At 67.6% G+C, this 57458-nt stretch carries 51 protein-coding genes, 1 tRNA gene and 1 pseudogene (2 of these 53 only partly in view); 24 read left to right on the top strand and 29 right to left on the bottom strand.

Annotation, left to right across the window (positions count from 1 at the left end; all coding sequences use genetic code 11):
- Nucleotides 1-888: the 5' portion of a DMT family transporter gene (locus tag AAFP35_RS19230; protein ID WP_419223236.1), read on the bottom strand. The gene continues 72 nt to the left of window position 1, outside the view; the window shows 888 of its 960 coding nt (coding positions 1-888); it begins with the start codon at nucleotides 886-888; its stop codon lies beyond the left edge, outside the window.
- Nucleotides 889-971: 83 nt separating this feature from the next.
- On the opposite strand from AAFP35_RS19230, the gene AAFP35_RS19225 reads away from it, so the two are divergent.
- Entirely contained in the window at nucleotides 972-1877 is a 906-nt protein-coding gene (locus AAFP35_RS19225) for a LysR family transcriptional regulator (RefSeq protein ID WP_419223235.1), read from the top strand.
- 144 nt (nucleotides 1878-2021) lie between these two features.
- Here AAFP35_RS19225 and fgd read toward each other — a convergent pair whose 3' ends face one another.
- Nucleotides 2022-3035 carry a glucose-6-phosphate dehydrogenase (coenzyme-F420) gene (gene fgd, locus AAFP35_RS19220; RefSeq protein WP_419223234.1) on the bottom strand — a complete coding sequence of 338 codons (1014 nt, stop codon included), beginning with the start codon at nucleotides 3033-3035 and terminating at the stop codon, nucleotides 2022-2024.
- Nucleotides 3036-3164: 129 nt separating this feature from the next.
- Entirely contained in the window at nucleotides 3165-3626 is a 462-nt protein-coding gene (locus AAFP35_RS19215; RefSeq protein WP_419223233.1) for a MarR family winged helix-turn-helix transcriptional regulator, read from the bottom strand.
- 93 nt (nucleotides 3627-3719) lie between these two features.
- On the opposite strand from AAFP35_RS19215, the gene AAFP35_RS19210 reads away from it, so the two are divergent.
- Nucleotides 3720-4346 (top strand): NAD(P)H-dependent oxidoreductase, encoded by a 627-nt coding sequence (locus AAFP35_RS19210; RefSeq protein WP_419223232.1) that lies wholly within the window; start codon nucleotides 3720-3722, stop codon nucleotides 4344-4346.
- Nucleotides 4347-4395: 49 nt separating this feature from the next.
- Here the strand turns inward: AAFP35_RS19210 and AAFP35_RS19205 are convergent, their stop codons facing one another.
- The gene (locus AAFP35_RS19205) at nucleotides 4396-4896 is read right to left on the bottom strand and encodes a DUF2247 family protein (RefSeq protein WP_419223231.1); all 501 of its coding nucleotides are present in this window, start codon (nucleotides 4894-4896) and stop codon (nucleotides 4396-4398) included.
- On the bottom strand, nucleotides 4893-6110 hold the full coding sequence (locus AAFP35_RS19200; protein WP_419223230.1) for a hypothetical protein: 1218 nt from the start codon (nucleotides 6108-6110) through the stop codon (nucleotides 4893-4895). Before AAFP35_RS19200 ends, AAFP35_RS19205 begins: the two co-directional genes overlap by 4 nt.
- 188 nt (nucleotides 6111-6298) lie before the next feature.
- On the opposite strand from AAFP35_RS19200, the gene AAFP35_RS19195 reads away from it, so the two are divergent.
- The gene (locus AAFP35_RS19195) at nucleotides 6299-8206 is read left to right on the top strand and encodes an ABC transporter ATP-binding protein (protein WP_419223229.1); all 1908 of its coding nucleotides are present in this window, start codon (nucleotides 6299-6301) and stop codon (nucleotides 8204-8206) included.
- Here AAFP35_RS19195 and AAFP35_RS19190 read toward each other — a convergent pair.
- Entirely contained in the window at nucleotides 8196-9077 is an 882-nt protein-coding gene (locus AAFP35_RS19190) for an LLM class flavin-dependent oxidoreductase (protein WP_419223228.1), read from the bottom strand. The two genes, AAFP35_RS19195 and AAFP35_RS19190, sit on opposite strands and share 11 nt — an antisense overlap.
- A gap of 129 nt (nucleotides 9078-9206) precedes the next feature.
- Here AAFP35_RS19190 and AAFP35_RS19185 point away from each other — a divergent pair, with 129 nt between their 5' ends.
- A complete protein-coding gene (locus AAFP35_RS19185; RefSeq protein WP_419223227.1) occupies nucleotides 9207-9782 on the top strand; it encodes a TetR/AcrR family transcriptional regulator in 576 nt (191 codons plus the stop codon).
- The gene (locus tag AAFP35_RS19180) at nucleotides 9779-10213 is read left to right on the top strand and encodes a TIGR03668 family PPOX class F420-dependent oxidoreductase (protein ID WP_419223226.1); all 435 of its coding nucleotides are present in this window, start codon (nucleotides 9779-9781) and stop codon (nucleotides 10211-10213) included. The genes AAFP35_RS19185 and AAFP35_RS19180 overlap by 4 nt, the downstream gene beginning before the upstream one ends.
- Before the next feature lie 70 nt (nucleotides 10214-10283).
- On the opposite strand, the gene AAFP35_RS19175 is transcribed toward AAFP35_RS19180, so the two are convergent.
- The 3 genes from AAFP35_RS19175 to AAFP35_RS19165 are packed head-to-tail and all read right to left on the bottom strand — an operon-like array spanning nucleotide 10284 to nucleotide 11899.
- Entirely contained in the window at nucleotides 10284-10550 is a 267-nt protein-coding gene (locus AAFP35_RS19175) for a hypothetical protein (protein ID WP_419223225.1), read from the bottom strand.
- A 1-nt stretch (nucleotide 10551) separates the two neighbouring features.
- Nucleotides 10552-10884: a YidH family protein gene (locus AAFP35_RS19170; protein ID WP_419223224.1), complete on the bottom strand. Its 333-nt coding sequence runs from the start codon at nucleotides 10882-10884 to the stop codon at nucleotides 10552-10554.
- 40 nt (nucleotides 10885-10924) lie between these two features.
- The gene (locus AAFP35_RS19165) at nucleotides 10925-11899 is read right to left on the bottom strand and encodes an alpha/beta hydrolase (RefSeq protein ID WP_419223223.1); all 975 of its coding nucleotides are present in this window, start codon (nucleotides 11897-11899) and stop codon (nucleotides 10925-10927) included.
- Between the two features lie 279 nt (nucleotides 11900-12178).
- Between AAFP35_RS19165 and AAFP35_RS19160 the strand changes: the two genes are divergently transcribed.
- Nucleotides 12179-16057: a Pls/PosA family non-ribosomal peptide synthetase gene (locus AAFP35_RS19160; protein ID WP_419223222.1), complete on the top strand. Its 3879-nt coding sequence runs from the start codon at nucleotides 12179-12181 to the stop codon at nucleotides 16055-16057.
- A gap of 127 nt (nucleotides 16058-16184) precedes the next feature.
- On the opposite strand, the gene AAFP35_RS19155 is transcribed toward AAFP35_RS19160, so the two are convergent.
- A complete protein-coding gene (locus AAFP35_RS19155; RefSeq protein WP_419223221.1) occupies nucleotides 16185-16604 on the bottom strand; it encodes a DoxX family protein in 420 nt (139 codons plus the stop codon).
- A 170-nt stretch (nucleotides 16605-16774) separates the two neighbouring features.
- Between AAFP35_RS19155 and AAFP35_RS19150 the strand changes: the two genes are divergently transcribed.
- A complete protein-coding gene (locus tag AAFP35_RS19150; RefSeq protein ID WP_419223220.1) occupies nucleotides 16775-18130 on the top strand; it encodes a M1 family metallopeptidase in 1356 nt (451 codons plus the stop codon).
- An 8-nt stretch (nucleotides 18131-18138) separates the two neighbouring features.
- Complete coding sequence (locus tag AAFP35_RS19145) at nucleotides 18139-19461, top strand: lipopolysaccharide biosynthesis protein (RefSeq protein ID WP_419223219.1); 1323 nt, start codon at nucleotides 18139-18141, stop codon at nucleotides 19459-19461.
- On the opposite strand, the gene AAFP35_RS19140 is transcribed toward AAFP35_RS19145, so the two are convergent.
- Entirely contained in the window at nucleotides 19404-20261 is an 858-nt protein-coding gene (locus tag AAFP35_RS19140; protein WP_419223218.1) for a glycosyltransferase family 2 protein, read from the bottom strand. The genes AAFP35_RS19145 and AAFP35_RS19140 overlap by 58 nt on opposite strands.
- Nucleotides 20262-20310: 49 nt before the next feature.
- Here AAFP35_RS19140 and AAFP35_RS19135 point away from each other — a divergent pair, with 49 nt between their 5' ends.
- Together AAFP35_RS19135 and AAFP35_RS19130 are read left to right on the top strand one after the other, a co-directional pair.
- Nucleotides 20311-21075: a glycosyltransferase family 2 protein gene (locus tag AAFP35_RS19135; protein WP_419223217.1), complete on the top strand. Its 765-nt coding sequence runs from the start codon at nucleotides 20311-20313 to the stop codon at nucleotides 21073-21075.
- Between the two features lie 5 nt (nucleotides 21076-21080).
- Nucleotides 21081-21422 carry a DUF2304 domain-containing protein gene (locus AAFP35_RS19130; RefSeq protein ID WP_419223216.1) on the top strand — a complete coding sequence of 114 codons (342 nt, stop codon included), beginning with the start codon at nucleotides 21081-21083 and terminating at the stop codon, nucleotides 21420-21422.
- 208 nt (nucleotides 21423-21630) lie between these two features.
- Here AAFP35_RS19130 and AAFP35_RS19125 read toward each other — a convergent pair whose 3' ends face one another.
- Entirely contained in the window at nucleotides 21631-22245 is a 615-nt protein-coding gene (locus AAFP35_RS19125) for a dTDP-4-dehydrorhamnose 3,5-epimerase family protein (protein ID WP_419223215.1), read from the bottom strand.
- A gap of 16 nt (nucleotides 22246-22261) precedes the next feature.
- Nucleotides 22262-23137 carry a glucose-1-phosphate thymidylyltransferase RfbA gene (gene rfbA, locus AAFP35_RS19120; protein ID WP_419223214.1) on the bottom strand — a complete coding sequence of 292 codons (876 nt, stop codon included), beginning with the start codon at nucleotides 23135-23137 and terminating at the stop codon, nucleotides 22262-22264.
- Between the two features lie 94 nt (nucleotides 23138-23231).
- On the opposite strand from rfbA, the gene rfbB reads away from it, so the two are divergent.
- Nucleotides 23232-24236 carry a dTDP-glucose 4,6-dehydratase gene (gene rfbB, locus AAFP35_RS19115; RefSeq protein ID WP_419223246.1) on the top strand — a complete coding sequence of 335 codons (1005 nt, stop codon included), beginning with the start codon at nucleotides 23232-23234 and terminating at the stop codon, nucleotides 24234-24236.
- A gap of 59 nt (nucleotides 24237-24295) precedes the next feature.
- Here the strand turns inward: rfbB and AAFP35_RS19110 are convergent, their stop codons facing one another.
- Nucleotides 24296-25189, bottom strand: coding sequence for an alpha/beta hydrolase (locus tag AAFP35_RS19110; protein ID WP_419223213.1), 894 nt, complete (start codon nucleotides 25187-25189; stop codon nucleotides 24296-24298).
- A gap of 162 nt (nucleotides 25190-25351) precedes the next feature.
- On the opposite strand from AAFP35_RS19110, the gene galE reads away from it, so the two are divergent.
- Entirely contained in the window at nucleotides 25352-26371 is a 1020-nt protein-coding gene (gene galE, locus AAFP35_RS19105) for a UDP-glucose 4-epimerase GalE (RefSeq protein ID WP_419223212.1), read from the top strand.
- A gap of 43 nt (nucleotides 26372-26414) precedes the next feature.
- Here the strand turns inward: galE and AAFP35_RS19100 are convergent, their stop codons facing one another.
- The 4 genes from AAFP35_RS19100 to AAFP35_RS19085 form a co-directional block, all read right to left on the bottom strand.
- Nucleotides 26415-27242 (bottom strand): hydrolase, encoded by an 828-nt coding sequence (locus tag AAFP35_RS19100; protein ID WP_419223245.1) that lies wholly within the window; start codon nucleotides 27240-27242, stop codon nucleotides 26415-26417.
- An 89-nt stretch (nucleotides 27243-27331) separates the two neighbouring features.
- Nucleotides 27332-29521, bottom strand: coding sequence for a DUF6541 family protein (locus AAFP35_RS19095; protein WP_419223211.1), 2190 nt, complete (start codon nucleotides 29519-29521; stop codon nucleotides 27332-27334).
- Between the two features lie 76 nt (nucleotides 29522-29597).
- Nucleotides 29598-30836, bottom strand: coding sequence for an MFS transporter (locus AAFP35_RS19090; protein WP_419223210.1), 1239 nt, complete (start codon nucleotides 30834-30836; stop codon nucleotides 29598-29600).
- Nucleotides 30833-31483 (bottom strand): GntR family transcriptional regulator, encoded by a 651-nt coding sequence (locus AAFP35_RS19085; protein WP_419223209.1) that lies wholly within the window; start codon nucleotides 31481-31483, stop codon nucleotides 30833-30835. Before AAFP35_RS19085 ends, AAFP35_RS19090 begins: the two co-directional genes overlap by 4 nt.
- Nucleotides 31484-31736: 253 nt before the next feature.
- On the opposite strand from AAFP35_RS19085, the gene AAFP35_RS19080 reads away from it, so the two are divergent.
- Entirely contained in the window at nucleotides 31737-32966 is a 1230-nt protein-coding gene (locus tag AAFP35_RS19080) for an NAD(P)-dependent malic enzyme (RefSeq protein ID WP_419223208.1), read from the top strand.
- Between the two features lie 73 nt (nucleotides 32967-33039).
- Here the strand turns inward: AAFP35_RS19080 and AAFP35_RS19075 are convergent, their stop codons facing one another.
- Nucleotides 33040-33708, bottom strand: coding sequence for a VOC family protein (locus AAFP35_RS19075; RefSeq protein WP_419223207.1), 669 nt, complete (start codon nucleotides 33706-33708; stop codon nucleotides 33040-33042).
- 45 nt (nucleotides 33709-33753) lie between these two features.
- On the opposite strand from AAFP35_RS19075, the gene AAFP35_RS19070 reads away from it, so the two are divergent.
- The 5 genes from AAFP35_RS19070 (at nucleotide 33754) to AAFP35_RS19050 (ending at nucleotide 36055) form a co-directional block, all read left to right on the top strand.
- Nucleotides 33754-34329: a hypothetical protein gene (locus AAFP35_RS19070; protein WP_419223206.1), complete on the top strand. Its 576-nt coding sequence runs from the start codon at nucleotides 33754-33756 to the stop codon at nucleotides 34327-34329.
- A gap of 7 nt (nucleotides 34330-34336) precedes the next feature.
- Entirely contained in the window at nucleotides 34337-34792 is a 456-nt protein-coding gene (locus AAFP35_RS19065) for a helix-turn-helix domain-containing protein (protein ID WP_419223205.1), read from the top strand.
- Nucleotides 34793-34875: 83 nt separating this feature from the next.
- Nucleotides 34876-35307, top strand: a complete 432-nt coding sequence (locus AAFP35_RS19060; RefSeq protein ID WP_419223204.1) for a VOC family protein — start codon at nucleotides 34876-34878, stop codon at nucleotides 35305-35307.
- 91 nt (nucleotides 35308-35398) lie between these two features.
- Nucleotides 35399-35474: transfer RNA gene (locus AAFP35_RS19055), tRNA-Thr, on the top strand.
- Nucleotides 35475-35602: 128 nt separating this feature from the next.
- Entirely contained in the window at nucleotides 35603-36055 is a 453-nt protein-coding gene (locus AAFP35_RS19050; RefSeq protein ID WP_419223203.1) for a PaaI family thioesterase, read from the top strand.
- A gap of 184 nt (nucleotides 36056-36239) precedes the next feature.
- Here the strand turns inward: AAFP35_RS19050 and AAFP35_RS19045 are convergent, their stop codons facing one another.
- Entirely contained in the window at nucleotides 36240-36677 is a 438-nt protein-coding gene (locus AAFP35_RS19045; RefSeq protein ID WP_419223202.1) for a hypothetical protein, read from the bottom strand.
- A gap of 186 nt (nucleotides 36678-36863) precedes the next feature.
- Here AAFP35_RS19045 and AAFP35_RS19040 point away from each other — a divergent pair, with 186 nt between their 5' ends.
- Complete coding sequence (locus tag AAFP35_RS19040) at nucleotides 36864-37064, top strand: hypothetical protein (RefSeq protein ID WP_419223201.1); 201 nt, start codon at nucleotides 36864-36866, stop codon at nucleotides 37062-37064.
- Nucleotides 37065-37300: 236 nt separating this feature from the next.
- Complete coding sequence (locus AAFP35_RS19035; RefSeq protein WP_419223200.1) at nucleotides 37301-38938, top strand: acyl-CoA synthetase; 1638 nt, start codon at nucleotides 37301-37303, stop codon at nucleotides 38936-38938.
- Nucleotides 38939-38992: 54 nt separating this feature from the next.
- Here the strand turns inward: AAFP35_RS19035 and AAFP35_RS19030 are convergent, their stop codons facing one another.
- Nucleotides 38993-40249: a DNA polymerase III subunit delta' gene (locus AAFP35_RS19030; RefSeq protein WP_419223199.1), complete on the bottom strand. Its 1257-nt coding sequence runs from the start codon at nucleotides 40247-40249 to the stop codon at nucleotides 38993-38995.
- A 171-nt stretch (nucleotides 40250-40420) separates the two neighbouring features.
- Between AAFP35_RS19030 and AAFP35_RS19025 the strand changes: the two genes are divergently transcribed.
- Nucleotides 40421-41881: an adenylate/guanylate cyclase domain-containing protein gene (locus AAFP35_RS19025; protein WP_419223244.1), complete on the top strand. Its 1461-nt coding sequence runs from the start codon at nucleotides 40421-40423 to the stop codon at nucleotides 41879-41881.
- Nucleotides 41882-41986: 105 nt separating this feature from the next.
- On the opposite strand, the gene topA is transcribed toward AAFP35_RS19025, so the two are convergent.
- From topA to AAFP35_RS19010, 3 genes are all read right to left on the bottom strand, one after another.
- Complete coding sequence (gene topA / locus AAFP35_RS19020) at nucleotides 41987-45097, bottom strand: type I DNA topoisomerase (RefSeq protein WP_419223198.1); 3111 nt, start codon at nucleotides 45095-45097, stop codon at nucleotides 41987-41989.
- 213 nt (nucleotides 45098-45310) lie between these two features.
- Nucleotides 45311-45895, bottom strand: a complete 585-nt coding sequence (locus AAFP35_RS19015; protein WP_419223197.1) for a hypothetical protein — start codon at nucleotides 45893-45895, stop codon at nucleotides 45311-45313.
- A gap of 158 nt (nucleotides 45896-46053) precedes the next feature.
- Nucleotides 46054-46257 carry a cold-shock protein gene (locus AAFP35_RS19010; protein ID WP_004022110.1) on the bottom strand — a complete coding sequence of 68 codons (204 nt, stop codon included), beginning with the start codon at nucleotides 46255-46257 and terminating at the stop codon, nucleotides 46054-46056.
- A gap of 327 nt (nucleotides 46258-46584) precedes the next feature.
- Here AAFP35_RS19010 and AAFP35_RS19005 point away from each other — a divergent pair, with 327 nt between their 5' ends.
- Together AAFP35_RS19005 and AAFP35_RS19000 are read left to right on the top strand one after the other, a co-directional pair.
- Entirely contained in the window at nucleotides 46585-48927 is a 2343-nt protein-coding gene (locus AAFP35_RS19005) for a DEAD/DEAH box helicase (protein ID WP_419223196.1), read from the top strand.
- A gap of 39 nt (nucleotides 48928-48966) precedes the next feature.
- Nucleotides 48967-51261: pseudogene (locus AAFP35_RS19000) on the top strand (AAA family ATPase); the annotation flags it as partial.
- A 23-nt stretch (nucleotides 51262-51284) separates the two neighbouring features.
- On the opposite strand, the gene AAFP35_RS18995 reads toward AAFP35_RS19000, so the two are convergent.
- Together AAFP35_RS18995 and AAFP35_RS18990 are read right to left on the bottom strand one after the other, a co-directional pair.
- Complete coding sequence (locus AAFP35_RS18995; protein WP_419223195.1) at nucleotides 51285-54152, bottom strand: AAA family ATPase; 2868 nt, start codon at nucleotides 54150-54152, stop codon at nucleotides 51285-51287.
- An 82-nt stretch (nucleotides 54153-54234) separates the two neighbouring features.
- Nucleotides 54235-55716 (bottom strand): hypothetical protein, encoded by a 1482-nt coding sequence (locus AAFP35_RS18990; RefSeq protein ID WP_419223194.1) that lies wholly within the window; start codon nucleotides 55714-55716, stop codon nucleotides 54235-54237.
- A gap of 237 nt (nucleotides 55717-55953) precedes the next feature.
- Between AAFP35_RS18990 and AAFP35_RS18985 the strand changes: the two genes are divergently transcribed.
- Nucleotides 55954-56502, top strand: coding sequence for a hypothetical protein (locus tag AAFP35_RS18985; protein WP_419223193.1), 549 nt, complete (start codon nucleotides 55954-55956; stop codon nucleotides 56500-56502).
- On the opposite strand, the gene AAFP35_RS18980 is transcribed toward AAFP35_RS18985, so the two are convergent.
- The 3 genes in view from AAFP35_RS18980 to AAFP35_RS18970 are tightly spaced (each overlapping or abutting the next) and all read right to left on the bottom strand, a layout consistent with a single transcriptional unit that may run on beyond the window.
- Nucleotides 56503-56856 carry an Rv3654c family TadE-like protein gene (locus AAFP35_RS18980; RefSeq protein ID WP_419223192.1) on the bottom strand — a complete coding sequence of 118 codons (354 nt, stop codon included), beginning with the start codon at nucleotides 56854-56856 and terminating at the stop codon, nucleotides 56503-56505.
- Nucleotides 56853-57269 carry a TadE family type IV pilus minor pilin gene (locus AAFP35_RS18975; RefSeq protein WP_419223191.1) on the bottom strand — a complete coding sequence of 139 codons (417 nt, stop codon included), beginning with the start codon at nucleotides 57267-57269 and terminating at the stop codon, nucleotides 56853-56855. Before AAFP35_RS18975 ends, AAFP35_RS18980 begins: the two co-directional genes overlap by 4 nt.
- Nucleotides 57270-57458 carry the 3' portion of a DUF4244 domain-containing protein gene (locus AAFP35_RS18970; RefSeq protein WP_419223190.1) on the bottom strand. 30 nt of this gene lie beyond the right edge of the window, so 189 of the gene's 219 nt are visible here — the last part of the coding sequence; its start codon lies beyond the right edge, outside the window; it ends in the stop codon at nucleotides 57270-57272.

Here is a 57458-nt window from a genome sequence, read left to right as displayed (position 1 = left end):
CCCCACGGCCACGCCGGCGAGGCACAGCACACCACCGACGATCCGGAGCACCGTCGGAACCTCGTCGAGAAGCAGCCACGACATCACGATCACGATGGCCGGCACGACGAGCGTGGTGGCGGCCATCGCGCCCGCATCGGTCCGGGCGAGTGCGTACGCCCACGTGGAGAACGCGATCGCGGTGGGCCCGACACCGAGGTAGATCACCGCCGCGACCTGACCGGCATCGACCGCCGACAGCTCGTCGAATGCCCTGGGCGCGAAGGGAATCGTCGCGACGAGCCCGGCGAAGGCGCCGAGCCAGGTGGCGCTGAGCGCGTCGACGTCGCGGAGCGCGACCTTCTGCAACAACACACCGCCGGCGTAGAGCACCGCGGAGATCCCACCGAGGGCGATACCGAGCCAGTCCGCATGTGCACCGCCGCCACCGAGGGTGATGACGACGACGCCCGTGAACGAGATCGCGATGCCCACCGCCAGAACCCGCGAGAAGCCCTCTCCGAGAAAGAGTCCGGCGAAAACGGCGACCAGGATGGGGGCAATGTTGACGAGCAGCGACGAGGTACCCGCATCCAGGTGTTGCTCGGCCCAGTTGAGCACCACGCTGTAGGCACCGAACCATGCGATCCCGTAGGCGATCACCAACGCGAGCGCGCGTCCACGTGGCACTCGGACGAAGGCCGTCGCCGACCCGGAGGTGCGTCGCGAGACCACGACGATGACGGTCAACGCGGCGACACCGAACAACAGCCGTAGAAATGCCATCGCACCCGGCGAGAACACCGGACCGAGCGCACGGATCGCGACGAACGCCGACGCCCAGAGAACGACCGTGACACCGGCGGCGATCGAGGGCAGGGCGGCGGGGTGTCCGGAGCGCATCAGCATGCGCCCAGGATCACCGCCCGGCAGCAGTTAGCACAAGCGACTATTTGTTGACCATAGTTAAGTGTCACTGTAATTTTGTTGCCATGATCGATCCCCACCGCCTGCGGGTGTTCCGCGCGGTCGTCGCGGAGGGATCGATCGGTGGTGCGGCCCGCTCCCTGGGTTACACCTCGTCGGCGGTCAGTCAGCACATCGCAGCGCTCCAACGTGAGACCGGCCTGACGCTCGTCGAGCGGGACGGTCGCGGCGTGACGCCCACCGCCGCCGGGCGAATCGTCGCCGAGGAATCGGCAGCAGTCTTCGATCAGCTGGCCCGGATCGACGGCATCGTGCACGATCTCCGACACGGCCGCGCAGGCCGATTGTCGGTGAGCTACTTCGCCTCGGCGAGCACCACCTGGATCCCCCCGATCGTCGCCACCATCACCGGCGAGTTCCCCTCGGTCCGACTGGATCTGCGCCTGGTCGAATTGGCCGACGACGCGCACCCGGAACCCGACATCGAGGTCTACGTGGACGGCGCGGCCACCTCCGATCTGGCGGACTACGATTGCGAACACTTGATCACCGAGCCGTATATCGCTGTGGTGCATGCCGATTCCCCGCTGGCCCGCCGCGAGGAGGTGCCGCTCGAGGAATTGTCGAGCCGAAGCTGGGTGGACAACGACCTGGCCCGCGGCCCGTGCAGACAACGACTCCTCGATGCCTGTGCGGCCGTCGGGTTCAGCCCGGATTTCACCGTGCAGACCCAGGACTACCCCACCGCGATCCGGTTTGTTGCGGCAGGAGTCGGACTCACCGTGGTGCCCGAACTCGCACTCGTCGGGCTACCCGACGGTGTCGTCGGCGTGCGCATCGTCGATCCGACTCCGACACGTGCGATCTGGGTACGACGGCACGGTCGGGTGCGGGAAAGTCATGCCGCCGACCGGGTTCTCGAACTCCTGCGAACGGCCGTCTCGGCAGGGCTCTCGAACTCGGCAGGGTGATCTCGATACGGCGACTCGTCGCTCTGGGGACCTCCTCGATCAGCGGGTCTGACCCACCGCCGGCGCGGTAGGCGACGCCGTCGAACAGCGACGCCCCGAAACCCTCACAAGAGAGGGCTCGGGGCGTCGGTCAAGCGACTGCGGTCAGACCGAGAGTTTGCGCAGCCGCGGTTCGAGATCGCGCTGGAAGTTCTCCAGGAAGCGGCGCTGGTCGTGTCCGGGTGCGTGGAACACCAGGTGGTTCAGGCCGCAGTCGGTGTAGAACTTCACCTTCTCGACGGCCTCGTCCGGGTCGGAGGCGACGATCCACCGCTTGGCGACCTGCTCGATCGGCAGTTCGTCGGCCAGCCGCTCCATCTCGGTCGAGCTGTTGACGCTGTGCTTCTGCTCCGCGGTCAGCGACAGCGGCGCCCAGAACCGCGTGTTCTCCAGCGCCAGTTCGGGATCCGGATCGTAGGAGATCTTGATCTCGATCATCCGATCGATCGAGGAGAAGTCACGCTCGGCCTTCTGCGCACCCTCCTTGACCGCCGGGATCAACTTTTCCTGGTACAGGTCGGCGCCCTTGCCCGAGGTGCAGATGAATCCGTCGCCGGCACGTCCTGCGTACCGGGCAACGACCGGGCCGCCGGCGGCCACGTACACCGGGATCGGCTGCTCGGGCACGTCGTACATGTAGGCGCCCTGAGTCTTGTAGTACTCGCCGTCGAAGTTGACCTCGGCGCCCGTCCACAGTTCACGCATCAACGCGATCGACTCACGCAACCGCGCGAAGCGCTCCTTGAATTCCGGCCACTCGCCCTGGAATCCGGTGGCGTACTCGTTGAGCGCCTCACCGGTGCCGACACCGAGCATGATGCGCCCGGGGTACATGCACCCCATCGAGGCGAATGCCTGCGCGATCACGGCCGGGTTGTAGCGGAACGTCGGCGTCATCACCGACGTGCCGATCTGCACCCGCTTGGTGCGCTCACCCACGGCCGCCATCCAGGCCAGCGAGAACGGGGCATGTCCGCCGTTGTGTCGCCAAGGCTGGAAATGGTCGCTCACCGCGACCGAGTCCATGCCGTGTTCCTCGGCCGCCACCGCGATCTCCACCAGTTCACGCGGATCGAACTGCTCCGCCGACGCCTTGAATCCGAGTCTGAGTTCTGCCACGTGCCTACCTCGCTCCTGTCGGCCGCCGCTGTCGCGCGCGCGGGGGTCACCGATCGATCACTCTGTGACCAACGTACTCAAGTGCGGTGTGGGCGCGGTCACCGAGTGCTCGTCGGCGTCGCCTCGTGATCAGCGAGACTCGCCGAAGGCCTCGTCGAACGTGGCCAGCGTGCGCAGCGTGACCGCCATGTCACGCTCGGAGATCGTCGGAAAATCCGCACGAGCCTGCGCGAACATCTCGTCTCCGCGTCGCACCATCTCGGTCCCGGCCTCAGTGAGGGCTATCTCGTTGTCCCGCCGGGAGTGCGCCGCCGCGGAGACCGTGATCAGACCGGCCGACACTCCGTTGTCGACCTGGCGGCTGACCGTGGACTTCGTCAATCCGAGACGGTCGGCGATCATTTGTTGATTCAGCCGGTTCGGGAAAGCGTCGATTGTCGAGAGCACCAGGAACTGCGCGAGCGAGATGCCGAGCCCCTGTCGGAACAGCGCCTCACCGCTGCGGTCCATGAGGGTACCGACGCGGCGTAGCAGGAACCAGAAGCGGGCGAAATCGTCGGGCAGGTCCGGGAGGTCATCTGCGCGTGCCACGTGATCACGCTAGCAAGGGTTTGACCCTCAACCGTTCAACAGGTATCAGTTGAAGTACCAACTGTTGCAGAACGAACTATCAAGGAGGGATCGATGCGCGTTCTTGTGGTGCTGGATCACCCGTACACCCTGGCGTCGGCGGACAACGTCGAGCACCGACGCAGTTTCTCCGCCGCGGTCGCGTCCGCCGCGATCCGTGGCGCTCGGTCGGCCGGGCACGAGGTCGACGTCATCGACCTGGCAGCCGACGGTTTCAATCCGGCGATGACCGCGGCAGACTTGCGGGCCTGGCGGCTGCAAGAGGTCGTGGACCCGCTCGTGGCCGACTACCAGCGGCGCGTCCTCGCCGCTGAGCACCTGGCATTCGTGTTTCCGGTCTGGTGGGAGGCGATGCCTGCGGCAACGAAGGGCTTCCTGGACCGGGTGCTCACCAAAGGGATTGCCTACGAAGAGATCCCGAAGGCTCGGGGCAACCCGTTCCGTAATCTGATGACACAGCTGCGGGGCGTTTCGGTACAGACCGTGATGACGACACCGCACCAGGCGTACCGATGGTGGTTCGGCGATCCGGTCACCAAGATCATGTTCCGCGGGACATTCGGCAAGATCGGCGTCACAAATCTTCGGTGGCACAACTACGCCAACGTGACCGCAGCTTCGGACGCGAAACGGGCTGCGTTGGTGCGAGAGACCGAACAGCGTTTTGCGAGCCTCCGCTGACCGACCGCCATCGCTGTGTGACGTCTCGTCCGCACCGTGCGCCGGGCGGTCAGTCCGTCGCACGCCGGGCAGCGCCGAAGCGGTCGGCCGATGCGGCGAGGAAGTCGTCGAGACGCTCGCGCAGGCCCACCATCCCCGGCTCGGTACCGTCCGGGGCCGGCATGTAGGTGACGAAGCCCTCCATCTCGCCCGGATACCCGAAGTCGGCGTACAGCTTGTCGAGCACCTGCAACGGCTCGTCATCGAAGTCGGCCGGGTGTTCGGTCACCCACGCGACCGTGAGATACACCCAGATCGCCGCATCATCGGGGTTCAGCTGCGTGACCAGTTCGGGGACCCGGTCGAGCTCGTCGGACAGCAGCAGCGACAACTGCTCGACCGCGAGCATCGGTTCCGAGTCCGCCGCCACGCCGGACAGTGCCAGCGCCACGACACCTTCTGCGCTGATCCATTGATGGAGGTGGCCGTAGCCGAGCTCGGCCGGGGTCAGCACCACCCTCTCCGCGATGAAGCCCGCGGGGATCTCGAAGGTGACGAGTTTGTCGGTCATGGCTTGTTGGGAATCCCGTTGATGGATCCGCCACGGACGAAGAACTGATGCGAGACCCGCCCGTTGGGTTCGATGATCCACTCGAATCGTCCGGGAACGCCGTTCAACTCGCCGGGTGTCTGCACGAGGGTCCGTTCCACCCCGTCGTTTCCGGTGATGTCGAAGACCTTTCCCTTGGTGCCGATCTCGTCGACGACCAGGTCGGGGGCTCGATGATTGGTGTCCTTCTTGAGTCCCGAGCCCGACCGCTGAGCGTCCCGGATGATGTCCTCCGCCTCTTGCGGGGTCCGCTTGCTCGGCCGCGGGGCCTTCGCGGCCTCGGGCGCTTTCGGTGCAGGCTGGGGTGCCGTCGGTCCGGCCTCCGGCGCCTTGGGGGCGGGCTCGGGTGCCTTGGGAGCCGGCTCGGGTGCCTTGGGTGCCGGCTCGGGTGCCTTGGGCGCAGGCGCCTTCGGGGCGGGCATCGGCGGCCGCATGGGGAACGGGAACCCACCACCCCGCAGTGACGGCCCCAGATGCCATGGACACGCGACGTCGCAACTATGGCCCTCGTTGTCGACGATGCCGTCCTGGTCTTCGTCCCCACCATTGATCTCCGGACCGTTGTTCAGGGGAACGGCCGGCGCAGTGTCGCGCGGGGGACGGACGGGACCCTGCGGTTGCATGCGGTCGTTGTCACCGGGGCGACTGTGCCCTCGTCCGCGTGAATCGTTGTTACGGGTCTGCGGCGCCTTCGTGTTCGGGGAGAATTTGTTGGGCCCGCGGTTCTGGGCCGGGCCGGTCGGACGGGACGGCGCCGTGTTGCGGGTCTTGTCGTCGCGATCGTCTCCCGACGACCCGCGTTTGGTCCCGTTCGGGGCCTTGGTGTTCGGCGAGAACTTGTGCGGGCCGCGATCGGGTTTCGGTGCCGACGACCGCGGGCGTGACGGAGCTGGTCTCGTGCCGCCGGGCGACGTGTTGCCCGGCGTACTCGACGGACCGCTGTTGCGACCGGGGGCCGGCTGCGCCGGACGGGGCTTCATCTTGTTGATCTGCCCGCCACCACGATTTCCCGGTGTCGCCTTGTTCGGACCGGTGGTCCCGGACGAATGCCCGCCGCCCATGCCCTTCGTCGATGCGGCCAACGAGTCGGCGAGTGGCAGTGCCCCGACCAGAAGCACTGCCAGCACGGTGATGACAGCGCGGACCAGCCACGTGGTGACTCTGGAAAACGCCATGGGATTGCCCGCCTTTGTTCGCCGAATGCGTGATCGTGACTCTATGGCGTCGCACCCGCGGATCACGATGCCGCACTCGGCAATTCCCTCGGACGAACGACACCGGGAACATCTCCGGGTCTCAGCGCATCGTCGGGAAACGACACGTCGCTGGACTTCAAGTGAACTTGAGGTTCTAACCTGTCGCCATGAGCATGGAATCGGTGGCCTGGGACACCATGTACAAGACGATGACCGCACCGGACGGCCGCGCGCTGCGTGGGGAACGGCGCGCGACACTACGACGCATCGCGGGATTCGCGAAGCCGCATCGACGCCGGATCGCGCTGTTCCTCACCCTGTCGGTGGTGACGGCGCTGTTGACGGTCGTGACACCACTGCTCGCCGGGCGGGTGGTCAATCTGATCACCGGTGCCGATCCCGACGCGGGTGCAGCGATCGTCGGGTTGGCCCTGCTCATCGCAGCGATCGCCGTCATAGAGGCGGCCGCAGCCGTCCTGACGCGCTGGTTCTCCGCGAACATCGGCGAGGGACTGATCCTCGACCTGCGCCGGGCCGTCTTCGACCACGTGCAGAAGATGCCGGTCGCCTTCTTCACCCGCACCCGCACCGGTGCACTGGTGAGTCGCCTCAACAACGACGTCATCGGGGCGCAGCGAGCATTCAGCGACACCTTGTCCGGTGTGGTGTCCAACGCCGTGACGCTCGTGTTGACCCTCGGCGTGATGATCGCAATCAGCTGGCAGATCACCCTGCTGGCGCTCGTCTTGCTGCCGGTGTTCGTGGTCCCGGCCCGGCGTATGGGCCGCCGGATGGCCGCCCTGTCGCGGGAGGCGGCCGAGCACAACGCCCGGATGTCGACGCAGATGACCGAACGGTTCTCGGCGCCGGGCGCCACCCTCGTCAAGCTGTTCGGCCGCCCCGACATCGAGTCGGCCGAGTTCGCCGACCGCGCAGATCGTGTGCGCGACATCGGTGTTCGCCGGGCGATGGTGCAGACGTGGTTCATGACCGCACTCACGCTCGTGTCGGCGCTCGCGCTCGCGCTTGTCTACGGACTCGGCGGTTGGCTGGCCGTCGCGGGCCACCTGTCCGCGGGCGCGGTGGTGTCACTCGCCCTGCTGCTGACCCGGATGTACGCGCCGCTCACCGCACTCGCCAACGCGCGCGTCGAGATCATGAGCGCCCTGGTCAGTTTCGAGCGGGTCTTCGAAGTACTCGACCTCGAGCCGCTCATCGCCGACAAGGCCGATGCGCGTTCGGTACCCGCGGGCCCGGTGTCGATCCGTTTCGACGACGTCTCCTTCGCCTATCCGGCGGCGGACAAGGTGTCGTTGGCGTCGCTGGAAGAGGTTGCGCAACTGGACAGCCGCGGCGGGACCATGGTCTTGCACAACGTCGATCTCGACGTGCCCGCGGGGACGATGACCGCACTGGTCGGCAGCTCCGGCGCGGGCAAGTCGACGATCGCCAACCTCGCCACCCGTCTCTACGACGTGGACGCCGGGTCGATCACGGTGAACGGCACCGATCTTCGCGACCTCCAGAGCAGCTCGATCCACCGCACTGTCGGGCTGGTCACCCAGGACGGACACCTGTTCCATGACACGGTGCGAGCAAACCTGGTCCTGGCCGACCCGACGGTGACCGAGTCACAGATCTGGGATGCGTTGCGGCGCGCACGCCTCGACGAGTTGGTGGCCACGTTGCCGGACGGTCTCGACACCGTCGTCGGCGAGCGCGGCTATCGACTGTCCGGTGGTGAACGCCAACGACTGACCATCGCCCGACTCCTCCTGGCCCAACCGTCGGTCGTGATCCTCGACGAGGCCACCGCCCATCTGGATTCGACCTCGGAAGCCGCTGTACAGGAGGCCCTTTCGGAGGCACTGGAGGGTCGTACGTCGATCGTCATCGCCCACCGGCTCTCGACCATCCGCGCCGCAGACGAGATAGCGGTGCTCGAACAGGGCCGGGTCGTGGAACGTGGCGATCACGCAACCCTGTTGGCGCGCAACGGTCGCTACGCCGAGCTCTACCGCACCCAGTTCGCCGACGGAGGTGTCGACAGCGCCGACTGCGAGCTCACCGCGTGACCATCGTCGCCGCGATCACCTCGTCGGCCACCCAGCGCGCGACACCTTCTCGAAGACTCGACAGCATCAGCACGATGTGTGAGAAACCTGCGTCGAGAGCCGCCGCGACGTCAGCTCTGGTCTGCGCAGGGTCGTCGACGGCAGCCGGAATGGCCATCGAGCGGACGATGGTGCCCGGGTCACGGCCGATCGCCGCGCAGAGGTCGTCGAGTTCCGCGCTTCGACGGATCGCGACGTCGAGGTCGTCGCCGGGGGTGTTCCACACGTCGGCGTGCTCGGCGACCACGCGTAGCGTCGGGGTCGACCGCCCGCCGATGATGATCGGCGGATGCGGGCGCTGCACCGGTTTCGGCGTGCCGACGGCCCCGACGAGTTGATGGTGGACGCCGTCGAAATCGAAGGGTTCATTCTCGGTCCACAGTCGCCTGATGATGCTGCAGGCCTCGGCGAGGCTTCCGACCGCATCGGTCATGTCCCGATACGGCAGGCCGTGCGCCTCGTACTCGCGACGCGCGAAGGGCACGCTGGGACGCGATCCTGCCCCGATGCCGAAATCGAGCCGGCCACCGGAGACGATGTCGACCGTGGTGGCGATCTTGGCGAGCATCGCCGGCGGCCGAAACCTGTTGCTGGTCACCATGAGTCCGAGGCGAAGACGACTGGTCTGCGCGGCCAGGGCGGCGAGCAGTGTCCAGCCTTCCAGGATCGGCCCGTCCATCGGTCCGGCAATCGGCAGAAGGTGATCGAACAACCAGGCGTGCTCGATCTCCTCGATCGCGTCGGCCTCCTTCCAGACCCGCAGGACGTCGTCGTAGTCCGTCTGCATGGGTGCGGTCATGATCCCGAAACTGGGTTGGTCGGGGTGTGTCATGGGCGTGAATCCTTCGGTCAAGGCCATGTGTCGACGCACTGTCTGGCATCATAATCAAGCGGAACGTTGCTCCACTTACGATACGGAGCGCTGTTCCGGTTAGCAAGGGGCGAGCGAGGGAGAACAACGATGCCACCGGCGAAACGCGCCGACGCCCGACGCAACGAGCAGCTATTGCTCGAGGCGGCCGCCCGGGTGTTCGTCAGATCCGGGGTCGACGCCCCGGTCCGCGACGTCGCGGCCGAGGCGGGCGTCGGCATGGGGACCATCTACCGCCACTTCCCCACCCGCGCCGACCTGATCATCGCGGTCTACCGCCATCAGGTCGAGGCCTGCGCCGAGGCGGGCCCCGCCTTGTCGGCGAGCAGCGCGTCTCCCTATCGGGCTCTTGCCGATTGGGTGGATCAGTTCGTCGACTTCCTGGTCACCAAACACGGCCTGGCCGCCGCGATGCGGTCGGACCACACACGCTTCGAGACACTGCATGACTACTTCCTGGATCGCCTGGTGCCGGTCTGCGCCGACCTGCTCGACGCCGCCGTCGCCGCAGGTGAGGTGAACCGCGACGTACACCCGGTCGAGTTGATGAGGGCGATCGGGAACCTGTGTGTGGGGGCCGGCGAGGACCCGCGGTACGACGAACGTCGCATGGTCGGCGTGTTGATCGCCGGCTTGCAGTATCCGACGACGGGCCAGAATCCGTGAGCGAGAAACGATCTGCGCAGTCCGACGCACTCCTACGCCGGCGCTTCGCCGCGGCCCGCGTCGCCCGCTTGGCGACCGCCGGGGCGGACGGCACACCGCATCTCGTCCCGGTGGTGTTCGCCGTCGCCGACGACGTCGTCTATTCGTGCGTCGACCACAAGCCCAAGCGCACCAACAGGTTACGCAGACTCGCCAACATCGCGGACAATCCGAGAGTGTCGCTCCTGGCCGACCACTACGCCGACGATTGGGATGAGTTGTGGTGGGTTCGGGTCGACGGGCACGCGCAGGTCATCACCGCCGATACACCCGAGGGAAGCCGGGGCATCGACGTACTCGCCGAGAAGTACCCCCAATATCGCGAGCGCCGGCCCACGGGATCGGTGATCGCGGTACGAGAGTTGTCGTGGCACGGATGGTCGGCGAGCTAGCACCGCCCTGGCAACCCCGCTCCAGCGGCGGCGCTCGCGGCGCGGTCGACGAGACGTGACCCGTTGACGGTCAGGGCCGGTCGTCGTCGGGTGCGTCCGACCGCGGCGGCGGGGTGAGCTTGCGCTTGCGGAACTGCAAGAAGATCAACGCGATGTTGACCGCGACGATCGCGATGCCGATGACCACCCACACCCAACGGCCCTCGCGCCACCAGTTCACCGTCAGCAGGGCCACACACACCATCAAGACCACGGACCCGACGATCGTCATGCCGCGGGAGAAGCTCTGCGCCCCGCGCTGGAAATCGTTGTTGAACATCGTCAAGGGTCTCGTCACCTCAGGTCTGGATCGTGATCACGACGGCTATCGCCACCGCCACGACCACTATCGCAATGATCAGGAACACCACGTGCGACGGCCCCGGCATCTGCCCGCCCTGCTGCAGTGCCCGCATCGTCTTACGCCACCGCCAGGCACCGATCAGCGCGATCGCACAGCCCAGCGCGACCATCATGAGACCCAGCGCCGTCTCGACGATCGGATGGGCGATGTCGCCTGCCACGTAGACCACCGCGACACCGGCCGCCAGGAATCCCAACGAGGTGCGCACCCAGGCGAGCACGGTCCGTTCGGCAGCCAACGTGAAGCGGGCATCGATGGCGCCCGGCACCACCGGCGGGGTGTCCGTGTCGTCGGAGCCCGACCCCAGCTCAGCCGGCTCGTTTGTCCTTTCGCTTGTCAGCGTTCTTCGCCTCTCGAATGGCCTCGGCAGTGAAGTCGGCGATCAACTCGATCGCTCGCACGGTCTCCGGATGACGCGTGGTCAGCACCGGGAACGCGTGCACCTGCCAAGCGTAACTGTGCACCGCAGCGTTCACCTCGAAGCCGTCGAGGATCTCGACGAGTTCGATGGCATCGGCCTCGAGCATCTCACCCTCTGCGGTGACGATCACCGTGGGCGGGAAGTCCTCGTCGGCCACCTCGACGATTCGCCGCACCCCGGTGAACGGGACCGGACCACGGTCGAACTTCGTCTCCAACTCGGCCATCTTCTTCTGCGGGATGTAGGCGTCCGAGCGGCTCGATCGGTCGGGGTTGAGCCCGACGTCGAGGTCGAGCAGCGGCGAGATGCCGACGAATGCCGTGGGCCGCGGCAGTCCCGCGAGCGCCGCGGCTTCGATGACCTTGCCCGCCAGGAACCCGCCGGCCGAGTCGCCCGCGACCACCACGCGGCGATAGCCCCGCTCGGTCAGCAGTTCGCGGTAGGCCGCGACCGCATCGGCGACCGAGGTCCCCACGCCCGCGGACGGCAACTGCCGGTACTCCAACGAGAACACCGGGAGCTCGCAGGACCGGGCCAATCGACTGGCGATCGAGCGGTGCGACCCGAGACCACACACCACGAACGCCCCACCATGCAGGTAGAGGATCGCGGTCTCCGGGTCGCGGCGCGACGGGCCGGACGGCATGATCAATTCCACCCGCCGATCGGCCAACATCATCGGTTCGCGAACAACGCCCTTCGGCTTGGGGCCCACCGCAATGGCGCGGTCGATGAGGAACAGTCCGGCCATCCCGGGCCGGTTCAACGGCCACAGCGACAGGGTCGGACGCAGCACGGTTCGGGTGCCGAGCCACATCGGATACGACAGGAGACTCGGTTTGCGGTGCTGCACGATCGGCATAGTCGGTGTCCTCGTCATCTGATGACCTTCATCGCATGACACGGGGCACTCGACGGGTCGGTCACCTGGCGGAGGAGGGGGCACTCCCGTCGAGGTCCTTCAGTCCGCAAACTACACCGACCGAAACGATCGTCTGCGACCATCCGCGGGGTTTCGCGCGCAAACTCACCGGGTCTGGGCTGCGAGACCCACGCCACGCACTGTTCACCCATGTCACAGGCTTGTGACTCCGACATCCGATATATTCTCCGATTCGTGCCGAAACGATGGTGGTGACACGTGGATATCCCGTCTCAATTCCTGCTGTCATCGCAGGCCAGCGCCGCACGCACGCTGTGCGACGTCCTCGACGACGCAGCGACGCGATTCCCGGACGCGCCTGCGATCGACGATGGTGACCTCGCTCTCACCTATGCGCAGCTGCTCGCCCTGGTCCGACGGGGCGCCGAACGTCTCGGTGCCGCAGGTGTGACCCGCGGCGGGCGTGTCGGCATCCGCATGCCGTCGGGCAGCCGTGACCTGTACGTCGCGATCCTGGCCACCCTCTATGCCGGTGCCGCCTACGTCCCCGTGGACGCCGACGATCCGGACGAACGCGCCGAACTCGTCTTCGGCGAGGCCAAGGTGGATGTCGTCATCGGCGCCGCGGGAATCGCGGGGCTGCCCGCCCGCGACACCGACGGGCTGCTCGCCGAACCGGGTGACAGCCGCCCAGCCCTCGACGACGACGCCTGGATCATCTTCACGTCCGGCTCGACCGGGACGCCCAAGGGCGTGGCGGTCACCCATCGCAACGCGGCCGCCTTCGTCGACGCGGAAGCGCGGATGTTCCTGCTCGACGATCCGCTCGGCCCCGGCGATCGCGTGCTGGCCGGATTGTCGGTGGCCTTCGACGCCTCGTGCGAAGAGATGTGGTTGGCGTGGCGCCACGGCGCCTGTCTGGTGCCCGCACCGCGATCGCTGGTGCGCTCGGGGATGGATCTCGGCCCGTGGCTCGTGCAGCGCGACATCACCGTCGTCTCGACGGTGCCGACGCTGGCGTCGCTGTGGCCTGCCGAGGCACTCGAGGCCGTGCGCCTGCTGATCTTCGGCGGCGAGGCCTGTCCGCCGGAGCTGGCCGAACGGCTCGCCGTCGAGGGTCGCGAGGTGTGGAACACCTACGGCCCCACCGAGGCCACCGTCGTCGCCTGCGCGGCACCGCTCGACGGCCAGGGCCCGGTGCGCATCGGATTACCGCTGCCCGGCTGGGATCTCGCCGTCGTCGATGCCGAGGGACAACCGGTGGCCGAGGGCGCGGTCGGCGAACTGGTGATCGGCGGAGTGGGTCTGGCGCGCTATCTCGACCCGGCCAAGGACGCCGAGAAGTACGCTCCGATGCCGACGCTGGGCTGGGATCGGGCCTACCGTTCGGGCGACCTCGTGCGCCTCGACCCCGCCGGGCTGTTGTTCCAGGGCCGTGCCGACGACCAGGTCAAGGTGGGCGGCCGACGCATCGAACTCGGTGAGATCGACAATGCGCTGCAGAACCTGCCGGGCGTCAGCGGCGCGGCCGTCGCGGTACGCAAATCCGCCGCGGGCAACACGCTGCTCGTCGGATACCTGGTGTCGTCGAATCCGGATTTCGATGTGGCCGCGGCACATGCGACGTTGGCGACACAACTGCCCGCCCCGATGGTGCCCCGACTGGCGGTCATCGACGAGTTGCCCACCCGGACCTCCGGCAAGGTCGATCGCAACGCGCTGCCGTGGCCGTTGCCAGGGGCCAACCCCGCCGACGACGACAACGACGACCTGTCCGACACCGAGGCATGGATCGCGCAGTGCTGGACCGATGTGCTCGGTATCCCGGTGTCGAGCCCGGACGCCGACTTCTTCGCCGAGGGCGGCGGTTCGCTCGCGGCCGCTCAACTGGTGACGGCCTTGCGCTCGCGGTATCCGGAGATCACCGTCGCCGAGCTCTACGACCATCCCCGTCTGGGCTCTCTCGCCGAGATGCTCGACGGATTGACCCCGTCGATCGTGGTGACGCCGCGCGAGGTGACGCCCACGCCGCGGCGCACCGGGATCGCGCAGATCGCGTTGTCGGTGCCGCTGACGACCCTCACCGGCCTGCAGTGGGCGACCTGGCTGGGCGTGGCGAACAACATCGCCATCGAGATCGTCGAGCGTACCGACCGCAACGTCCCGTGGCTCGTCGGCGTGAACTGGTGGGTCCTGCTGGTGGCCTTCCTGCTGTTCATCACACCGGTCGGCCGCATGGTCATCGCCGCCACCGGGGCCCGTCTGCTGCTGGCCGGGGTGCGACCCGGCCGCTATCCGCGCGGCGGGGGAACGCATCTGCGGCTGTGGGTGGCCGAGAGGCTGCTCGACGCCAGCGGTGCCGCCAATCTGTCCGGAGCGCCCTGGATGATCTATCTCGCCCGCGCGCTGGGCGCGAAGATCGGGCGCGGGGTGGACCTGCACACCATTCCGCCGGTGACCGGACTGCTCACCATCGGCGAAGGCGCGTCGGTGGAACCCGAGGTGGATCTGGCCGGCTGGTGGATCGACGGCGACGTCCTGCACATCGGTGAGATCGTCATCAAACGCGGCGCGTCGATCGGCGCCCGCTCGACACTGTTCCCCGGTGCGATCATCGGCCGGGACGCCGAGGTGGCGCCCGGTTCGGCGGTCCTCGGACGGGTCAAGGCGCGTCAGCAGTGGGCCGGTTCGCCCGCGGTGAAGGTCGGTAAGGCCGATCACCCGTGGCCGGACCATCGTCCGCCACGCGGCACCCAGTGGGTCCCGATCTACGGTCTGTCGTCGCTGCTGCTCGCCGCGATCCCGTTGATCGCGCTGGCATCGGGGCTCGCGGTGATGGGGTCGTGGGCCATCCACACGGACCGGCTGCGCCAGGTCGGTATCCGTTGCCTCATCCTGCTTCCGGTCGCGACGCTGACGAGCCTCCTGGTGTTCGCGGTGATCACCGGGGTGTTGGTGCGGTTGTTGTCCATCGGGCTCACCAAGGGCTATCACCCGGTCCGTTCCCGCGTCGGATGGCAGGTCTGGATGACCGAACGGTTGCTCGACGCCGCCCGCACGTACCTGTTCCCGCTGTATGCGAGTCTGTTGACGCCGTGGTGGTTCCGCATCCTCGGCGTCAAGGTCGGTGCCGGGACCGAGATCTCCACCGCGCTCGTACTGCCGAAGTTCACCAGCATCGGCGACGGGGCGTTCCTCGCCGACGACACGATGGTCGCGTCCTACGAACTCGGCGGCGGCTGGTTGCACATCGACGAGGCGAAGGTCGGCAAGCGGTCGTTCCTCGGCAACTCGGGGATGACCGGCCCCGGCCGCAAGGTCCCGAAGAACAGCCTCGTCGCCGTGTTGTCGGCGACGCCGGATCGCGCGAAGTCGGGGTCGAGTTGGCTCGGCAGCCCGCCGGTCCGACTGCGGCGCACCGCATCCGAATCCGACACGTCTCGTACGTTCGATCCGCCGATGCGTCTCAAGGTCGCGAGGTCGGTCGTCGAGACCCTCCGCATCATCCCGGTGATGGTGTCGTTCGGTCTCGGTCTGTTCATGCTCCTCGGTCTGCAGTACATCGCCTTGCACGCAGGGTTCTGGGCTGCGGCTCTGGTCAGTGGGCTACTGCTGTTGGTGGCGGGGGCCGCGGCCTGTTGCATCGCGGCCGCGGCGAAGTGGCTCGTCGTCGGACGGATCGAGGTCTCCGAGCATCCGCTGTGGAGCTCGTTCGTCTGGCGCAACGAACTGTCCGACGCGTTCGTGGAAACCGTTGCGGCGCCCTGGTTCGCCAACGCGGCCACCGGCACCCCGATCCTCACCCTGTGGCTGCGGATGCTGGGCGCGCGTATCGGCCGCGGTGTCTGGTGCGAGACGTACTGGCTGCCCGAGGCGGATCTGGTCACCCTCGGCGACGGCGCGACCGTGCAACGAGGCTGTGTGGTCCAGACCCACCTGTTCCACGATCGGGTCATGGCCATCGACCGGGTGACGCTGGAGAAGGGGTCGACGCTGGGGCCCCACTGTGTGGCTCTTCCGGCCGCCGGTCTGGGTGAGAGTGCGACAGTCGGGCCTGCGTCGCTGGTCATGCGCGGCGACGTGGTGCCCGCGCACACCCGATGGCAGGGCAACCCGATCGCACCGTGGTCGCGGTAGGTCCGCGGACCGCGACAGCCGGTGGTGGATCACAGAGCACTGCGACCCACGAACACGACGGGGAGCTTCCTCTCACCTGGGCGGTCACCCACGTGAACGAAAGCTCCCCGTCGTGGAGTCGCTCAGATCAGTCGAGCGCGCGACCACGCCGCCGGAAGACGTAGTGATCGGCTGCGGCGCTACCGGCCTGCGCGAAACCGACGGCCAACAGACCCGCGATGAGCGCCAGCGGCAGCTCGTACCCACCGTCGGTGTTCCAGAAGCCCTGATCCCAATGCGCGTAGGCGATCGCACCGATCATGTCGGCGATCAGCAGAACCGAGACCAGCGGCAGCAGCAGCCCGAGGATCAGCAGGATGCCGCCGATGAACTCGACCCAGGTCGCGTACTGGGCGGCCAGGTCCGGCGCGGGGATCCCCATCGCGTCGAACCCCTTCTCCACGTTGGAGATTCCGTTGGTGTGCAGCTTCTGCCACCCGTGCATGATGAAGATGTAGCCCAGGATCAACCGCGCCAAGAAGAACGTCAGACTCCGAAGACCGAACATGGTTCCCTTTCCTCCGACCCATGAATAAACCGGACCGCGGTCCGCTTGCCGTGTCCTAGCTTCTCACAGCGCGGCCGACAGGTGCACCCCGAGTCCGGCAGGTAACCTAAGTGTCCGCGACGGCGCACCACTGACGTGGGATATACGCGCCGCAATAGACGGGAGAGTCAGTGCCGGGAAAGTCGGGCCGGAGTCCACGGCAACCTGTTCTGGGCGCCCCTGACGACGGCATCGATCCCTATCTGCCGGAGAACGGCAACCTCGGCTACCGCATCTCGCGGTACGACCTCGAACTCGAGTACAAGGTGTCCCCCAACCGGCTGGCCGGAGTGGCGGTCCTGACGGCGACGTCATTCGTCCACCTGCAGCGGTTCACCCTCGATCTGGCCTCCACGATGTCGGTCTCGCGCGTCACGGTGAACGACAAGCGAGCCCGCTACAGCCATCGCAACAAGAAGCTCACGGTCACCCCCGACAGCCCCATCCCCCCAGGTGGGGCGATGACCATCGTGGTGCGTTACGCCGGATCGCCGCGCCCGATCCGAGGCGCCTGGGGTGAAGTCGGCTGGGAGGAGTTGTCCGAGGGCGCCCTGTGCGCGAACCAGCCCAACGGTGCGGCGTCGTGGTTCCCCTGCGACGACCACCCCAGCGCCAAGGCGCCGTACCGGATCGCGATCACCACCGACAGTCCGTACTACGCACTGGCCAACGGCGTACTCGAATCCAAGCGCACCCGTGCCGCGCAGACCACCTGGGTCTACCAGCAGGTGGAGCCCATGCCCACCTACCTGGCATCGGTACAGATCGGCCCGTACAAGAAGAAGACGTTGGCCACCAAGCCTTTTCCCGTCGAGGCCATCGTGCCGCAGCGGTTGATGGGCAACCTCGAGGTCGACTTCGGCCGGCAGCTGGAGATGATCGAGGTCTTCGTCGAGATGTTCGGGCCGTACCCGTTTCCCACCTACACCGTGGTGGTCACCGACGACGTGCTCGACATCCCGGTCGAAGCGCAGAGTTTCTCCACCTTCGGGGCGAATCACTGCGACGGCACCCGAAGCGCCGAACGGCTCGTCGCGCACGAGCTGGCGCACCAGTGGTTCGGCAATTCGGTGACGCTGGCGCGCTGGCGTGACATCTGGTTGCACGAGGGCTTCGCCTGCTACTCCGAATGGCTGTGGAGTCAGCGCTCGGGTGGACGCAGCGCGGCCGAATGGGCACGGCACTACTACGACAAGCTCGCCGCCCATCCGGTTCGGGCCGTGCTGGCCGATCCGGGGCCGCGGCGGATGTTCGACGACTGGGTCTACAAACGCGGTGCCCTCACGCTGCACGCGTTGCGGCTGACGATCGGCGACGGCAACTTCTTCGCCCTGCTGCACCGCTGGACCGACAAGTACCGCTACGGCACGGCGAGCACCGAGGACTTCATCGCCCTCGCCGCCAACTTCTCCACGACGTCACTCGGTCCGCTGTGGGAGGAGTGGTTGTTCACCGCGAAGCTGCCACCGTTCCCCGGACCGTCCTGAGCCCTGCGATGTCGGAGGAGGCAGGACCGACGCCGAGCGCCGGGCCCGGTGATCATGCGAGCACGTCCGAGGAGGCGGCCGGCTCCGGCGCCATCGGCCGGGTCACCGTCGCGACACTCATCGCCGCCGCTTCCGGATATCTGGTCCTCCTGCTGGCCGCCCGCGATCTGGGTCCGGCCGGATACGCGGTTTTCGCCGTGTTCTGGGCCGCGTACGGGATGGTCACGGGTGCGCAGAACGGGCAACTGCAGGAGACGACGCGCGCCGTCCGCGCGAACGTCGAATCCCGCGACCGAGCCGACGACGGCGACCGTGCCCGCCCCTGGCTGACCAATGTGCTGGTCGGGGTGGCACTGGGAGCGCTCGTCGCGGTCACCTCACCGCTGTGGAGCGGGCACGTCTTCTCCGAGTACCGCTGGTTGTCGGTGGCGCTGCTGTCGGTGGGCGTCGCATCGTTCGCCGTGTACGCCCACCTCGCCGGCGCGTTGTCGGGGACGGTGTCCTGGGGGCCGTTCGCGGCCCTGCTGTCGGTCGATGCGCTGATCCGGCTGGTCGCGTCCGTGGTCGCCGTCGTCCTCGGTCTCGGGCTGGTCGCGTTCCTGGTGATCACCGTCGTCGGGTCGGTCTCATGGATGCTCCTGCTGATCGGGTCGTCGTCGGCTCGCCGCTGCGTCGGACTGCCCGCAGACGTGCCGACGCACCGCTTCACCGCCAACACGGTGACCGCCATGGCCGCGGCAGCCGCGAGTGCGGTCCTGGTGATGGGATTCCCGGTTCTGATCAACGCGACCGACGGCATCGGCGGCCGCGCCGACGCCGCCACCGTGGGTGCGGTGGTGCTGGCCGTGACGTTGACCCGGGCGCCACTCCTGGTGCCGTTGAACAGCTTTCAGGGCGTTCTGATCACCCGGTTCGTCGACGGGCGACACCGGCTGATGACGGCGCTGCAGGCGCCGGTGGCTGCGGTGACCGCGATCGGTGTGGTCGGCGCAGGTGCTGCCTGGCTGATCGGGCCGTGGCTGTTGACGACCGTCTTCGGCGCCGACTACCGGCTGTCGGGATCGGCGCTCGCCGGACTGACGTTGGGCGCCACGGCGGTGGCGCTGCTCACCATCACCGGTGCCGCCGCGGTCGCCACGGCCGCCCATCGCTGGTATGCCGCCGGCTGGTGGGTGGCGACGATCGCCTCGATACTGCTGCTACTGCTACCCCTCGACGTGCAGACCCGGGTCGTGGTCGCGCTCATCGGAGGGCCCGTCGTCGGGATGGTGGTTCACCTGGCGGGGCTGGCGGCGCGTAGCCGACCCGCCGCACCCGCGACGCGTGACTGAAGATGATTGAGCCGCGACGTCGCGTGCAGGCGGGCCGCACGGGCCGCACGTGGCCAGCCGCGTTCGGCGCATCTGCGGGCCTCACCGGCGAAGAAGTCGTTCTCCTCGGCGAATCGTCGCCCGTCGACCGCCTGCACCGAACTGACCGAGGCGTCGTGTCGTCGGTACCGGAACACCACCGTCGGGTCGTACACCAGCGAGCCGCCCGCGGCCGCGAGATCGACGAGCAGGGCCAGATCGAGCACGATCTCCAGTCCGGATCGGAAACCGACCTCGCGGACCGGCGCGGTGCGCCACAGCAGTGAAGGGAAGTACGTCCAGTTGCCGCGATAGAGGCTGGTGGCCATCGCCTCTCCGGACAGCACGGTTGGTTCGCCGGGCGACAGCACCGATTTGATGCGGTCGCCGAGAGGTCGGACCGGCCGATCGTGATCGTCGATCACCTCGACACCGGGCGCGATCACCGACGCATCGGCATGACGTGCGGCGAGCGTCCGCACCGTCCCCAGATAGTCCGGGAGCATCACGTCGTCGCAGCCCATGACCACGAAGTGATCTGCTTCCACGAGCTCGGTACACCGCCGGAAATTGCCGTTGACCCCGAGGTTGGTCTCGTTGCGGACGTAGTGCACGCGTGGATCGGTCAGTGCTGCCAACCATTCCCGCGGTTGCGGATCCGGATAGCAGTCGTCGACCACGACGAGCCGCAGGTCGCCGTCGCGCTGCCCGAGCACACTGGTCACGGCCTGCTGGAACTGTGCGACGTCGCCATAGAACGGCATCATCACGTCGATCGGCACGCGACCAGGGTAGGTCATCGCCGCAATCGGCTCGGATAGGGTTACCGACATGACCTCCGGCTCCACCAGCAATGACGACGTCTGGTTGGTGGTCCCCGTCTACAACGAGGGACAGGTGATCCGGGACGTGGTGTCGGCTGCCGCAAAGACGTTCCCGAACATCGTGTGCGTCGACGACGGGAGCCGGGACAACTCGGCCGAGGAGATCCTCGCGGCCGCCGCCGCGACAAGATCCGTGCAGGCCGGGCACGACCATGCCGGAGCCCGACCCGGGCCCGGGATCCGTCTGGTCCGCCATCCGGTGAACCTCGGGCAGGGTGCGGCGATCCAGACCGGCGTCGAATACGCGCGAGCCCAACCGGGGGCACGGTATTTCGTCACCTTCGACGCCGACGGCCAGCATCGTGTCGAGGACGTCGCCGCGATGATCGCCCGACTCCGCAGCGAACCGATCGACATCGTCGTCGGCACCCGATTCGCCGAAGGGCGCAGCGAATCGGTTCCCGCGCTGCGACGAATAGCGTTGCGCACCATCGTGTTCCTCAGTCCGCGAACCCGCAGACTGGGACTCACGGACGCGCACAACGGCTTACGGGCGTTCAACCGGACGGTGGCCGACCAGCTCGACCTGCTGATGAACGGAATGAGTCACGCGTCGGAGTTCGTCGCGCTGATCGACCACCACGGATGGCGGGTGGCCGAACAACCCGTGACAATCCTCTACACCGACTATTCACGGGCGAAGGGGCAGTCGCTGATCAACGGCGTGAACATCGTCGCCGACGGGTTGCTGCACAGCCGGATGAGGAAGTGAGCGCGATGATCTGGTTTCAGATCCTGGCCATCCTGGTGATCGTGGCCCTGGTCACGTTCTTCATCGTCAGCCGCGGCACCGCCCGCGCGTCTGCCGGCGTGAAGATCCTGTTCGTCGCGTTCGTGGTCTTCGGCGTCTACGCGATGCTCCGGCAAGACGACGTCACCTGGGTGGCCAACAAACTCGGCATCCAACGCGGTCTCGACCTCGTGCTGTTCCTGCTGGTGATCGCGTTCGCCTTCACCACCGTGTCGACCTATCTGAAGTTCCGCGAACTCGAGGTCCGCTACGCGCGTCTGGCACGCGCCATCGCGTTGCAGAACGCGCGCGATCACGAGGGCACCTGACGCGGGGGCACCTGCCCCTCCCGTCGAGCGGGGCTCGCCAGCCATTCACGTCGAGAGCAACCGGATTTTTACCGACAGCAACCGCCGTCGGCCCTGCGGCCGCCGGTTCGGCGACATCGCGGTTGCTGTCGGTGAAAATCCGGTTGCTCTCGACCGCCATGGGGCGGGTTGGGACCGCGGGTTGTGGGGTGCGGGGTGGCGTTCGGCGTCAGGCCTGGGTGCGGAGGTAGGTGGTGACGTCGGTGTAGGAGGGCAACAGGCCCGCGTCCCGGGCTTCGTGCAGGCCGGGTGCGGCGGTGTCCTTGTCGGACAGTTCGTAGGTCAGCGGCGAGCCGTCACGACCGACGGTGGGCCACTCGATCCCGAGGTCCTCGTCGAGCGGATTGATGCCGTGCTCGGCGGTCGGGTTGTATCCGGTCGAGCACAGGTAGGTGGCCGTGGAACCGTCTTCGAGAGCGCAGAACGCATGGCCGAGCCCCTCCGACAGGTACACCGCGCGCCGATCGACATCGTCGAGGAGCACCGTGTCGTAGGTCCCGAAGGTCGGCGAGCCGACACGGATGTCGACGATGACGTCGAGGATCGCACCGACCGGACAGGTCACGTACTTCGCCTGCCCCGGCGGCACATCGGCGAAATGCACGCCGCGCAGCACCCCGGCCGCCGACACCGACAGGTTCACCTGCGCGAGGTCGAGACGGTGCCCGATGACCTCGGCGAGCAGATCCGCCTTGAACACCTCCGCGAACAGTCCCCGCGCATCACCATGCTGCACAGGGGTCAGTTCCCACGCGCCATCGATGGACAGTGGCCGAAGTTTCATCGAATCTCCTCCGAGGTCAGTGGTCGCGGCCGCGAGCGAGCAGCGCGAGCAGGTAGTCGCCGTACCCGGATTTGCGCAGTTTCTCTGCACGAGAAGCCAATTCGTCATCGCTGAGGAAACCGCGACGCCACGCGATCTCCTCCGGCACGGCGATCTTGAGTCCCTGCCGCTGCTCCACCGTCCGCACGAAATTCCCGGCGTCGAGCAATGAGTCGAAGGTTCCCGTGTCGAGCCACGCCGTACCGCGAGGCAACACCTTGACCGCGAGCTTGCCCCGCTCGAGGTAGTGGGCGTTGACGTCGGTGATCTCGTATTCGCCTCGGGGACTGGGCTTGAGCCCACGGGCGATCTCGACGACATCGTTGTCGTAGAAGTACAGACCGGGCACCGCATAGTTGGACCGGGGCGCCGACGGTTTCTCCTCGAGCGAGACCGCCGTTCCGTTCTCGTCGAAATCGACGACACCGTAGGCCGTCGGATCGGCCACCCAGTACGCGAAGATCGCACCGCCGTCGACGTTTTCGAACCCCTGCAGCTTGCTGCCCAGGCCCGGACCGTAGAAGATGTTGTCGCCCAGCACGAGTGCCACCGATTCGGTACCGATGTGGTCGGCACCGAGGACGAACGCCTGCGCGAGGCCGTCCGGTGACGGCTGCGTGATGTAGGAGAGGTTGATCCCGAACTGATCACCGTTGCCGAGCAACGCCTGGAAGGCCGCGCTGTCCTGCGACGTGGTGATGATCAGGATGTCCTGGATACCGGCGAGCATCAGCGTTGAGAGCGGGTAGTAGATCATCGGCTTGTCGTAGACCGGGACGAGCTGCTTGCTGACCCCCTGTGTGATGGGGTGCAGACGGGTCCCCGTGCCCCCTGCCAGGATGATGCCGCGCATGGGTGACAGCCTAACGGCAGATGCGCCACACACGATCGACGCAGGTCCGACGGCCACCGGTAAGGTGTGCGGCGTCGAGGAGAAAGGTGTGCCCATGCGGGTTCTGGTCACCGGCGGGGCCGGTTTCATCGGCGCGAATTTCGTGCTGCGTACGCTCACGCAACGGCCCGACGTGCAGATCACCGTGCTGGACAAGCTGACCTACGCGGCCAACCCGGCGACCCTCGATTCGGTGTCGGACCGCATCGATCTGGTGAAAGGCGACATCGCCGACGTCGACCTGGTGGACTCGCTGGTCACCGAGACGGATCTGGTGGTGCATTTCGCCGCCGAATCCCACAACGACAACTCGCTCGCGGACCCGTCGGCTTTCGTGCAGACCAACCTGGTCGGCACGTACGCACTGCTCGAGGCGGTTCGTCGACACGACGTCCGCTACCACCACATCAGCACCGACGAGGTCTACGGGGACCTCGACCTCGACGACCCGGCACGGTTCACCGAGGCCAGCGCCTACAACCCGTCGAGCCCGTACTCCTCCACCAAGGCGGGCAGCGACCTGCTGGTGCGGGCGTGGGTGCGCTCGTTCGGCATCCGCGCGACGATCTCGAACTGCTCGAACAACTACGGCCCGTACCAGCACATCGAGAAGTTCATCCCGCGCCAGATCACCAACGTGCTGTCGGGTGTGCGGCCCAAGCTCTACGGGGACGGCCGCAACGTACGCGACTGGATTCACGTCGACGACCACAACGACGCGGTGTGGACCATCGTCGATCGCGGCGAGATCGGAGAAACGTATCTCATCGGCGCCGACGGCGAGGTCGACAACCGCACTGTCGTGGAGACCATCCTCGAGTTGTCGGGTCAACCGACCGACGCCTTCGACTTCGTCACCGACCGACCGGGCCACGATCGCCGATACGCCATCGACTCGACGCGGCTGCGCACCGAGCTCGGCTGGCGACCGAACTATGTCGATTTCCGCTCGGGCCTGGCCGCCACCATGGACTGGTACCGCGATCACACCGACTGGTGGGAGCACGCCAAATCGGGTGTCGAGGCCGGCTACGCGGCCACCGAGAAGATCATCGGCTGAGCCGAGGTCATCACCGATCTGCTCTCCCGCACCGATGCGCGGCAACGACGCCGGCGGGATCAGGCCGGGAGCGGAACCACCACGTCGAGGAAGTCGACCTGATCGGCCACGACCTGCTCGAAGGCCTCACCGACGTAGATGTCGAAGTGTCCCTCGGGATAACGCACGAGACGGGTCGTCGGGCCACGGCGGGCATATCGCACCGTCGGTCGGGCCGGTGCCACCGAGTCCTCGTCGCATACGCACACCAGAACCGGACAGGTGAGCCGCTGCAACGCGCGCCCGGGACGATGCAGCGGGATGGTGAGCCCCACCCGTGCTGCCACGCCGTTGACGAACGGATAGCCCTCCGGCACCAGGGGCAGATACCCGGACGCCGCGTCCGGCGCGGTCATCAGCGCGGCCTCGCCGGGCGCTCCGACCAGTCCCACGGTCACCGGCTCTCTCCCGACCACCGAGCCGGCCAGGTCGGCGACTGCGCGTGTGATGACCTTGACCGTCGACGTCGGGTCCAGTGCGAGAGTCGAGGCGATACCGCTGGTGAACGGGCATTGGGCGATGACCGCGGCGACGTTCCCGTCGCGGGCGCCTGCGCTCATCACGTGTCCGCCACCGAAGGATGTACCCCAGAGGATCACGCGCTCGGTGTCGACGCCGGGGATCGTGCGGGCATGGTCGATCGCGGCGGCCCAGTCGTCGAGCTGGCGGCGAATGGACAACAATTGGCGAGGCTGTCCGTCGCTGGCGCCGAAGTGACGGTAATCGAACACCAGACACGCGTATCCGGCGTCCCGGAATCGTTCGGCGAAGGCGTCCAGGCGCATCTCCTTCACCGCACCGAGCCCGTGCGCCATCACGATGATCGGCGCAGGCTCCGGGGTGTCCGGCAGGTACAGCCAACCTCGACAGACCTGTGCACCGGACCGAAACGTGACGTCCGACCTCGCGTTCATCCCACCCCTGACTACTCGACCCCGACCGTTCGATGTGTCCCGTCGCCGACGCTACCGCCCACGGCGACCACCGTCATCGCGCGCTGGTCGGGGACGGACGGTTGACCAAGCTCACAGCGCCTGCCACGTCGGTTCCCAGCATCGGCGAATACGGTGGTCGTCATGCGCGTACTCGTCAGCGGCGGCGCCGGCTACATCGGCTCGCACACGGTCATCCACCTCGCCGAGGCCGGCCACGACGTCGTCGTGGTCGACGACTTCAGCAATTCCAAGCCGACGGTCGTCGGGCGACTGGAGAACCTCACCGGGTCGTCGATCCCGGTGCATTCCATCGACCTCACCGACGTGGACAAGACCGAGCATCTGTTCGCTCACGAACAGATCGACGCGGTGATCCACTTCGCCGGGTACAAGGCGGTCGGTGAGTCGGTCGCGAAACCGCTCGACTACTACCAGAACAACCTCGACAGCACGTTCTCGCTCCTTCGGGCGATGGCGCGACACGACGTACGCAGCCTGGTGTTCTCGTCGTCGGCCACCGTGTACGGCGCCGAGCCGACCTTGCCGATGACCGAGGACCTGCCGACGTCGGCGACCAATCCGTACGGCTGGACGAAGGTCATGATCGAACAGGTGCTCACCGACGTCGCCGCCAGTGACGACCGGTGGCGGATCGCCTCACTGCGGTACTTCAATCCGGTCGGCGCGCATCCCAGCGGTGACATCGGCGAGGACCCGAGCGGCATCCCCAACAATCTGATGCCGTTCGTCGCGCAGGTGGCCGTGGGACGACGGGAGAAGTTGTCGGTGTTCGGTGACGACTACGACACGCCTGACGGGACCGGCGTGCGTGACTACATCCATGTCGACGATCTGGCCGCCGGACATGTCGCGGCCCTCGCTCGCATCACCGAGCACGCTGACCCGATGTCGATCTGGAATCTCGGTACCGGACAGGGTGTTTCGGTATTGCAGGTGATCCAGGCCTTCGAGCGGGCCAGTGGTCGGCCGATCCCCTACGAAATCGCACCACGGCGGGCGGGCGACATCGCCGCGTCGTATGCCGATCCGTCGAAGGCCAACGCGGAGTTGGGATGGCAGGCCACCAAGACGATCGACGACATGTGCGCCGACACCTGGCGCTGGCAGTCGCAGAACCCGAACGGGTACCCGGACGCCTGAATCATCCCCGGTCGCCCAGGAGACGAACCCGGGTGAACTCGGCTCACCCCAGCGGCTCGTCGGGATCGGTGATGGCATCGGTCGACCATCCGATGTAGCGCTCGGCGGAGGTCTCGATCACCCGCCGTGCCGACTCCGCGACCGGCTCACCGAACGCACCGTAGATCCGGTCGAACTCCAGCGTCGAGACCCGATCGACGATCTGCTGAACGAGTCTGGGCGACAACGGGATCAGATTCGGATAGCTGCGCATGAACGACACCATCTCGGGGCTCTGCACGGCCATGATCGTGTCGCCGGTCAGCAAGGCGCCACGCCCTTCGGCGGCATCCGCGAGATGCAGGACCGCGCTGCCCGGAAAGTGACCACCGCACTGCACGAGCCGAACGCCGGGTGCGACATCGGCCGCGCCCTCCCAGAACTCGACGACGGAATCCGGTCGGGTGATCCACCGACGGTCGAGCGCGTTGAACAACACCGGCACCCGGCCGAACCGGTGACTCAACGACACGCTCGCCCCGACGAGATGCGGATGACTCGAGGTGATCGCCGCGACCCCGCCGCACTCGGCGAGTCGGTCGACGAGTGCCGGACCGACGAATCCCGGTGGCTCCCAGAGCACGTTGCCGCCCGCCGTCGCGACCAGGAACGTCTTCTGGCCGATCCCCACCGCCGGGTGTAGTGCCAGTTCGAATACGCCCGCCTCGACCTCCGTGGCAGTCACCTCGTTGGACGCGGCCTCGTCGAGTCGAGACCAGCTCGGACCGCTGCGAGGGATGAACTGCCGATCGTCGGCACAGACGAAGCAGATGTTCGGCGGCTCATCGGACGGCGGATACTCGTTGCCGCACAGGTCGCAGATCCACACCATGCCCTCGACCGTAGACGACACCGCTACACACCGTCATCGAGCCGCGCAAACACCTCGCACACAATCGATCTCGATCGATGGCACCGGACTCAACGGGGTGCGGGAGCGAAGATTGCATCGTCGACGCGATAGACCGTGACGTTGCCCTGCCGGAACACGACCGTGAGGCCGGGTGCCCCTTCTCGGCGTAGCGCCAGGAACGGATCGCCCTGGATGCCGTGTTCCGGATCGGGCACACCACGCTGGAACTCCCAGTAGCTCGGCGGACTGTCGATCACGTAGTGCACGTTCATGTCCCGCACGATGTGATCGATCTTCGGATCCGCGCCGATCTGGGAGACACCCCAGAACAGGTCGCGCTGACGCTGCGAGAAATCGTTGGCGCGGTAGAACGGGAACATCGGAGTGAGCCCGGTGACCGGATAGATCCAGCCGGTGCCCTGATCGAGATTGTTGAGGATCAGTGTGTCCTGCACGCCCGGCTGACGCTCCAGCCAGTGATAGGCGTCGAGATCGTCGGGACCGATGAACTTGCCGCCCCGCTCCTTGGATGCGATCTGCGCGTTCGTCGGATATCGCTGCGCCCCGGCTCCGACGATCACCACCATCAACACGACGAACGCTGCGGGCACCACCCAGCGCGCCGCCCGTGCCGACGTCGCGCGTGGGACTCGCTCGGTGCCTGTCTCGTCGATGTTGCGCGTCCCTCCGGACGTCCCCTCCTCGGCGGCCGGGCCACCGGCGCCCGCCGGGGCCGGCCCGCGCCCGTCATCCCGCGTGACGCTCCCGCGAGCACCGCCAAGGGCGAACCGCGACAACAGGTCCGCGATCCCCAGCACGATACCGCCGAGCGCGATCCCCGCGACGGCCGCCGAGAGCAACGCCACCACGAACGTCAACCTGTGCGGCGAGTTGTAGAAGTATCCGCCGACCGCACCCAGCGGATACGACAGCAGGCCCAGCGCCACCATCGAGTTGGCGGTCACCAGGACGAACACGATCCATGCGGCCAGTCCGGCCCAACACCGCATCCACACCAGCGCCAGGAGTCCGATCACGGTGAGCGCGATGAGCGGCCACACGGGGTAGGACAGGTTGCCCACCGGGACCGTGCCGTTGAACGCCGCCTGGGCCAGCCCAGTGAGGATGCCGACGGTGTCGACGCGGAAGTCGAAGAACGGCAGTTCGTTGGTGTCGGCGACCTTGATCGTGCCGAGCACCACCGGAGCGATGAGCACGAGGGTGAACAGACCGGTGGCCACCAACGACACCAGGTCTCGGACGCGTCCCGCCGCGGGCCGCCACAAGCCCTCCAGAACCCACCACAGCGCCACCAGGACACCGGCGAAGACCAGGCCCGACGGATGGGTCGCGGTGACGCCGGCGAGCGCGAGCGCCGCGGGCAGTGCCCGACGGCGGTCGCGCACCGCACTGATCACCAGGATCGCCGCGACCGGCGCGAGCGACACACCGACCGCGTTGGGCACCGACGTCAGCGCGACCTCGACGTAGGGCAACGAGGGAAACAGTGCCGACACCGCACCCGCTGTCGCCGCCAGGAACGCCGCACGGTTGGGCGCGAGGCGATGACGGGCCAGCCAATAGGTCAGCGATGCGACGCCGAACGGCACGGTGATGGCGAGCGCCGCAGGCGAGTACGTGTTGTACAGCTCGACCGGGTCGGCCCCGGTCACCGGGATGAGGATGGCCCCCAGCGAATGCCACGTGTTGGGGTAGTAGTTGAACCCGTGGGTGTCGTAGTTCATCAACTCGCCCATACGCATCGCCGAACCCACACCGGTCTCGTGAATCCACCGCAGCGCGCTGGCGTGCCACAGGGAGTCCCAGACCTGCGAGATGTTGCCGAGCCCGGCGAAGGCCGTCTTGACCAGGGGACGGATGCAGGTGACAGCGATGATGACCGCGCCGATCCCGAGACCGACGATCAGACCTCCCACCGAGTGCCGACCGAGCGGCGGCGCATCGTCGGCGGGCGGTACCGGGGTCGTCCATCGACGCCACGGCCGCAGACGCAGGACCGCGGCGTAGGCCCACGCGATCAACAGGGTGATGACCAGCGCCACCGCCGCCGAGATGATGTTCCATTCGAACCCGATGGCCGAATAGACGATGGTGAAGATGCTCACGATCGCGAAGGTGATCGGCGGGCCGGCGGCGATCGCCACCGGCCACGGCAGCGTCATGCGCCGTCCGACGAGGGCACCGGGAAGGATTAGCGTCAGGGCCGTCACCACGGTGACCCACGCCCCCAGCATCATCGCGCGCAACCTCCCGTGTCGGTGAGAACCAGAAAGAGGTTACCGTCGGCGCCTCGACGAGCGGGCGCTCCCCCGATCAGACCGGTGTCCGCGAGCCGCGCCGGTCGAGGCGATGCGCGATCGTCACGACCACCAGACAGACCGCCGCGGCGGCCACCCCGACACCGAACATCATCGGATAGGTGACCCCGGTGTAGGTCTCCGACACCCAGGCCAGCACGGCAGGCACGGCGAATCCGAGATACGTCGCGCCGTAGAAGACGGCCGTCAGACCGGCCAGGTTGTCCGGCCCGGCGATCCGCTGCACCTCGAGGAGCCCGGAGATCATCGCCATGCCGTAGCCGCAGCCCAGGACAGCTGCGGCGACCAGCGCCAGCCAGATGGTGAGGGCCGCCGCCGACGCCGCGGCCAGCGCCATGCCGACCGCGAGGATCACCAGTGCGAGCACGACGCCGCGTACACCGTCGGGGTCGTCGATGCGACGGCCGACCGACTGGATTCCGAATCCGGCCGCCAACCCGAGCACGCAGCACAGTGCGGCGAACGCGATCGGCGCACCGGAGGTCTTCACCGCCATCAGCGCCGGGATCACCGCGTACGCCGACGCGCACGCCCCGAACACCCATGGCGCCACCGGCAACACGACGAACAGGAAACGTCGCTGGCCGAGTCCGCTGATCTTGAGGTCGTCGACGAGCCGTCCCGGGTGCTCCGGTCGCGGCCTGGTCTCGGGGCTCGTGATCAGCCACACCAGCGCCGCGCCCGCAACGACGATGTTCACCACGTACGGGGTGACCTCGGGCCACGGCCCCCACTGCGCGAGGACACCGGCCAGACCGGCGCCGACGCCGAATCCGGCGGTCAGGCTCATCGCGGCGCGACGCGCGCCGACGGCGGCGTGGGTTCCCTCCCGACGACTGATCTCGGTGATCCAGCTGCCACCGACCGCCATCGACAGGCCCAAGGCGACACCGCTGGCGACGCGGCCCACGCTGAGCAGCGTGAGCGAGTGCGGCCCCGACGCCAGCAACAGCGACCCCAGCGCGGCGAAGACCGGCGCAGGCAACATGAGCGGGCGACGACCGAACCGATCCGACAGCGGACCGCCGATGAGCAGGGCGGGCACGATACCGAGGACGTAGGTGAAGAGGAGGCTGTCCACCGCGACCGCCGACAATCCGCCGTTCTGCCGGTACATCACCAGCAACGGTGTGAACTGGTTGCCGCCCCACGCCGAGGCGAACACGGCGAGCGAGACCGGACGCCAATACCCGGTCTTGGTGGGTGCGACGATCTCCGTGGTCGTGGCGGTCATCGTCGGATTCCCGTCCGCAGGTCGTGCACGCCGGCCAGATGCGCGCCGAGAGACGACGCGAAGGCATCGGCGTCACCCGCCTCGATGGCGGTGAGCAACGCTCGGTGGTCGGTCAGGATGCGCTCGGGGATCGACGCGTCGCGATGCACACTCGCCGACGTCATGCGGCGATGGCGCTCCCCGAGCGCCACGAAGAAATCGGCGAGGAGCGGATTGTCGCCTGCCGCGACGATGAGTTGGTGGAACTGGGCGTCGAGGCGGGAGAACTCGGCGAGGTCGGCCCAGTCGGCCCCGCGATGAGCCGTCAGGTTCTCCTCCAACTGTGCGACCAGCACGGCCCGCGCGGCCGGATCGTCGACGATGGACCGCACCGCATGCTCCTCGAGGAGCGTCCGGGCGCCGACGACATCTCGCGCCTCCCGCTCACCGATCGGCACCACCAGTGCACCCCGTTTGGGATACAGCCGCATCCACCCTTCGGTCTCCAATCGGAGGAACGCTTCCCGGACCGGGGTACGACTCACCGCACAGCGTGCAGCCACGTCACCTTCGCTGATCAACTCACCGCCTACCAGCGCGTTTGTGAGAATCAGCTCTTTGACCTCGTCATAGACACGTTCGGCTGCGGTCCCGCTCGCATACGACATAGATACAAGTTGTATCCCATGTGATCGGACCCATCCAAACCGGGGTCACCTTGATCGGCTCACAACCCCGGTGGGACACTTATCAGGTTGCGCGACCGGGCACATACGCCGCTCGGACGCAGCGGACCGAGGTCCGACGGAGTGGTCTGCATGCGCCGTCGAACCCCTGTCCCACAGGTGCATTGGCGCCCCGCCGACGTGGCGCCACCATTAGGAGACCCGCTGGGACGGCGGGTTACGCAGGAGGTACACCGTGGCAAGCACGGCAGACAACGCCCCCACCGAACACAAGGGCACGACGCCCTTCAACGAGCCGACCATCGCCGAGTTGCCGATCACCGACGAGGAGATCTTCATGGCGCACGTCGGCGGCAAACTCTCGGTGGAGTTGCGTTCGCCGATCGACACGCAGCGGGATCTGTCCATCGCGTACACGCCGGGCGTCGCCCAGGTATCGCGTGCCATCGACAACGAGACCCACCTGGTGAACAAGTACACCTGGACCGACCGCCTCGTCGCGGTGGTCAGTGACGGCTCGGCCGTGCTCGGCCTCGGCGACATCGGGCCACGCGCCTCCCTTCCGGTGATGGAGGGCAAATCCGCGCTCTTCCGGACGTTTGCCGGACTCAACTCGATCCCGATCGTGCTCGACACCAAGGATCCCGACGAGATCGTGGAGACGCTGATCCGCCTGCGTCCGAGCTTCGGCGCGATCAACCTCGAGGACATCTCGGCGCCGCGCTGCTTCGAGATCGAACGCCGCGTCATCGAGGCCCTCGACTGCCCGGTCATGCACGACGATCAGCACGGCACCGCCATCGTGGTGCTGGCCGCGCTGAAGGGCGCGATGAAGCTGCAGGACCGCGACATCAGCACGCTCAAGGTGGTCATCTCCGGAGCCGGTGCGGCCGGCGTCGCTTGCGCCAACATCCTGCTCGCGGCGGGCGTGACCGACATCGTCGTCCTGGACTCGAAGGGCATCGTCAGCTTCCACCGCGACGACCTCAACGAGACCAAGCAGGAACTGGCCGAACGCACCAACCCGCGCAGCCTCGGTGGCGGCGCCGCGGAGGCGCTCGACGGCGCCGACGTGTTCCTGGGTGTCTCGGCGGGCAAGATCGACGAGTCGTTGATCGCCTCGATGGCCGACGACTCGATCGTGTTCGCGTTGTCGAACCCCGACCCGGAGATCCATCCGACCGTCGCGGGCAAGTACGCGGCCATCGTCGCGACCGGGCGCAGCGACTTCCCGAACCAGATCAACAACGTGCTCGCCTTCCCCGGCGTGTTCAAGGGCGCACTGGACGCCGGAGCCCGACGCATCACCGAACGCATGAAGATCGCTGCGGCAGAAGCGATCCTCTCCGTCGTCGGCGACGAGCTGCAGGCCGACCGGATCGTGCCGAGCCCACTCGACAAGCGGGTCGCGCCCGCGGTCGCCGAGGCGGTTGCCGAGGCAGCACGCGCCGAAGGCGTCGCCTGACCTTTCTCGCTGGCATCGTCCCCGTGACGGGCGCCGAGGTGATCCTCGGACGTCTCTCACGGGGACGTTTCGGTCATCCCCGCTCCGGCCAGGCGCACAGGCAGATCTCGTTGTCCTCCGCGTCGGCGAGCACCCACCATGTCGGGGCGAACTCGTCGGTGACCAGGTGACCACCGGCCTCGACGGCGGTGGCGACACGTTCCTGCACGAGGTCGTGCGGAACCCAGAAATCGACGTGCACACGGCTGCGCTGCGGCCGCGGTTCGTCCATCTGCTGGAACCAGATGGCCGGGAGGATCCCGGCCGGATCGGTCAGGTCCACCGGGCCGCCCTCCGGCTCGTCGCGATATCCGAGGACCGCCTTCCAGAATGGGCGGATGCGCGCGATGTCGAGGGCGTCGATGGCCACCTCGAACCGCCCCGGCGGCGCCGCGGTGGCATCGAGGCCCATGTGGTCGGCGATCGCCGCGATCGCGTTGGCGAGGGCCACGTCGGCGTCGGTGAGTCGATGCGCGCTGTGCGTGGTCAACGCCAGATGCACTGAGCCGTATCGCAAGTCGATGTCGGGATGGTGACCTGCCGCTTCCGCCGCATCGATGACCTTGGCGACGAACTCACCACCGCGAACCATGTTGCCGGTCTGGTAGGCAGCGTGGAGGGTGTCGCAGAGAACCCGCCACGGCTCGGAGACCTCCCCGGTCGCGGCCGCGGCGCTGACTGGTGTCGGGTTGGATCCGGACATACCTCGACCCTACGACCCTCGGGCTCGTCTCGGTAGGCTGTTGGTGTGCTGCTTCCCGGTCCGGTGGCGCAGGGAGTGGCGGACGGCTCGATCGATCTTGCCTTCCGCCGGTGGAAGATCGCCCGGGTCAAACCCGGTTCCAGGTTCGTCGGACCGGCAGGCGTCACGGAAATCGTCTCGGTCGACCGTGTGGACGACATCACCGACGAGGATGCGCACCGCGCCGGATTCCCCACCGCACAGGCCGCGATCGCCCGGCTGCGCGCCACCGACGACCCCATCTTCCGTGTCGGCCTGCGCTGGGTCGGCCCCGATCCGCGGGTCGCGCTGCGGGAGGACGATGACCTCTCCGACGACGACATCGCCGACCTCGTGGTCCGCCTGGACCGGCTGGACGCCCGCTCGACGCACGGTCCGTGGACGCGCGCCGTGCTGGCTCTGATCGGTCGACGGCCGGCCGTGGTGTCCACCGAGCTTGCTGCCGAACTCGGCAGGGACAGGCCGGATTTCAAGCTCGATGTACGAAAGTTGAAGAAGCTCGGGCTCACCGAGAGCCTCGACGTCGGGTATCGGCTGTCGCCGCGGGGACGCGCCCTGCTGGCGCGGATCGACGGCGGGTGATCGGATCGTGGCAGCCACCCCTGCCGCCCGGCACCTCCTGCGGGCGAAAGACCTCGTCGACGCCCGCTACGCCGAGCCACTCGAGGTCGACGACATGGCCGCGGCCGCCGGGCTCTCCCGTGCACATTTCACCCGGGAGTTCACCGCGACGTTCGGCGAATCACCACACGCATACCTGCAGACCAGACGCCTCGAACGGGCCGCAGCGATGCTCCGCAACACCGACCGCTCGGTGACGGCGATCTGCATGGCCGTCGGACTGTCCAGCGTCGGTTCGTTCACGACCAGCTTCACCAGGGCTTTCGGCAAGTCCCCGACCACCTACCGGGCATCGTTCCCACCCGCCCACACGTATGCGCGGGTCCCCGCGTGCGTGCTGCGTGTCTACCACCGCCCCGGCCCGACCACCCGCGTCGACAAGACAGCACATCGGAAGAAGACCACCGACCCGGGACAGGCATAGCGTCGAAGACACCACCGGCACACGCCAAAGCCCGGAAAACCGGGCCGGAACACCATGGGCCGGAAAATCAGAAGGGCAACACCATGATTCGCATCGCACGCGCACAGGTCTGGGTCCACGACCAGGACGCAGCATTGGACTTCTACACCAGCAAGGTGGGACTCGAGGTGCGCTCCGACGTCACCCTGAGCGAGATGGGCGATTTCCGCTGGCTCACCGTCGGACCACCCGGACAAGACGACGTGTCGCTCGTGTTGATGGCGATTCCCGCGCCACCGATGGTCGACGCCGCAACCCAGGACGAGATCCGCAACCTGACGGCGAAGGGATTCGCCGGCACCGTGTTTCTCACCACCGATGACTGTCAGGCCTCCTACCAGGAGCTCAGTGCCCGCGGAGTGGAGTTCACCGAGACTCCCGAGCAGCGGCCCTACGGCATCGACGCCGGATTCCGCGATCCGTCGGGCAACAGCATCCGGCTCACGCAACTCGCTCACGATCTGGCGGACGTCTGAGCGGCGTGGTCACTCTCGCCGGCCTCCCTGGTCCCGGTTTGGTCGCTCACCGTCTGGCTCGCTACACTCGTACGCGCTGCCTCGGCAGCACGCCGCCCTAGCTCAGTCGGTAGAGCGATTCACTCGTAATGAATAGGTCAGGGGTTCGATTCCCCTGGGCGGCTCCACGAGGGAACCCAACGCCCGGCCCAAGTCGTCCACGGGACCGACATCGCGACCGGACCCATGCCCGACCAGCACGTCATCCATCGTCAGACCGCTTGCGTCTGCTCACGATGCGCCTATCGTGATCGGCATGGACTCCGCGGCGCCTCGGCAGGGCCCGTTCTGGGACGGCATGCTGGGCCGCACGTCGCAGCCTCCCGCGGCCCAGACCTTGGGACTGCGTTTCGTCGACGCCGACAGTGATTCCGGCACAATCGATCTTGCGTTCACGGCCCGCGCAGAGTGGACGAATCCCTTCGGCAACGTGCTCGGCGCATTCGTCGCCGCGATGCTCTACGACACCGTCGGTCCGACGCTGCTCGCGACTCTCGATCCCGAGAAATTCCAGTCGACCGAAGAGTTCAGTGTGCGCTTCCTGCGTCCGTTGCGGCCGGGGCCGGTGACGGCGCACGGACGTGTGGTCGACCGGTCCGGCGCAACGGCCGAGCTCGCCGCCACGCTATACGACGCAGATGGCCCGGCCGCGACGGCCACCGCGACCGCGCGGGTGATCGACGTCGCCGACGCCCCCGACGCGGTCTGACCGGCTCCCCGGTCCACGTGGCGTCGATAGTCCGCGCACCAACTGCGGTGGCGCGACATCGGCCGTCGAGACGTCCGACATCACCCCGGCCGCCGGCAACCCGCGCGTCGCGATCATCCGCTCGGTTCGCCTTCCCTCATCTCGCGGGGTTCGACGCCGTCGAGAACGTGTCGCCCGGACAGACTCAGCACGACGACACCACCGTGTTCACGACGATCCGCCCCAGATTCAGCCTGCCGTTCGAGCGTGGCGTCACCTTCCATGCGGACTTACCGACGCGGGTGACGATCTGGCCGGTGGTGCGGGTCATGGTCGAGTTGGGGTCGTTCGGGAAGACCTTCTCGGTCGTGCACGTGTTGTACTGCGACTCCACACTCGCCCGGTACGCGAAGCCGCCGTAGAGCCCCTCGAAGACCATGCAGCCGCGCGGCGACGTGTTCAGCATCTTGACCAATCGCTTGCGCGAATACAGCTTCATCGGGCCGACGTACGGCCGACCACCGTCGTAGACAGCACAGACCCGGACCGATGGCCGCGGGGCGGCGTCCGCTGCGCCGACCCCACCTGCCACGCCCGACATCACACCCACGATTACCAACACCCCGACCACGACCCGCCGCATCACCGCTCCTCGATTCCGTTTCGGACTCGGTCACGGTAATCGACCCCCATCGGCACCACCGCGCAAATCCGGCGGCCCGGCGACGCGAATCGGCCGATCGAACGACTCGCGATCGCGACCGTTCACGTCGGTCGCGATCTCTATAGTGAAAGGGACCATCCGGTCGACACCGCAAGGAGACATACGATGTCGGACTTCATCAACAAGATCAAAGAGGAAGCCAAGGCGGTCACGGCGGCGTTCGACCAAGAGTTGACGGTCCTCGAGGGTGTCGACGGCTACGACGCCCTCCGCGACGAGGACGAGTCGGAATCCGACGCCACGGCCGGTTCCGACGAGACGCCGAGCGACGACACCGAGGGCGGTGGCACACCGGCCGGGCAGTAGCGTCGCACCGACCGGCCGGACCCGCCGCCGATCGGCGCCGACCCTCCGGCGTGTTCGCCATCTCGAGACCGAATGTGACTGCGGGACAGGCTGTTCGACCTCAACCCCGGTCACCGGACACGGGCGGCGGACATCGATTCTCCGAAGAGTGGGCAAATGTGAACACACGGCGTGTCAGTTCGCCCTAGAGTGACAGCGAATCACCTGTGTGCCACGTATCGGGAGGAACCTCGACCATGCCATCCATTCGCGACCGTCTCGAGGTCCTCTCCGACACCGTGCAGGCGATCCGCGTCCTGCAGAAGGCCGGGGCGTTGGACATCACCAAGCCCGGCGAGGTGGTCAAGGCGTCCAAACGGGCGAAGTCGATCGGCGCTCCGGCGGCGGTCATCATGCACGGCGCGGAGGAACACCCCGATGCACCGGCCCTCACCGACGAACGCGGAACGGTCACCTTCGGTGACCTCGATCGTGCGTCGAACGCACTCGCCAACGACCTGCTGGGGCTCGGTCTGTCCCCGGGCAGCGTGATCGGGGTCCTTGCACGCGATCACCGCGGACTCCTGACCGTGATGAGCGCTGCCGGCCGAGCCGGTCTGCGTCTGGTCATGATGAACACCGGTTTCGGCAAGACCCAGTTCGCCGAGGTGGCCGAGCGCGAGGGTGTTGCGGCCATGTTCTACGACGAGGAGTTCACCGACCTGCTCGATGCGCTCCCCGACGACATGCCGCGCTGTCTGACCTGGGTCGACGGCAACCGACCGGTTCCCGATGGCGTGCGGATCCTCGACGACGTGATCGACGGCGGCAACACCACGGCGCCGCCGATGCCCGCGGAGCTCGGCGGTCTGGTGATCCTCACCAGCGGTACGACCGGCCTGCCCAAGGGCGCCCGACGCGGCAAGTTCTCCCCGTTCACCAGTGCCCTGCTGCTGGACCGGGTCCCGATCCCTCATGACGGGACCATGGTGATCGTCTCGCCGATCTTTCACTCCACCGGTTTCGCCGTCTGGGGCGTGGGCACCGCGCTGGGCAACAAGACCGTCGTCATGCGTCGCTTCGACGCCGAGAAGACGCTCGCCGCGCTGGCCGAACACCGAGCCGAGACACTCGTCGCGGTCCCGACCATGCTGCACCGGATGCTCGCCCTGGGACCGGAAGTCCTGGCCAAGTACGACACCTCGGCGTTGAAGATCATCGTGATCGCCGGATCGGCGCTCTCGCCCACCCTGTCCGAGGCGGTTCAGGACGCCTTCGGCGACGTCCTCTACAACATGTACGGGTCCACCGAGGTCGCCATCGCCGCGATCGCGCAACCGCATGAGCTGCGGCGCGCCCCGGGCACCGTCGGTCGCCCGCCCGTCAGCAGCCACCTCGCCCTGTTCGACCAGAACGATCGCCGGATCACCGAGAAGAACGTCCGCGGAAGGCTCTTCGTGCGCAACGGTGCCCCGTTCGAGGGTTACACCGACGGTCGCAACAAACAGATCCTGGAGGGGTACATGTCCACCGGCGACATGGGCCGCTTCGACGCCGACGGCCTGCTGTTCATCGAAGGCCGCGACGACGACATGATCGTGTCCGGAGGCGAGAACGTCTATCCGCTCGAGGTGGAGAACCTCCTGGCCGAGCACCCCGACGTCGCCGATGTCGCGGTCGTCGGGGTCGACGACGAGGAGTTCGGAACCCGCTTGCGCGCCTTCATCGTTCGCGCCGAAGACACCGATCCCCAGGTCGACGACATCAAGACCCACGTGCGATCACATCTGGCGCGCTACAAGGTGCCCCGCGATGTCGTGTTCATCGACGAACTGCCGCGCAACGCCACCGGCAAACTGGTGCGACGGCAACTGCCGACAGGCCCGCTGACCTGACGATCGCCCTTCGTGACGGTTTCTCCACGAGAGGGAGCGAGCGTCACGAAGACGTCAGCGAGCGCCGGACCGCATCGCCACACCGATGGTGGCGACCATGGCGTCGACGGCGAACTTCGGTTTCACGTTGACGTCGAGCGCGGTCCGGCAGTCCAGGACCGCCTCCACACATCGCAGGAGTTGTTCGGGCGACGCGAAATTCGCCATCGGTCCGACGATGTCCGCGGCCTTGTCGGGGTGCATGGCGGTCACCTGCGCCCCCACCGACACCACCAGGGCGTCCCGGAACAAGGCGGCGAGATCCACCAGAGCCCGGTCGAGGACGTCTCGCGAGACACGTGTGGCCCGGGACTTCTGACGTTTCTCCAGTTCCTTGAGTGCACCCGCGGTGCCGCGCGGCGGGCGGGCGGTGCCCTTTCCGGTGCCGCCGGCGCCGAGGGCGGTCTTCATCTCGTCGGTCTCGGCCTCGTCGAGTTCCGCACTGATCGCCTTGGCGGCCTCGTCAGCAGATCGGACCAGTGCTTCGGCCGCGGCGTACGCAGTCGAGTCTCGGGTCGCCGCGCGCGCCAAGGCGAGCGCTTTCTCGCGCTGCGCTCGTGCGTCGTCGTCGGTGGCCAGGCGCCTGGCTCGCCCGACGTGGCCACCGCAGACGCCTGCGGCCCATGCGGCACGGTCGGCGTCGATGCCGTCACGGTCGATCAGCACCTGCGCGATGTCGGGAGCCGCCGGAGTGGTCAGTGCGATGTGCCTGCAACGGGACCGCAGCGTCACCGAGATGTCCTCCGGATCCACCGACGGCGCGCACAGCAGAAAGACCGTTCGGGACGGCGGCTCCTCGACCGCCTTGAGCAACGCGTTGGCGGCCTGTTCGGTGAGGCGATCGGCGTCCTCGACGATGACGATCTGCCAGCGACCGGTGCCGGGACGTCGCGCGGCAGCCTGCACGACGTCACGCGCCTCGTGTACGGACAGGCTCAATCCCTGCGGGACGACATGCCGAACGTCGGCATGGGTCTGCGCCATCACCGTCGTACACGCCCGACACTCACCACAGCCGACCTCGGTGTCGGACTGGCACTGCAGGGCGGCGGCGAAACATGTCGCCGCCACCGACCGCCCGCTGCCCGGCGGCCCGGTGAACAGCCAGGCATGGGTCATCCCCAGGCCGGGCCGAGCCGGGTCGGTGGCGGCGGACCCGGACTCGACGGCCGACCCGGATCGGGCCACGCCACCGCGCGCCGCCCGAGCGGCGGTGCGCAGTTCGTCGGCGACCGCGAGCTGTCCGATCAAGCGAGCGAAGACATTTGTCACACCGCCACACTAATGTGCTGCTCAGACATCCCAGGAGGCCGCGCGCGTGTTTAACAATTGCAAGCAGCCGGTTACCGTTGTCACGTGATTGAACGTCGGTCCCGGTGGTCGAAGGGAGTGCATCTCGGTCGCTGGCTGGTGCACACGCCGTGGCCGATCCTTGCCCTCGACATGCTGCGGGCAAACGTGGTCGGCGCGCTGTTCACCTTCGCCTTCCTCCGTTTCGGGATGCCCGTCGAGGACTCGATCCGGCTCGACGAGATCACCGCCCTCAATCAGGTCATCTTCGCCGTCTACCTCGTCGTGGCCATGTTGGTCGGGGCGTTCCTGAGCATCCAACTGTCCCTGCCGGTCCTGGTATGGCACCGACGACGCACGCGGCTCGACAACGACACGGCCCGCAAGCGCGCCCTCAAACTGCCGTATCTGTTGTCGGTGGTGCAGGCCGGGCTGTGGTTGATCGGCGGTGTGCTGTTCACCTTGGTGACGTTCGCGGTCTCACATCGCGACGCATTCATCGTGGCGCTGGCCAGCGCCATCGGCGCACTCATCACCTGCGTGCTCTCCTACATGCAGGCCGAGAAGGTCCTTCGACCGATCACCGTCGCCGCCATGGCGAACAATCCAGACGTCGCGGTGGCCCCCAGCGTGACCACTCGGATCGCGGTCTTCTGGGTGATCAGCGTCGTGGCGCCACTGGCCGTGATCATCGGACTGATCACCCTGCAGCGTCTCGGCTGGATCGACACCGACGCCGAGGGCCTCCAGCGCCCCATCCTCTGGATGTCGGGTGCCGCCCTGGCGTTCAGCGTTATCGCGATCGTGCGGGTGGTCGGCGCCATCAACGACCCCATCAAACAGCTTCGTCGCGCCCAGTCGGAGGTCAGCGACGGCAACCTGAACGTCGCGGTGAAGATCTACGACGGCAGCGACCTCGGCCTGCTGCAGGCCGGGTTCAACGACATGGTCGCCGATCTGCGGGAACGCAACCAGCTGCGCAACCTGTTCGGCCGCTACGTCGGCGAGGACGTCGCACGCCGCGCCATCGAGACCGGCACCGAGCTCGGTGGGGAGGAGCGCTACGTCGGTGTGCTGTTCGTCGACATCGTCGGCTCGACCCGGCTGGCCGTCAACCGTCCACCGCGTGAAGTGGTGGAGTTGCTCAACGAGTTCTTCCGGGTGGTCGTCGCCGTCGTCGGCCGGCACGGCGGCTTCGTCAACAAATTCCAGGGTGATGCCGCGCTCGCGATCTTCGGCGCACCCCTGGACCTCGAGGACTTCGCGGGCAAGGCATTGGCGTCGGCACGTGAACTGCGCACCGAGCTGTACCGCACCCTCGGCGACACCGACATCGGCATCGGGGTGTCGGCGGGCAAGGCGATCGCCGGACACATCGGCTCCGAACAACGCCTCGAGTACACCGTCATCGGCGACCCGGTGAACGAGGCGGCGCGACTGACCGAGCTGGCCAAGGACGAGCCGACCCGTGTGCTCGGGTCGGCCCGCGCGGTGTTCCTGGCATCCCAGGACGAGTCCGAGCACTGGGACATCGGCGAAGGCGTCGAGCTACGCGGGCGCGGGATCGAGACGCTCCTCGCGCGACCGATCCTGGCGCCCCAGGTGATCGAGTAACGCCGATCGTCGACCACCCGTCGAACGCGAGCCGCAGCACGTTGCTCTCGGCGCCAGACCAGTTGCTCTCGGCGCGATACCGGTTGCTGTCGGCGTGAGGGCGAGCTACTCGCTCGTCTTCTTGGCCGGGGCCTTCTTTGCAGCAGTCTTCTTCGCGCCGGTCTTCTTGGCCGTCGTCTTTGCTGCGGTCTTCTTCGCGGCGGTCTTGGCGGCCGTCTTCTTGGCAGCTGCCTTCTTCGCGGGTGCCTTCTTGGCGGCCCGTTTCTTGACCGGGCCACGCGCCCGACGATCGGCGAGCAACTCCATCGCCCGTTCCGGGGTGATGGACGCGACCTCGTCGCCCTTACGCAGGCTCGCGTTGGTCTCACCGTCGGTGACGTACGGACCGAACCGGCCGTCCTTGATCACCATCGGCTTCTCACTCACCGAATCGTTGCCCAACTCCCGCAGCGGCGGCGCCGCGGCCTGCCTACCCCGACGCTTCGGCTCGGAGTAGATCTTCAGCGCCTCCTCGAGCGTGATCTCGAAGAGCTGCTCCTCACTCGTCAACGACCGCGAGTCGGTGCCCTTCTTGAGGTACGGCCCGTAGCGGCCGTTCTGCGCGGTGATCTCGTCCCCGGATTCGGGATCGACGCCGACGACCCGTGGCAACGACAGCAGCTTGAGTGCCTCGTCGAGGGTCACCGTCGAGATGTCCATCGATTTGAACAGCGACCCCGTGCGCGGCTTCGGGCCGGCCTTCTTCGCCGCCTTCTTGGCGGTCTTCTTGGCCGCGGCCTTGGTCGCCGTCTTGGTGGCGGTGCCTCCGCCCGACGGTGCGTCGTCCAGCGAAACCACACCACTTCCGGCGCCGTCGCCGCCGTCACGCGGCGTCGGCCCCGCAGGCACCGTTGCCGGCGCATTGCCATCACCGTCGTCACGCGGCCCGCTCGCTCCGCTCCCGGCGCCGTCGTCACGCGGCCCGCTCGCTCCGCTCCCGGCGCCGTCGTCTTCGGGCGGCAGGATCTCGGTCACGTACGGCCCGAAACGCCCTTCCTTGGCGACGATCTCGTGTCCGCTGACCGGATCGTGACCGAGTGATCGGCCCTCCTGCGGGGTTGCGAACAGCTTCTCCGCGACGTCCAGCGTGAGTTCGTCAGGCGTGATGTCGGCGGGCAGATTCGCGCGCTTGAGATCCGGTTCGGCATCCGGCGCAGCGACATTGCGTTCCAGGTACGGGCCGTAGCGACCGACCCGGACGAAGACCGGCCGGCCGTCCTCGTCGTCGAACAGCCGGATCGAGTTCACCTCGCGGGCGTCGATCTCCTCGAGATTGACACCCACGAGCTTCTTGAGCCCGCCGTGTTTCGCAATCTCCGACCCGGCGATCTCCGCGTCGTGTTCGGCGTTCTCGGCCAGGTCACCGAAGTAGAACTCGGTCAGCCAGCGGGTGCGGTTCTCCTGTCCGGATGCGATCTGGTCCAGATCGTCTTCAAGCGACGCGGTGAAGTCGTAATCGACGAGGCTCTGGAAATACGCCTCGAGCAGCCCGACGACGGCGAAGGCGATCCACGACGGGACGAGCGCGTTGCCCTTCTTGAGCACATAGCCGCGATCCTGGATGGTGCCGATGATCGAGGCATACGTCGACGGCCGGCCGATCCCGAGTTCCTCGAGCACCTTCACCAGCGACGCCTCGGTGAACCGGGCCGGCGGGTTGGTCGAATGGCCGTCCGCGGTCAGCTCGGTCGCGGTCAGCGACTGGCCCTCGGTGAGGTTGGGTAGGCGGTTCTCCGCGTCGTCGGCCTGACCGCCGGTCTGCTCGTCGACGGTTTCGACATAGGCCGACAGGAAGCCCGGGAACGTGATGGTGCGGCCGGACGCGGCAAAGGTGCACCGCTCCCCCGACGATGCGGTCCCGGTGATCCGCAGACTCATCGTGGTGCCCTTGGCGTCGGCCATCTGCGACGCGACGGTTCGCTGCCAGATCAGCTCGTAGAGCCGGAACTCGTCGGTCTCGAGCTGGCCTGCGACCTGGCCGGGCGTGCGGAAGCTCTCCCCGGCGGGGCGGATCGCCTCGTGGGCCTCCTGCGCGTTCTTCACCTTGCGGTTGTACTGGCGCGGGGTGGGATGGACGAACGATTCACCGTAGAGGTCGCGGGCCTGGCTGCGCGCCGCGTTGATCGCCGACTCGCTCAACGTCGTCGAGTCGGTACGCATGTAGGTGATGAAGCCGTTTTCGTACAGTCGCTGCGCGATCCGCATCGTGCGGTCCGACGAGAAACGCAGCTTGCGGCCGGCTTCCTGCTGCAGCGTCGAGGTCATGAACGGCGCGTACGGGCGACGGGTGTAGGGCTTCTCCTCGACCGATGTCACGGTCATGGCGGCGCCTCGCAGCGCCTCGGCGAGCCCGGTCGCACGCGGACCGTCGAGCACGACGACCCCGTCGGACTTCTTCAGCCCGCCCCGGGAATCGAAGTCGCGACCGGTGGCGACCCGGGCGTCGTCGACGGAGACCAACCGCGAACCGAAGGTCCGCGGCGACGACGAACTGTCGGCACCGGCGTCCATCGTGGCGGCGATGTCCCAGTAGTCGGCGGAGACGAACGCCATGCGCTCGCGTTCACGCTCGACGATGATCCTCGTCGCCACCGACTGCACGCGGCCTGCCGACAGCTTCGGCATGACCTTCTTCCACAGCACCGGGGACACCTCGTAGCCGTAGAGGCGGTCCAGGATGCGACGGGTTTCCTGCGCGTCGACCAGATCGATGTCGAGATCACGCGGGTTCTCGGCGGCTGCGCGGATCGCGGGTTCGGTGATCTCGTGGAACACCATCCGCTTGACCGGGATCTTCGGCTTCAGCGTCTCCAGCAGATGCCACGCGATGGCCTCACCCTCGCGGTCACCGTCGGTGGCGAGGTAGAGCTCGTCGACGTCGCGCATCAGCGACTTGAGTTCGGACACGGTGGACTTCTTGTCCGCCGACACCACGTAGAGCGGTTCGAAGTTGTGATCGACGTCCACACCCAGACGCGCCCACGGTTCGCCCTTGTACTTGGCCGGTACGTCGGCGGCGCCCCGCGGCAGGTCCCTGATGTGACCTCGCGACGACTCGACGACATAGTTGGACCCCAGGTATCCCGCGATCTTGCGGGCCTTGGTCGGCGACTCGACGATCACCAATCGTCGAATCGGGCTCCCCGTCGTGGGGGATGCGGTGCTGGTATCGGCCACCGGGCGTCCTTACTTCACTTCGTTGGGTGAATCCGCTTCGTACCTTATATATAGCGTCGTCTGCAATTCCGAATTCCTTTCGTAAAGACCCAGTGTGACAAATTGCGCCGGACCGTGCCCGTCCCGGACCACAAAGACGCAGGTCAGAAGGTTTTGACCGTCGCACGAAGCCGACACACACCCGGTTTTTGCCGTGTCGCGTGTTCGACAGAATCAGAACACGACGATAGGCCAGTGCTCGGCGGCACCCCGGTTGGTCGGCGGCTCACCGACGTATTCGACAAGGTGGGTCAGACGACGCTTGCCCGCGATTCGCAACGCCGGGGCTCCCCCGCGCGTGCCCACCAGGGTGGGTGCGACGCCGACCCGCATCAGAGCCGTCGCGAGCGCCGCATGCATCTCCGGGGCGTGTGGGTCGAGGCCCAGCAGGAAACGCTCGCCGTCACGATCACCGGCAGCGATCACCCACATCCGCAGCGCGCGCGGGGTCGGCACCCATCCGGCCGGCATGGCCTTGACCGCTCCCGCCGACCATCGCCGGTACAACTCGTCGAACTCGGGGGCGTGCGCCGTCCGGGCGATCAGGGTGCCCTCGTCGGAGCGGACGATCTCGGCCGCCGTCCCGGTCTCGGCGATCTCCTCGACGAGCGCGTGTGCCCGCCACTCGTCGGCGACGACCACCGACACACGGGTACCGATGTCGGAGCGGACCGCCTGGCCATGCGCGGCCAGCAGCCCTGCCAGATCGTCGTATGTCGGCCGATCGATCTGCGCCGAGAAGAACGACAACTGGCCCATGGAGCCAGCCTACTGCCGAGACACCGCTCCGGGAACGTCCGTGAGGTTGCCCGAGGCCGGGGATCCGCCTCCGGCCGAAAAGGAACCGCTCCCGATCACCTGTGGTGATCGGGAGCGGTTCGCTCAAGCTTGCTTCGCAGCTTGCAGGACGTTGAGTCCTAGACGGCGCGGACGCCGGTGGCCTGCGGGCCCTTGGTGCCCTGACCGACCTCGAACTCGACGCGCTGGTTCTCCTCGAGGGTACGGAAGCCCGAGCCCTGGATCTCGGAGTAGTGGACGAACACGTCGTCGGACCCCTCATCAGGTGCGATGAAGCCGAAGCCCTTTTCCGCGTTGAACCACTTCACAGTTCCCTGTGCCATTACTGCAATCCTTTTCATACATTCCAACTGACTCGACACGAACGTCTCGTGTCGTGGTCGGTTCCGACCGCCATACCTCGATGGACCCCGCGGTGAACCCGCCAAACCAGCCTCAGTACCACGGCCACAACACGATCTCGCCGAGCAACCGGAGGTCCGGAGTCCGCGAAAGCTGCGACCGCCACTAGTCAATCATGTTCGGACGGCATGCGATAGTCACCCCAACCAAAGTGATTAAAACCCATCGATCGTCAACGTGACGACATCCGGCAGTAACATCGGAGTCCACGTTGGCGAACGACGCCACGCGACTGATCGACGAAAAGCATGCAGATTCAAACATTCGGTTCCGAACTCCTCCAGCGCAGCCTCGCCGGCACCGACACCGCCGCGTCTTCGCTCACCCACCTTGCGGTAATAGGTTCGCGGGCAGCCTCTTTCGCCGACTGGCCGCGGTGGGTGCCACCCGAATTGGTCGCGGCATTCGAGGACGACGGAATAGTCAAGCCATGGTCCCATCAGGTGGCGGCGGCCGAAGAGCTGCACCGCGGAAATCACGTCGCACTGTGCACCGGAACGGCATCCGGCAAATCCCTTGCCTATCAAATACCCATTCTGACCACGTTGATGAAGGATCTGAATTCCACCGCGCTCTATCTTTCGCCGACGAAGGCTTTGGGTTCGGACCAGATCCGTTCACTGACTTCGTTACTCGCCGGTCGGCGGGAGTTCACCCACCTGCAACCCACGGCCTACGACGGGGACACCGACGTCGAGATCCGCCAGTGGGCGCGTGCACATTCCCGGTGGATCTTCACCAATCCGGACATGCTGCACATCGGCATCCTGTCCGGACACACGCGGTGGCGCCACTTCTTCCGTCACCTGCGCTATGTGGTCATCGACGAATGCCATCACTACCGCGGTGTGTTCGGATCGCACACGGCGCTCGTGTTGCGCCGTCTGCTGCGGATCGCGCGGTCCGTCGGCGCCGACCCGATCGTCATCGGCGTCAGCGCGACGATCGCCGAACCCGCAGAAGCCTTGTCCCGCTTGATCGGCGAGCCTGCCACGGCGGTCACCGAGGACGGGTCGCCCCGCGGAGAGCGCACCGTGGCACTGTGGGAACCCGACTTCTTGCCGGTGGTGACCGGTGAGAACGGTGCACCGGTGCGACGATCGGCCGGCGCCGAATCCGCACGTCTACTCGCCGATTTCGTGGTCGAGGGCGCCCGGACACTGTGTTTTCAACGCAGCAGACGCGGCGTGGAACTGACTGCCCGCCAAGCACGGCAACTGCTCGCGCAGACCGCACCGGACCTGGTCGATCGGGTTGCCGCCTACCGCGCAGGCTATCTGGCCGACGACCGCAGACGACTCGAACGCGCGATCTCCGAGGGTGAACTGATCGGCGTGGCGACCACCAACGCCCTGGAGCTCGGGGTGGACATCAGCGGCCTCGATGCGGTCATCGTCGGCGGATACCCGGGCACCGTGGCATCGTTCTGGCAGCAGGCCGGACGAGCCGGACGCCAACGGACGTCCGGGGATTCACTGGTCGTCCTCGTCGCCCGCGACGACCCGCTCGACACCTACCTCGTGCATCATCCCGAGGCACTGCTCGGACATCCGGTGGAGACGACGGTGACCGATCCGGCCAATCCGTACATCCTCACGCCGCATCTGCTGTGCGCCGCTGCCGAATTGCCGTTGCGTGACAGCGAGATCGAGGCGTGGGATGCCGTGGACGCGGTGGCCGGTCTGGCCGCCGACGGAATGTTGAAGCGCCGCAAGGCGGGCTGGTATGTGGCGGCCGGTGTGGAACCGCATGGCGAGGTAGACATCCGGGGAGGGATCGGCGGTCAGGTGCTCATCGTCGACACCACCACATCGCAGTTGTTGGGCACCGTCGACTCCGGTCGCGCGATGTCCACGGTCCATCCGGGAGCGCTGCACATCCATCAGGGGGCGTCGTATGTGGTGGACGAACTCGACTTGTCCGAGGGTCTGGCGCTGGCGCATCCCGAAGAGCCCGATTGGACGACGTCTGCCCGCGAGACCACCGACATCACCGTCACCACGGTCGCCGAGCGGCACCGGGCCGGTCCCCTGACGGTCTCGCTCGTCGAGGTCGACGTCACCCACCAGGTGATCGGGTACCTGCGCACCCTGCTGTCCGGCGGGGTGCTCGACGCGGTGGAACTCGACATGCCTGCGCAGACGCTGCACACCCGAGCGGTGATGTACACGCTGACCCCGGAGGCGTTGGAGGAGGCCGGGATCGAGGCCGGCCGGTTCCCTGGCGCACTGCATGCCGCCGAGCACGCGGCCATCGGCATGCTGCCGCTGGTCGCCTCCTGCGACCGGTGGGACATCGGCGGATTGTCGACCAACCTGCATCCCGACACCGGGCTGCCGACGGTCTTCGTCTACGACGGTTACATGGGCGGCGCGGGATTCGCCGACCGCGGGTTCGCCGCGTTCGGGACATGGGTGGCGGCGACGCGCGACGCGGTGGCGAGTTGTCGCTGCGAGTCGGGCTGCCCGTCGTGCGTGCAATCACCGAAATGCGGAAACGGCAACGACCCGCTCGACAAGGCAGGGGCACACGCCGTCCTGGGCCTGCTCGCCGATCTCGCGGACGCCTTCACCCCCACGCCGACCGCCTGATCGGGCAGGTCACGGGGTCGGGTAGAGTCCCGGCTCACAGTGACACACATCACCCTCCCGACCACATTGTCGGGTCACCACCTGGTGGGCCGCGACGCGCTCATCGCCGCCGTACGGGCCTTCGCCATCGTGCCCGACGGCCGTTCGGCGATCCTGCACGGCGCCTCCGGACTCGGCCGCACCGCTCTCCTGCGGGACGCCGAGGCGGCCGCGACGCGGGCGGGCGTGCACGTCGTCCATGTCGACCGGCGAGAGCTGGCGGTGCGAGGCTCAGCCCTCGAGCTGATCGTCGATCAGCTGCCCGACGACACCACGAACATGACCGCCGCGCAACGGGTCGCGCTCGATGAGGTCCGGCACTCGGTCGACCTGGGTGCAGACCGGGGTGCCGACCTCACGCTGTGCTCCGCCGTGCTCTCGTTGATCCGCGATCATGGCAGGCGACGACCGGTGTTGCTCGCCATCGACGACGCAGACCGGCTCGGCCCCCGCGATGCCCAGGTCGTGGGATTCGTCGTCCGCCGTCTGGCCGGGGCCCGAGTCGGCCTGGTGGCCACCGCGCTTCCCGACGAGGGAGGTGTCGGTCAGACGGCCGACGTCGTGTGGACGATGCCCCCACTCGACGCGACTGCGGCCGATACCCTTCTGCGCAATCGCTTTCCGGTACTCGACGCTCGATCCCGCGGCGAGCTCGTCGATCGCTCGGACGGCAATCCCGCGCAGCTGATCGATGCCGGGTTCGCCGCACTGGCCGCTCCTGAGGCGATCAGCGGGGTCGGCTCGGCCGGCGAGATCCTGCCGGACCTGTTGGAGCGCAGCGCGGCGCGCGCGATGCGGCGCGGCCAGACACCGGCCGCGGCCAACGCATTCCGCAACTCCGCTCTGCTCACCACCGAACCGGTCGCGCGTGCCAGGCGACTGGCCGCGGCATCTGCGCTCACCTCGGCAGTCAGTGCCGACGTGACCGGCGCCACCGTGCTGCTCGACCGCGCACTCGATGCCCATCCCGGTGCCGCGCAGAGTCTCGAGGCGGTCACCGCACGGTCGTACCTCACCGCACATGCACCGGAGAGCATCGGCGAGACCGTCGAGGCACTCGGAGCCGCCCTGGAACGTCATCGGCCGTCTGCCCGGGATCGGATCTTCGACGACGCACTGTGGGGCCTCTACCAGTTGTGCCTGCTCGACGGTCGCGCCCGGCACTGGCAGCGCTTTCGGTCGATAGCCGACGCCCACGCCGACATCGTCCCGACGTGGGTGCGGATCGCCGTGCGGCCCACCGCTTCCCGGCACACCCGCCATCCCGAGCCGTCCGCGTCGTTTCGCGCGCTGTCCGGTGAGCTCGTCCGGATCACCGATCCCGCGGCCACCGTGCGGACCGCATTTGTCACCCGAGGCGGCACCGACACCTTCTGGTGGCGTGCCGCCCTGCGACGGATCTGGGCAGACGACCGAGCCCCGGTTGCGTCGGCGGTCTACGCCGCGTGGCTGCTGGCCTCCGACGACCTCGGCACCGGCCGATGGGCCGAGGCGCAGACGCTGCTCGACGAAGGTCTCACGCGCTGCCGCATCGGCGGTTTCCGGGTGTATGCCGAGGAGTGGATTCGGGTGACACGCCTGCTGCTGGCGGTCTATCGCGGCGACGAGGCGCCCGAAGCGATCGACTCCCGGTCATCATCCGATTGGACACACGACGGACCTCGATTGCGGACTCGACGCGTCTACTGTTCGGCCGTCGCCGCCCTCGGTGAGGGCAATGGCCGTCGAGCGCACCGGTTGTTGCGCGGGACCGACGGTCCATACGGGAGCCTGACTCTCGAATACGACCGTGCTGCTCTCGATTTCGCCGAGGCTGCCGCCGATGCCGGTGATCGTGACGACATCTCCTCGCTGCGCGAGCACCTCCGTGTGCTCGCGCAGACCGGCGGCGACCGGGCAGGTTTCCTCGCCGCCGGCGCCACGGCCGTGGTTGCCGACTCCGATCAACAGGATGGCTACCTCGCCGCGCTCGACCGACCCGGTGCCGACCGGTGGCCGTTCGATCGAGCGCGGATCCGCCTGCGCTACGGCATGTGGCTTCGAACCCGCGGCAGCCTCGCCGAGGCGCGCACCCAGATACGCGGTGCTGCAGTGGCATTCGACGATCTCGGCGCCACCCCGTGGTGGACACTCGCCCGCAACGAACTACATTCGCTCGGCGAGGCGATCCACCCGCCGACGGGCCGGGGCTCCCGACCACGCATCTCGGCCACCGGGCAACGAATCGCCCAGATGGCCACTGCCGGTCTCACCAATCGGGAGATCGGCGCCCGACTCGGCATCTCCCCCAGCACCGTGGGGAGCCATCTGTCGGCGGTCTATCGCGAACTCGGTGTGTCATCGCGTGCAGCACTGCGTGATTCGGGACTGTTCACGACGCCGACATCGGCGACCGGGCTGTCGAGCACGTCGCGCAGGGCACCGCGCGACGACACACCGACCTTGGCGTAGACCCGGTGCAGGTGATTGCCGACCGTGCGTGACGAGATGTCCAGCCGTTCGGCGATCATCTTGTTGCTCAAACCATGTGCGGCCATCTCCGCGATCCTGCGTTCGTGTGCGGTGAGAGGTGAGGCGGTTCGACCTGTCCGAGAACGTGTCCGAGCGGTTGCGTCGAGTTCCGCGGCCACCCGGGCAGACCATGGAGCCGCCCCCAGCGCCTCGAACGACGCCAGCGCCTCGCCGAGGACCGCCCGTGACGCCGCGACCGCCTGCCCGCGCCGCAGGTGGGAGCCGTAGAGGAATTGCACGCGGGCGTGATCGAACCGCCATCGCTGCGACGTCGGAACGGCCAGCGCCTGACGATAGAGATCGGCCGCCTCGGGGCCGGCGACCTGCGCTCGCGCGGCCAGGTGCAGCATGTGCATCCGCGGTGACAATCCGGCGAGATCCAGCCGGTCCATGGCGTCGACGTGCGCCCGCGCCTCGTCGAACCGACCGGTCCGCACACAGACTCGCACCACGTCCATCGCCACCTCCCGCGCCAGTGGCACACCGGCGACCAGCTGTTCGGCCGGACCGATGGACGTGGCATGGAAGTAGGCCGTCTCCACGTCGGCGCGGGCCGCGGCGACGAGCATCTGCACGTGGTCGGCGTACTTTCCGACCGTGGCCGCCCGGCGCGGCGCCGCCCATACCCGCATCCGGTGGGCGGCGGCACCGACCGCTGCGATGTCACCGCGCACCGCGGCGACCAGAGCGAGGAGGTAGTCGGCCATCCACCACAGTTGGTCGTGGCCACCGGAATCCGCGGATCGGCGTGCCCGCTCGGCCTTCTCGACCGTCCGGTCCCACCGACCGCGGTGGAAGTCGTCGTGCGCGAGCATCAGCAGCGCCCAGATCGCCGGTACCCCCGCGCCACGTTCCGCTGGATCGTCGACGAGCCGCATCAGGGCGGCCCGGGTGTCCTCGACGCGGTCGAACACCGCGGCCATCTCCGCGACCTCGACGATCCACAACGGCGAACTCTGCTCGGCAACCGTGCCGATCAGGATGTCCAACCGCTCACGCTCCGGATCGCTCAGCTTGGTCGGCCGTGCCGCCACCGCCGACGAGAGTTCCTGCAGCGGAGGCAGAGTGGGACCGATGCGCCGCAGGATGCGCCGATGATCGGCCCAGAGTTCGGCGCGTCCACCCAACCAACACAGGGAGCGCAACTCCTCGACGGCCTCGGCCAGGACCGGGTCGTCGGGATCGTGATGACCGGGATAGGCGTCGATGGCCCGCACGACGATGTCGTGGGCGGCGTCGACGTCTCCGTCGTCGGCTCCCGCGACGACGGTCGCCGCGGCCAGTGCGGTGACCAGTGATCCTTCCGACCCTGCTGCTGCCGAGCACATCTCGTCGAAGAGCACGCTCGCGCTCTTGGGATTCACCCGCGCGGCGACCTGCGTGGTCCGGGACAGACGGCGAAGCCGTTCGGCCGGATCGGCGGTGAGTTCGGTGGCCCGGTCCAGCAGACGCAACGCGGCACGCCACTGCGCCGACAACATCGCGGCTTCACCCGCGCACTCCATCCGCGACGCGAGTTCCTCGTCGAATCCCGTCGTCGAATCGGCTACACGCCACAGGGCCACCGGGTCAACGCCGAGTGCCGTGGCACATTGGCCGAGCGCACGGTGGACACCCGACCGCTCCTCGGGGGTGGCAGATGCCATCAGAGCGACGCCGAACAATGGCTGTCGCAACCGGATTCGCGTGACGGTGGCCCCGTCCGGCGCGGTCGAGGAGAGCACGATGACCAGGTCGTGCGCCAAGGCGGGCGCCGCCACCGAAGTCATCTCCCGGTCACCGAACGCGGGTGCGAACAGATCCACGTCCGCCCCGGGCACGAATAGGTGCATCAAGATCAGCCGACGGGTCAGAGTCGGCAGTTCGGGGAGGCGGGGAAAGAGCGCGACACTCATCGCCGCGGACATCGGCAGCACCGGCGGCAGCGATTCCAGACCACTGATCTGCGCATCTCGCCACCCGGCGGGCAGGCCGACGAGCACGCGGGGGTTGCCGCGCGCCGCGCTGATCAACCGAGATCGCACATCGTCGGCGATATTCGGATACGCCTGCCGGACGAGCAGATTCGACGCGGCATCCGACAACGGACGCAACTCGACACGACCGAATCGCGCAGGCATGAGCCACGACGACGGGGTCGCGACCGTGACGACCCCGAGCCCGGGTGGCTCGGCATCGCAGACGGCCCCGAGGATGCGGACACTCGTGTCGTCGGCGAGGTGCAGATCGTCGACGACGATGATCATCGGGGTCACGGCCGCGAGTTCACCGACGAGATCGATCACGGCCGCGCACAGGTCGTCATCGGCCGTGGGCGGGCCGTCGGCGAGTCCGAGCGCCACCCGCAGCGTCGGCACGGCGGGATGGGTCGACACTGCCTGACCGTCCAGGATCGGCAGGAGGAGTTCGTGGAGCAATGCCAGTTGGACGCTGCTCTCGAACGCCACCCCTCGTCCCCGCAGCACCCGCAGCCCGCGCCGGTCGGCCAGCGCGGCAACTGTGCCGAGCACGGCAGATTTACCCACGCCGGGATCGCCGACCAGAACTGCCGTCGGGGAGCCGCCGATCACGGCGGTGTCGATGAACCGCGACAGTTCGACGACCTCGTCGTCACGACCGACCAGGTCCACGACGCCGAGAGGCCAGTCCACGAGCAGACCGCCCGACCCTGCCATATTGCGCCCTCCCACCGATGCCGCCCCTGGGTTACCGGATAGTAACCCAGGGGCGGCGATGGGAGAACGCGATCACGTCCCCTTAGTCGACGGAGGAGGAGTCGCCCGAGTCGGAGGACCCGCTGTCGGCGTCGGTTGCCGCATCGCTGCCGGCATCGTCGCTGTCGCCGGCACCCGCGGTGGAACTCTCGGCCGACTCGGAACTGTTGCCGGAATCAGCCGAGTCCGCATCGCCACCCGTGGCGGAATCGGCCCCCTCGGATGCGGACTCCCCCGACCCGGTGGAATCCGAAGCCTCCGAACCGGATTCAGCGGTGTCCGTCGCCGCCTCGGTGTCGTCTGCGACGCCTGCCTCGCCGGCACCGTCGGCCGTCGCAGGCGCGTCGACGACCGGGTCAGCGGCCTCCGACGCTGCACCCTCGACCGCCTCCGGCGCTGCACCCTCGACCGCCTCCGGCGGTGCGGCCTCGACGGCCGCGGACGTTGCGCCGTCGCCGGATTGCGGCGATGCCGCCTCCGCCGACGCATTCGCGCGCAGCGTGACGACCGTGTTCTGCGGAGTGATCGCCGCCTCGTCGCTGGTGGACACCGTGGCCGATGCCGTCGACGACAGCACATTGCCCGTCGAGGCAGGTGTGATGGCATCCAGGATCGTCTGGCGGATCAGCTGCAGTGCACCGAGCGTGCCGGGCATGATGATCGCGCCGTCTTCGACCATGGCCGTCGGGGTGAGCAGACCGCCGGCGTAGACCGATGCACCCGGCGCCCCGATCAGCGGCCCGAGGCTCATGCCGACGCGACCGTTGAGCAGGCCGTCGAGCATCACCGCGGGGCTCTGGACCAAGGCGTCGAAGACGGCTGCGACATCACCCGCTGATGCCGCGTCGATCACCGACTGGATCGCCGCGCCCACACCACCGAGTCCTCCGGCCAGCGGACCGACGACGGCCAGGCCCGCGTACAGCCCGATCGTCGGCAGCTGCCCGACGATGTTGGTGAGGCTCTGCAGCGGCTGCGACAACGCGCCCTGGATCGCCGGGATCAGTGCACCGCCGACCGGGTTGATCGCCGCGAAGATCGGCATGATGGCGGCCTGCAGCATGGTGTTGAGCGCCGTCGCGACATCACCCGAGGAGAGCGCGTCGACGGCGCCCGACAGCAGACCGGGGACCTGCTCGAGTGCTGCGCCGACATCCGCACCCGCGGACTGGAGAGCGTCGACGAGCGCCTGACCGGACGTGAGCTGATTTGCCGCGATCTGCTGCAAGATGGGGAGCAACTTGTCGAGGCCGTAGTCGACGTCGTTCTCGTGCAGCGTCTCGAGATTGGCGACGACCCGCTGGAACACTTCTTGGTACTGCTCGAAGGCACTCAGTGAGATCGCGGGGGACACGATCTGCGGGGCAGCGGGGGCAGATACGACTGACGCACCGGTCATACAGAACGGTGCGACCGCGACCGCCGCGGCGCCGACCACGGCGACCCCGCTGAGGACGGACGGACGAAAGTGGAACTGGGGACGACTGAGCGCGTACATGTACTTCTTCTCCTCGCGAGATGACAAGCCCGAAAGACTCGACGAGCGCCTGCGGTACGGGCCCCGCCGACGCCGGCCAGGGACAACGCACCCCCGCTGCTGCCCCGCCTGCGTAGTCTGCGGTTCCGACGAACCCGACAACCCTCACTCGCCGGATCGAGTGGACAAATGACTCATGTTGTCGGGGGCCACCACGGTCGATTACCGGCCGACGCGCGCCGGTCACCTGGCGGTGGAGGCCGCCCGGTCGGTAATACTGTGTGCATGACCGAGGAGCCGTCCGAGAGCCCACCGGGCACGCCGCACTCGATCACGACGCCACAACCGGTCTATTTCCTGCTGGCCCGCCCCGAGGGACGCGACGGCGAGACGCCGGCGACCATCGGCGAACGGGACGTGTTCTTCAGCGAAGAGTCCGCGCTGGACAGCCTCGACGTTCATTACGCGTGGTGTGCGGCCGAGCACGGCGGATTCATCCCGCGGGTCACCTCCGCCCAGTGGTTTCTGCAGAGCGCGATGGTGGGGCCCGGGGTGGCGCCAGGACTCGGCGACGTGCACCTCGCACTGGCCCCGTCCGGCGGGCGACCTCGTGCCGTGGCCGGCGGGTTCCTGACCGAAGGCGAACTCGTCCACTGGTCACCGTTTGTGCGCGCGGTCCATCCGTATCTGTCGCCCGTTCCGACCGAGCACACCTCGTTTGTCGTCTCCTACCTCGGCGACGACACGGTGAGCTTCGGACAGGTGTGGTTTGCCCCGCTGCGTTCACGCCGGGTGTATCCCAAGCCGATCGTCGTGGACGCCGACGACGTCTGATCACTCGACCGGCCCGGCACGCGCCGATGCGGTGGCCTCGCGCAGCCCGAACGGCCCGAGCCGGACCGGCACACCGACCGTCACGACCACGTCGTCCCCGTCGATGGTGCAGTCCCGAACAGTGGCGTGAACCCTCTGGGCTCGCGCGACGCGGCGCGCGGCCGCGCACGGTGTGGGTTCGGCACGCACATGGCGGGCCGCGGCCGCCAGGGCCGCCAGATCCACCGCGGACTGGGCTCGGTGCCGGGCCACCACGGCACCGCCGATGTACAGGACGAGAAGAGCTGCGGCCGTGATCGCGGCCACCGCAAAGGCTCCCGCCACCGTGGCGAATCCGTCGTCGTGTGCTCTCACGGCGATGTATTCGAATCCGGCTCGGCCGCAGCGACATCGGCGCCGTCGGGTTCCTTGTCGGCCACCGCGAACGCAGACACCTCGATCATGCTGATCACCGGGACGTCCGAACGTACCTGCACCACCACCTGTTCTCCGTCGTCGTCGATGCTGATCTGTGCACCCCGGCCGGCGATGCGTTGTGCGACAGCACGTGCCGAGGGGTCGTCGGACGCGGTGAGCCGCGCGGCTTCGCGGGCCGCGTCGGTACAGCGGATCTGTACCGCACCGGCACCCACCGCGCCGACACCGAGCACGATCGCGGTCACGATCGCGGCGATCGCATACGCCGCCTCGACCGTGACCATCCCACGGTCGTCGGCGCATATCTCCCGCACCGACGACCGCCGGAACCGCGACTGCCCGAACACCACTCACCCCACCGAGGTGTTCAGCGCTTTACCGATGATCCCGGTCAACGCGCTCACGATGTTGTCGCCGGTGACGACCGTGTAGAGGATCGCACCGAACGCCGCGGCAGCAATCGTGCCGATGGCATATTCTGCGGTACTCATCCCCTCCTCATCGCCGACCACACGCGCGAGGGTTGCGTTCACGTGCAC

Origin of the sequence: Gordonia sp. CPCC 206044 (genome assembly GCF_048537895.1) — a bacterium.
GTDB lineage: Bacteria > Actinomycetota > Actinomycetes > Mycobacteriales > Mycobacteriaceae > Gordonia.
The sequence above is the reverse complement of the archived record's forward strand: the minus strand, read 5'-3'. Positions and strand labels throughout refer to the sequence as shown.

What these genes read in the sequence shown, in the direction of transcription:
- galE (WP_419223212.1), top strand. Translation starts at nt 25,352, where the DNA reads ATGCGCGTACTCGTCAGCGGCGGCGCCGGCTACATCGGCTCGCACACG.
- AAFP35_RS19165 (WP_419223223.1), bottom strand. Translation starts at nt 11,899, where the DNA reads ATGCCGATCGTGCAGCACCGCAAACCGAGTCTCCTGTCGTATCCGATG.
- AAFP35_RS18995 (WP_419223195.1), bottom strand. Translation starts at nt 54,152, where the DNA reads ATGGCAGGGTCGGGCGGTCTGCTCGTGGACTGGCCTCTCGGCGTCGTG.
- AAFP35_RS19015 (WP_419223197.1), bottom strand. Translation starts at nt 45,895, where the DNA reads ATGGGCCAGTTGTCGTTCTTCTCGGCGCAGATCGATCGGCCGACATAC.
- AAFP35_RS19035 (WP_419223200.1), top strand. Translation starts at nt 37,301, where the DNA reads ATGCCATCCATTCGCGACCGTCTCGAGGTCCTCTCCGACACCGTGCAG.
- AAFP35_RS19005 (WP_419223196.1), top strand. Translation starts at nt 46,585, where the DNA reads ATGCAGATTCAAACATTCGGTTCCGAACTCCTCCAGCGCAGCCTCGCC.
- rfbA (WP_419223214.1), bottom strand. Translation starts at nt 23,137, where the DNA reads ATGCGCGGCATCATCCTGGCAGGGGGCACGGGGACCCGTCTGCACCCC.
- AAFP35_RS19090 (WP_419223210.1), bottom strand. Translation starts at nt 30,836, where the DNA reads ATGACCGCCACGACCACGGAGATCGTCGCACCCACCAAGACCGGGTAT.
- AAFP35_RS19200 (WP_419223230.1), bottom strand. Translation starts at nt 6,110, where the DNA reads ATGGCGTTTTCCAGAGTCACCACGTGGCTGGTCCGCGCTGTCATCACC.
- AAFP35_RS19060 (WP_419223204.1), top strand. Translation starts at nt 34,876, where the DNA reads ATGATTCGCATCGCACGCGCACAGGTCTGGGTCCACGACCAGGACGCA.
- AAFP35_RS19145 (WP_419223219.1), top strand. Translation starts at nt 18,139, where the DNA reads ATGTCGGAGGAGGCAGGACCGACGCCGAGCGCCGGGCCCGGTGATCAT.
- AAFP35_RS19075 (WP_419223207.1), bottom strand. Translation starts at nt 33,708, where the DNA reads ATGTCCGGATCCAACCCGACACCAGTCAGCGCCGCGGCCGCGACCGGG.
- AAFP35_RS19100 (WP_419223245.1), bottom strand. Translation starts at nt 27,242, where the DNA reads ATGGTGTGGATCTGCGACCTGTGCGGCAACGAGTATCCGCCGTCCGAT.
- AAFP35_RS19155 (WP_419223221.1), bottom strand. Translation starts at nt 16,604, where the DNA reads ATGTTCGGTCTTCGGAGTCTGACGTTCTTCTTGGCGCGGTTGATCCTG.
- AAFP35_RS19095 (WP_419223211.1), bottom strand. Translation starts at nt 29,521, where the DNA reads ATGATGCTGGGGGCGTGGGTCACCGTGGTGACGGCCCTGACGCTAATC.
- rfbB (WP_419223246.1), top strand. Translation starts at nt 23,232, where the DNA reads ATGCGGGTTCTGGTCACCGGCGGGGCCGGTTTCATCGGCGCGAATTTC.
- AAFP35_RS19125 (WP_419223215.1), bottom strand. Translation starts at nt 22,245, where the DNA reads ATGAAACTTCGGCCACTGTCCATCGATGGCGCGTGGGAACTGACCCCT.
- AAFP35_RS19050 (WP_419223203.1), top strand. Translation starts at nt 35,603, where the DNA reads ATGGACTCCGCGGCGCCTCGGCAGGGCCCGTTCTGGGACGGCATGCTG.
- AAFP35_RS19040 (WP_419223201.1), top strand. Translation starts at nt 36,864, where the DNA reads ATGTCGGACTTCATCAACAAGATCAAAGAGGAAGCCAAGGCGGTCACG.
- AAFP35_RS19210 (WP_419223232.1), top strand. Translation starts at nt 3,720, where the DNA reads ATGCGCGTTCTTGTGGTGCTGGATCACCCGTACACCCTGGCGTCGGCG.
- AAFP35_RS19135 (WP_419223217.1), top strand. Translation starts at nt 20,311, where the DNA reads ATGACCTCCGGCTCCACCAGCAATGACGACGTCTGGTTGGTGGTCCCC.
- AAFP35_RS19110 (WP_419223213.1), bottom strand. Translation starts at nt 25,189, where the DNA reads ATGAACGCGAGGTCGGACGTCACGTTTCGGTCCGGTGCACAGGTCTGT.
- AAFP35_RS19045 (WP_419223202.1), bottom strand. Translation starts at nt 36,677, where the DNA reads ATGCGGCGGGTCGTGGTCGGGGTGTTGGTAATCGTGGGTGTGATGTCG.
- AAFP35_RS19205 (WP_419223231.1), bottom strand. Translation starts at nt 4,896, where the DNA reads ATGACCGACAAACTCGTCACCTTCGAGATCCCCGCGGGCTTCATCGCG.
- AAFP35_RS19025 (WP_419223244.1), top strand. Translation starts at nt 40,421, where the DNA reads ATGCTGCGGGCAAACGTGGTCGGCGCGCTGTTCACCTTCGCCTTCCTC.
- AAFP35_RS19085 (WP_419223209.1), bottom strand. Translation starts at nt 31,483, where the DNA reads ATGTCGTATGCGAGCGGGACCGCAGCCGAACGTGTCTATGACGAGGTC.
- AAFP35_RS18985 (WP_419223193.1), top strand. Translation starts at nt 55,954, where the DNA reads ATGACCGAGGAGCCGTCCGAGAGCCCACCGGGCACGCCGCACTCGATC.
- AAFP35_RS19010 (WP_004022110.1), bottom strand. Translation starts at nt 46,257, where the DNA reads ATGGCACAGGGAACTGTGAAGTGGTTCAACGCGGAAAAGGGCTTCGGC.
- AAFP35_RS19185 (WP_419223227.1), top strand. Translation starts at nt 9,207, where the DNA reads ATGCCACCGGCGAAACGCGCCGACGCCCGACGCAACGAGCAGCTATTG.
- AAFP35_RS19130 (WP_419223216.1), top strand. Translation starts at nt 21,081, where the DNA reads ATGATCTGGTTTCAGATCCTGGCCATCCTGGTGATCGTGGCCCTGGTC.
- AAFP35_RS19225 (WP_419223235.1), top strand. Translation starts at nt 972, where the DNA reads ATGATCGATCCCCACCGCCTGCGGGTGTTCCGCGCGGTCGTCGCGGAG.
- AAFP35_RS19195 (WP_419223229.1), top strand. Translation starts at nt 6,299, where the DNA reads ATGAGCATGGAATCGGTGGCCTGGGACACCATGTACAAGACGATGACC.
- AAFP35_RS19190 (WP_419223228.1), bottom strand. Translation starts at nt 9,077, where the DNA reads ATGACACACCCCGACCAACCCAGTTTCGGGATCATGACCGCACCCATG.